This is a genomic window from Micromonospora sp. NPDC005707, assembly GCF_040631005.1.
Lineage (GTDB): Bacteria > Actinomycetota > Actinomycetes > Mycobacteriales > Micromonosporaceae > Micromonospora.
The window spans coordinates 55904-107477 of record NZ_JBEXYR010000020.1; the positions used below are offsets into that span (position 1 = coordinate 55904).

Annotated in this window: 58 protein-coding genes, 4 tRNA genes and 1 riboswitch (1 of these 63 only partly in view); of the genes, 44 read left to right on the top strand and 18 right to left on the bottom strand. The window is 73.3% G+C overall.

Going from position 1 to position 51574, the window contains the following annotated elements:
* Positions 1-411: the start of an STAS domain-containing protein gene (locus ABZ452_RS29335; RefSeq protein ID WP_357949692.1), read on the bottom strand. Its footprint begins 450 nt before the window's first position; only the first 411 of its 861 coding nucleotides appear in the window; the start codon lies at positions 409-411; its stop codon lies off the left edge, out of view.
* 161 nt (positions 412-572) lie between these two features.
* Here ABZ452_RS29335 and ABZ452_RS29340 point away from each other — a divergent pair, with 161 nt between their 5' ends.
* The gene (locus ABZ452_RS29340; RefSeq protein WP_091315546.1) at positions 573-929 is read left to right on the top strand and encodes an STAS domain-containing protein; all 357 of its coding nucleotides are present in this window, start codon (positions 573-575) and stop codon (positions 927-929) included.
* Between the two features lie 10 nt (positions 930-939).
* Here the strand turns inward: ABZ452_RS29340 and ABZ452_RS29345 are convergent, their stop codons facing one another.
* On the bottom strand, positions 940-2094 hold the full coding sequence (locus ABZ452_RS29345) for an MFS transporter (RefSeq protein ID WP_357949835.1): 1155 nt from the start codon (positions 2092-2094) through the stop codon (positions 940-942).
* A 187-nt stretch (positions 2095-2281) separates the two neighbouring features.
* Here ABZ452_RS29345 and ABZ452_RS29350 point away from each other — a divergent pair, with 187 nt between their 5' ends.
* The 5 genes from ABZ452_RS29350 to ABZ452_RS29370 all read left to right on the top strand — a co-directional run bounded on the left by ABZ452_RS29350 (position 2282) and on the right by ABZ452_RS29370 (position 4494).
* On the top strand, positions 2282-2965 hold the full coding sequence (locus ABZ452_RS29350; RefSeq protein ID WP_357949695.1) for an FCD domain-containing protein: 684 nt from the start codon (positions 2282-2284) through the stop codon (positions 2963-2965).
* 39 nt (positions 2966-3004) lie between these two features.
* Positions 3005-3475 carry a large conductance mechanosensitive channel protein MscL gene (mscL, locus tag ABZ452_RS29355; RefSeq protein ID WP_357949698.1) on the top strand — a complete coding sequence of 157 codons (471 nt, stop codon included), beginning with the start codon at positions 3005-3007 and terminating at the stop codon, positions 3473-3475.
* Positions 3476-3552: 77 nt separating this feature from the next.
* Positions 3553-3801, top strand: coding sequence for a hypothetical protein (locus ABZ452_RS29360; protein ID WP_091315558.1), 249 nt, complete (start codon positions 3553-3555; stop codon positions 3799-3801).
* 29 nt (positions 3802-3830) lie between these two features.
* Positions 3831-4196 carry a hypothetical protein gene (locus ABZ452_RS29365; RefSeq protein WP_357949701.1) on the top strand — a complete coding sequence of 122 codons (366 nt, stop codon included), beginning with the start codon at positions 3831-3833 and terminating at the stop codon, positions 4194-4196.
* 22 nt (positions 4197-4218) lie between these two features.
* The gene (locus ABZ452_RS29370; RefSeq protein ID WP_357949704.1) at positions 4219-4494 is read left to right on the top strand and encodes a hypothetical protein; all 276 of its coding nucleotides are present in this window, start codon (positions 4219-4221) and stop codon (positions 4492-4494) included.
* Here ABZ452_RS29370 and ABZ452_RS29375 read toward each other — a convergent pair whose 3' ends face one another.
* The gene (locus ABZ452_RS29375) at positions 4495-5703 is read right to left on the bottom strand and encodes a benzoate/H(+) symporter BenE family transporter (RefSeq protein WP_357949706.1); all 1209 of its coding nucleotides are present in this window, start codon (positions 5701-5703) and stop codon (positions 4495-4497) included.
* Between the two features lie 58 nt (positions 5704-5761).
* On the opposite strand from ABZ452_RS29375, the gene ABZ452_RS29380 reads away from it, so the two are divergent.
* From ABZ452_RS29380 to ABZ452_RS29400, 5 genes are all read left to right on the top strand, one after another.
* Positions 5762-6325: an XRE family transcriptional regulator gene (locus ABZ452_RS29380; protein ID WP_357949709.1), complete on the top strand. Its 564-nt coding sequence runs from the start codon at positions 5762-5764 to the stop codon at positions 6323-6325.
* 93 nt (positions 6326-6418) lie between these two features.
* Positions 6419-7138 (top strand): protein phosphatase 2C domain-containing protein, encoded by a 720-nt coding sequence (locus ABZ452_RS29385; RefSeq protein ID WP_357949711.1) that lies wholly within the window; start codon positions 6419-6421, stop codon positions 7136-7138.
* Positions 7139-7275: 137 nt separating this feature from the next.
* Positions 7276-8475 (top strand): GNAT family N-acetyltransferase, encoded by a 1200-nt coding sequence (locus ABZ452_RS29390; RefSeq protein WP_357949713.1) that lies wholly within the window; start codon positions 7276-7278, stop codon positions 8473-8475.
* A gap of 39 nt (positions 8476-8514) precedes the next feature.
* Positions 8515-9264: a ZIP family zinc transporter gene (locus ABZ452_RS29395; RefSeq protein WP_357949715.1), complete on the top strand. Its 750-nt coding sequence runs from the start codon at positions 8515-8517 to the stop codon at positions 9262-9264.
* 99 nt (positions 9265-9363) lie between these two features.
* A complete protein-coding gene (locus tag ABZ452_RS29400) occupies positions 9364-10542 on the top strand; it encodes a hypothetical protein (protein ID WP_357949838.1) in 1179 nt (392 codons plus the stop codon).
* 121 nt (positions 10543-10663) lie between these two features.
* Here the strand turns inward: ABZ452_RS29400 and ABZ452_RS29405 are convergent, their stop codons facing one another.
* Together ABZ452_RS29405 and ABZ452_RS29410 are read right to left on the bottom strand one after the other, a co-directional pair.
* A complete protein-coding gene (locus ABZ452_RS29405; protein ID WP_357949718.1) occupies positions 10664-11746 on the bottom strand; it encodes an NAD-dependent epimerase/dehydratase family protein in 1083 nt (360 codons plus the stop codon).
* A 36-nt stretch (positions 11747-11782) separates the two neighbouring features.
* Positions 11783-12079, bottom strand: coding sequence for a hypothetical protein (locus ABZ452_RS29410; protein ID WP_357949722.1), 297 nt, complete (start codon positions 12077-12079; stop codon positions 11783-11785).
* Between the two features lie 120 nt (positions 12080-12199).
* Between ABZ452_RS29410 and ABZ452_RS29415 the strand changes: the two genes are divergently transcribed.
* A tRNA-Lys gene (locus tag ABZ452_RS29415) sits at positions 12200-12271 on the top strand.
* Between the two features lie 330 nt (positions 12272-12601).
* Here the strand turns inward: ABZ452_RS29415 and ABZ452_RS29420 are convergent.
* Together ABZ452_RS29420 and ABZ452_RS29425 are read right to left on the bottom strand one after the other, a co-directional pair.
* Positions 12602-13057 (bottom strand): lamin tail domain-containing protein, encoded by a 456-nt coding sequence (locus tag ABZ452_RS29420; protein WP_357949725.1) that lies wholly within the window; start codon positions 13055-13057, stop codon positions 12602-12604.
* Between the two features lie 540 nt (positions 13058-13597).
* A complete protein-coding gene (locus tag ABZ452_RS29425) occupies positions 13598-13909 on the bottom strand; it encodes a hypothetical protein (protein ID WP_357949727.1) in 312 nt (103 codons plus the stop codon).
* Positions 13910-14288: 379 nt separating this feature from the next.
* On the opposite strand from ABZ452_RS29425, the gene ABZ452_RS29430 reads away from it, so the two are divergent.
* On the top strand, positions 14289-14942 hold the full coding sequence (locus ABZ452_RS29430) for a TMEM175 family protein (RefSeq protein ID WP_357949730.1): 654 nt from the start codon (positions 14289-14291) through the stop codon (positions 14940-14942).
* 125 nt (positions 14943-15067) lie between these two features.
* Here the strand turns inward: ABZ452_RS29430 and ABZ452_RS29435 are convergent, their stop codons facing one another.
* Positions 15068-15469 carry a winged helix-turn-helix domain-containing protein gene (locus ABZ452_RS29435; protein WP_357949733.1) on the bottom strand — a complete coding sequence of 134 codons (402 nt, stop codon included), beginning with the start codon at positions 15467-15469 and terminating at the stop codon, positions 15068-15070.
* Between the two features lie 374 nt (positions 15470-15843).
* On the opposite strand from ABZ452_RS29435, the gene ABZ452_RS29440 reads away from it, so the two are divergent.
* Both ABZ452_RS29440 and ABZ452_RS29445 read left to right on the top strand, forming a co-directional pair.
* Positions 15844-16062, top strand: coding sequence for a flavin reductase (locus ABZ452_RS29440; protein WP_357949736.1), 219 nt, complete (start codon positions 15844-15846; stop codon positions 16060-16062).
* Positions 16059-16226, top strand: a complete 168-nt coding sequence (locus ABZ452_RS29445; RefSeq protein WP_357949739.1) for a hypothetical protein — start codon at positions 16059-16061, stop codon at positions 16224-16226. The genes ABZ452_RS29440 and ABZ452_RS29445 overlap by 4 nt, the downstream gene beginning before the upstream one ends.
* A 194-nt stretch (positions 16227-16420) precedes the next feature.
* On the opposite strand, the gene ABZ452_RS29450 is transcribed toward ABZ452_RS29445, so the two are convergent.
* The 3 genes from ABZ452_RS29450 to ABZ452_RS29460 form a co-directional block, all read right to left on the bottom strand.
* Positions 16421-17530, bottom strand: coding sequence for an endonuclease/exonuclease/phosphatase family protein (locus tag ABZ452_RS29450; RefSeq protein WP_357949742.1), 1110 nt, complete (start codon positions 17528-17530; stop codon positions 16421-16423).
* 73 nt (positions 17531-17603) lie between these two features.
* Entirely contained in the window at positions 17604-18032 is a 429-nt protein-coding gene (locus ABZ452_RS29455) for an ester cyclase (RefSeq protein WP_357949745.1), read from the bottom strand.
* 96 nt (positions 18033-18128) lie between these two features.
* Positions 18129-18692, bottom strand: coding sequence for a hypothetical protein (locus ABZ452_RS29460; protein WP_357949748.1), 564 nt, complete (start codon positions 18690-18692; stop codon positions 18129-18131).
* Positions 18693-18792: 100 nt separating this feature from the next.
* Between ABZ452_RS29460 and ABZ452_RS29465 the strand changes: the two genes are divergently transcribed.
* A complete protein-coding gene (locus ABZ452_RS29465; RefSeq protein WP_357949751.1) occupies positions 18793-19566 on the top strand; it encodes a hypothetical protein in 774 nt (257 codons plus the stop codon).
* A 155-nt stretch (positions 19567-19721) separates the two neighbouring features.
* Positions 19722-20204 (top strand): hypothetical protein, encoded by a 483-nt coding sequence (locus ABZ452_RS29470; RefSeq protein ID WP_357949753.1) that lies wholly within the window; start codon positions 19722-19724, stop codon positions 20202-20204.
* On the opposite strand, the gene ABZ452_RS29475 is transcribed toward ABZ452_RS29470, so the two are convergent.
* Positions 20177-22561 carry a glycosyl hydrolase family 65 protein gene (locus ABZ452_RS29475; RefSeq protein ID WP_357949756.1) on the bottom strand — a complete coding sequence of 795 codons (2385 nt, stop codon included), beginning with the start codon at positions 22559-22561 and terminating at the stop codon, positions 20177-20179. The two genes, ABZ452_RS29470 and ABZ452_RS29475, sit on opposite strands and share 28 nt — an antisense overlap.
* Positions 22562-22697: 136 nt before the next feature.
* Between ABZ452_RS29475 and ABZ452_RS29480 the strand changes: the two genes are divergently transcribed.
* A complete protein-coding gene (locus tag ABZ452_RS29480; RefSeq protein WP_357949758.1) occupies positions 22698-23327 on the top strand; it encodes a phosphatase PAP2 family protein in 630 nt (209 codons plus the stop codon).
* Between the two features lie 21 nt (positions 23328-23348).
* Here ABZ452_RS29480 and ABZ452_RS29485 read toward each other — a convergent pair whose 3' ends face one another.
* Positions 23349-24122, bottom strand: a complete 774-nt coding sequence (locus tag ABZ452_RS29485; protein ID WP_357949761.1) for an A24 family peptidase — start codon at positions 24120-24122, stop codon at positions 23349-23351.
* A 590-nt stretch (positions 24123-24712) separates the two neighbouring features.
* Between ABZ452_RS29485 and ABZ452_RS29490 the strand changes: the two genes are divergently transcribed.
* Genes ABZ452_RS29490 through ABZ452_RS29545 form a run of 12 tightly spaced genes read left to right on the top strand, consistent with a single transcriptional unit; the run spans position 24713 to position 33840 of the window.
* A complete protein-coding gene (locus ABZ452_RS29490) occupies positions 24713-25279 on the top strand; it encodes a hypothetical protein (RefSeq protein WP_357949763.1) in 567 nt (188 codons plus the stop codon).
* Positions 25273-26250, top strand: coding sequence for a hypothetical protein (locus tag ABZ452_RS29495; protein ID WP_357949766.1), 978 nt, complete (start codon positions 25273-25275; stop codon positions 26248-26250). The genes ABZ452_RS29490 and ABZ452_RS29495 overlap by 7 nt, the downstream gene beginning before the upstream one ends.
* Before the next feature lie 55 nt (positions 26251-26305).
* Complete coding sequence (locus ABZ452_RS29500; protein WP_357949768.1) at positions 26306-26968, top strand: SAF domain-containing protein; 663 nt, start codon at positions 26306-26308, stop codon at positions 26966-26968.
* The gene (locus ABZ452_RS29505; RefSeq protein WP_357949771.1) at positions 26968-27801 is read left to right on the top strand and encodes a ParA family protein; all 834 of its coding nucleotides are present in this window, start codon (positions 26968-26970) and stop codon (positions 27799-27801) included. The genes ABZ452_RS29500 and ABZ452_RS29505 overlap by 1 nt, the downstream gene beginning before the upstream one ends.
* Entirely contained in the window at positions 27791-29320 is a 1530-nt protein-coding gene (locus ABZ452_RS29510; protein ID WP_357949773.1) for a CpaF/VirB11 family protein, read from the top strand. Before ABZ452_RS29505 ends, ABZ452_RS29510 begins: the two co-directional genes overlap by 11 nt.
* A 4-nt stretch (positions 29321-29324) precedes the next feature.
* Positions 29325-30224, top strand: coding sequence for a type II secretion system F family protein (locus tag ABZ452_RS29515; RefSeq protein WP_357949775.1), 900 nt, complete (start codon positions 29325-29327; stop codon positions 30222-30224).
* A gap of 55 nt (positions 30225-30279) precedes the next feature.
* Positions 30280-31140, top strand: a complete 861-nt coding sequence (locus ABZ452_RS29520; protein WP_357949840.1) for a type II secretion system F family protein — start codon at positions 30280-30282, stop codon at positions 31138-31140.
* Between the two features lie 24 nt (positions 31141-31164).
* Positions 31165-31374 carry a hypothetical protein gene (locus tag ABZ452_RS29525; RefSeq protein WP_357949778.1) on the top strand — a complete coding sequence of 70 codons (210 nt, stop codon included), beginning with the start codon at positions 31165-31167 and terminating at the stop codon, positions 31372-31374.
* Positions 31374-31877, top strand: coding sequence for a TadE family protein (locus tag ABZ452_RS29530; RefSeq protein ID WP_357949780.1), 504 nt, complete (start codon positions 31374-31376; stop codon positions 31875-31877). The genes ABZ452_RS29525 and ABZ452_RS29530 overlap by 1 nt, the downstream gene beginning before the upstream one ends.
* Positions 31878-31882: 5 nt before the next feature.
* Positions 31883-32344: a TadE/TadG family type IV pilus assembly protein gene (locus tag ABZ452_RS29535; RefSeq protein WP_357949782.1), complete on the top strand. Its 462-nt coding sequence runs from the start codon at positions 31883-31885 to the stop codon at positions 32342-32344.
* Positions 32341-32772, top strand: coding sequence for a hypothetical protein (locus ABZ452_RS29540; protein WP_357949785.1), 432 nt, complete (start codon positions 32341-32343; stop codon positions 32770-32772). The genes ABZ452_RS29535 and ABZ452_RS29540 overlap by 4 nt, the downstream gene beginning before the upstream one ends.
* A 15-nt stretch (positions 32773-32787) precedes the next feature.
* A complete protein-coding gene (locus ABZ452_RS29545) occupies positions 32788-33840 on the top strand; it encodes a LysM domain-containing protein (protein WP_357949787.1) in 1053 nt (350 codons plus the stop codon).
* Positions 33841-33901: 61 nt separating this feature from the next.
* Here the strand turns inward: ABZ452_RS29545 and ABZ452_RS29550 are convergent, their stop codons facing one another.
* The 3 genes from ABZ452_RS29550 to soxR form a co-directional block, all read right to left on the bottom strand.
* Positions 33902-34753, bottom strand: a complete 852-nt coding sequence (locus ABZ452_RS29550) for a Rieske 2Fe-2S domain-containing protein (protein WP_357949790.1) — start codon at positions 34751-34753, stop codon at positions 33902-33904.
* 51 nt (positions 34754-34804) lie between these two features.
* The gene (bluB, locus tag ABZ452_RS29555) at positions 34805-35446 is read right to left on the bottom strand and encodes a 5,6-dimethylbenzimidazole synthase (RefSeq protein WP_357949793.1); all 642 of its coding nucleotides are present in this window, start codon (positions 35444-35446) and stop codon (positions 34805-34807) included.
* A 34-nt stretch (positions 35447-35480) separates the two neighbouring features.
* A riboswitch (cobalamin riboswitch) is annotated at positions 35481-35680 on the bottom strand.
* A 49-nt stretch (positions 35681-35729) separates the two neighbouring features.
* Positions 35730-36098: a redox-sensitive transcriptional activator SoxR gene (soxR, locus tag ABZ452_RS29560; protein ID WP_357949796.1), complete on the bottom strand. Its 369-nt coding sequence runs from the start codon at positions 36096-36098 to the stop codon at positions 35730-35732.
* A gap of 94 nt (positions 36099-36192) precedes the next feature.
* On the opposite strand from soxR, the gene ABZ452_RS29565 reads away from it, so the two are divergent.
* Positions 36193-37032: an NAD(P)H-binding protein gene (locus ABZ452_RS29565; RefSeq protein WP_357949799.1), complete on the top strand. Its 840-nt coding sequence runs from the start codon at positions 36193-36195 to the stop codon at positions 37030-37032.
* Between the two features lie 71 nt (positions 37033-37103).
* Positions 37104-37868 carry a crotonase/enoyl-CoA hydratase family protein gene (locus ABZ452_RS29570; RefSeq protein ID WP_357949801.1) on the top strand — a complete coding sequence of 255 codons (765 nt, stop codon included), beginning with the start codon at positions 37104-37106 and terminating at the stop codon, positions 37866-37868.
* 3 nt (positions 37869-37871) lie between these two features.
* Here the strand turns inward: ABZ452_RS29570 and ABZ452_RS29575 are convergent, their stop codons facing one another.
* Positions 37872-39356, bottom strand: coding sequence for an FAD-dependent oxidoreductase (locus ABZ452_RS29575; protein ID WP_357949804.1), 1485 nt, complete (start codon positions 39354-39356; stop codon positions 37872-37874).
* A gap of 92 nt (positions 39357-39448) precedes the next feature.
* Here ABZ452_RS29575 and ABZ452_RS29580 point away from each other — a divergent pair, with 92 nt between their 5' ends.
* A complete protein-coding gene (locus tag ABZ452_RS29580) occupies positions 39449-40549 on the top strand; it encodes a serine hydrolase domain-containing protein (RefSeq protein ID WP_357949807.1) in 1101 nt (366 codons plus the stop codon).
* 72 nt (positions 40550-40621) lie between these two features.
* Positions 40622-41404, top strand: coding sequence for a hypothetical protein (locus ABZ452_RS29585; RefSeq protein ID WP_357949810.1), 783 nt, complete (start codon positions 40622-40624; stop codon positions 41402-41404).
* Between the two features lie 24 nt (positions 41405-41428).
* On the opposite strand, the gene ABZ452_RS29590 is transcribed toward ABZ452_RS29585, so the two are convergent.
* Positions 41429-42355, bottom strand: coding sequence for a phytoene/squalene synthase family protein (locus ABZ452_RS29590; RefSeq protein WP_357949813.1), 927 nt, complete (start codon positions 42353-42355; stop codon positions 41429-41431).
* 64 nt (positions 42356-42419) lie between these two features.
* Here ABZ452_RS29590 and ABZ452_RS29595 point away from each other — a divergent pair, with 64 nt between their 5' ends.
* The 10 genes from ABZ452_RS29595 to ABZ452_RS29640 all read left to right on the top strand — a co-directional run bounded on the left by ABZ452_RS29595 (position 42420) and on the right by ABZ452_RS29640 (position 50061).
* Positions 42420-43577, top strand: coding sequence for a polyprenyl synthetase family protein (locus ABZ452_RS29595; RefSeq protein ID WP_357949815.1), 1158 nt, complete (start codon positions 42420-42422; stop codon positions 43575-43577).
* Positions 43578-43606: 29 nt separating this feature from the next.
* Entirely contained in the window at positions 43607-45088 is a 1482-nt protein-coding gene (crtI, locus tag ABZ452_RS29600; protein ID WP_357949817.1) for a phytoene desaturase family protein, read from the top strand.
* Complete coding sequence (gene idi / locus ABZ452_RS29605) at positions 45085-45690, top strand: isopentenyl-diphosphate Delta-isomerase (RefSeq protein WP_357949819.1); 606 nt, start codon at positions 45085-45087, stop codon at positions 45688-45690. The genes crtI and idi overlap by 4 nt, the downstream gene beginning before the upstream one ends.
* Positions 45680-46627, top strand: coding sequence for a MerR family transcriptional regulator (locus ABZ452_RS29610; RefSeq protein WP_357949821.1), 948 nt, complete (start codon positions 45680-45682; stop codon positions 46625-46627). The genes idi and ABZ452_RS29610 overlap by 11 nt, the downstream gene beginning before the upstream one ends.
* Before the next feature lie 78 nt (positions 46628-46705).
* Positions 46706-47500 carry a polysaccharide deacetylase family protein gene (locus ABZ452_RS29615; protein WP_357949823.1) on the top strand — a complete coding sequence of 265 codons (795 nt, stop codon included), beginning with the start codon at positions 46706-46708 and terminating at the stop codon, positions 47498-47500.
* 155 nt (positions 47501-47655) lie between these two features.
* Positions 47656-47728 (top strand) — tRNA-Glu (locus tag ABZ452_RS29620).
* Positions 47729-47761: 33 nt separating this feature from the next.
* Positions 47762-47835: transfer RNA gene (locus ABZ452_RS29625), tRNA-Asp, on the top strand.
* A gap of 75 nt (positions 47836-47910) precedes the next feature.
* Positions 47911-47984, top strand: a tRNA-Phe gene (locus tag ABZ452_RS29630).
* Positions 47985-48599: 615 nt separating this feature from the next.
* Positions 48600-49067 (top strand): hypothetical protein, encoded by a 468-nt coding sequence (locus tag ABZ452_RS29635; protein WP_357949825.1) that lies wholly within the window; start codon positions 48600-48602, stop codon positions 49065-49067.
* 649 nt (positions 49068-49716) lie between these two features.
* Positions 49717-50061: a hypothetical protein gene (locus ABZ452_RS29640; RefSeq protein WP_357949828.1), complete on the top strand. Its 345-nt coding sequence runs from the start codon at positions 49717-49719 to the stop codon at positions 50059-50061.
* Positions 50062-51574: the final 1513 nt, after the last annotated feature.

The window sequence follows — 51574 nt, forward strand, 5'->3', positions numbered from 1 at the left end:
CTCGAAGGTGAACAGCCCCATCTGGTCGATCAGGGCGGAGAAGGCGACGAAGTCACGGAGGGTGCCCACCTCCTGGTCCTGCTCCATGAGCTCCAGCAGCGCGTCCTTGAGCGCGAACACGCTGATCGCGGTCTCGGTGGCGCTGAAGCCCTGCCGGGCCCGGCTGGCGGAGAGCTCGGCCAGCACGGCCCGCAGCTCGCCGCCGTGCTCGTCGGCCAGGTCGGTGAGACCGTGCTGCCCGGCGTCGATGATGCTGCGGTGCAACTCGCGCGCCTGCCGCGCCAGCTCCGCCTGGCTGAGCCGGCCGCGCAGCGAGGCGGCGACGATCTCCGTCCAGCGCGCGGTCAGCCGGTCGGCGTGCTCGGTCAGCAGGCGGGCGAGCCGACCACTCTGTTCGGCGCTCAACGCCATGATGACCTCCCTGAACTCTGGACGGGCGGACTCTATCACCGGGGTCTGCGGCACTAGTTGTCGCGGAGCAAAGGAATGATCGGCGGCACCCTTCTCGGCTCCCGTTCTGCACGCTGCCAGCTTCGTGGGATACCGTTCCACCGAACACAGGAGGTCGGCGAATGTCCTTGACGGTGCACACGGAACAGCGCGGCGACGTGGTCGTCGTGTCGGTCGCGGGCGAGCTGGACATGGCGACGGCACCGCAGCTCCAGGACCAGATCACGGACCTGCTCGACAAGGGGCGCAACCGCCTCGTGTTCGACCTGGCCGAGGTGTCGTTCTGCGACTCCACCGGGCTGTCGGTGTTCGTGCGCGCCAAGAACAGCTGCGACGAGGCCGGCGGCGTGGTCCGGCTGGCCGCCCCGCAGCGCGGCGTGCTCCGCATCCTCGAGGTGAGCGGCCTGGTCGAGGTGCTGCACACCTACCCCACGGTGGAGCAGGCCGTGGCGGGCGACCCCACGCCGGCCTCCTCCTGACCGTTTCCCCTCAGCGCTCGTCCTCGATGTGCCGGGGACGGGCGATCACCATGCCCGCCGCCGTCTGCACGGCGAGCGCCACCAGCAGGAAGCCGATCGGCGCGGTCCAGCCCCCGGTCGCCTCGTAGAGGATGCCGACCAGCAGCGGGCCGAGCGCGGCGATCAGGTAGCCGGTGCTCTGCGCGAAGGCGGAGAGCGCGACGGTGCCCTCGGCGGTCCGGGCGCGCAGCCCGATCGTGGTCAGGATCAGCGGGAACGCGCCCTGGCCGAAGGCCAGCAGCAGCACCCAGAGCGGCGCGAGGCCGTGCGGCGCGAGCGCCAGGCCGACGTACGCGGCCGTGGAGAAGGCGGTCAGCGACAGCACCAGCGGGCGCAGCGTGGGCAGCCGGCCGGCCAGGGTCGGCATCATGAGCGCCACCGGCACGCCGAGCGCGGTCACCCCGGCGAGCAGCAGGCCGGCCGCCTCCGGCGCGTAGCCGGCGTCCCGGAAGAGCTGGGCCAGCCAGCCCATGATCGCGTACCCGCTAAGGGACTGCGCCCCGAAGTACACCGCCATGGCCCAGCCGAGCCGGGTGCGCGCCGGCCGTACCCGCGCCGGCCCGGCGGCGGCCACCGCCGGAGTCGCCGTGCGTCGCGCGGCGCGGGTGCGCAGCGCCAGCGGCACCCACGGGAGTACGGCGACCGCGGCCAGCGCGGCCCACACGCCGAGGCCGGCCCGCCAGGAGCCGAAGGCGTGGGCGATCGGCACCGCCGAGGCGGCGGCCACCGTCGTGCCCACGGTCAGCGCCATCGTGTACGCCCCGGTGACCAGCCCGGTGCGGTGCGGGAAGTGCTGCTTGACCAGCATCGGCAGCAGGATGTTCGCGACCGCGATGCCGGCCAGCGCGAGCGCGCTGGTGAGCACGAAGACCGCCGTCGAGTCGGTGACCACGCGGAGCACCTGCCCGACGGTCAGCGCGACCATGGCCACCACCAGGACCCGGGCGGCGGGCCAGCGGCGGACCAGCCACGGGGTGAGCGCGCCGAGCCCGGCGAAGGCGATGGTGGGCAGTGTGGTGACCAGGCCGGCCGTCGCGCCGGAGAGGCCCAGGCCGTCGCGGATCTCGTCGAGCAGGGCGCCCAGGCTGGTCACCGCGGCGCGCAGGTTGACCGCCACGAGCAGCATGCCGACCAGGACCAGCAGGCCGCCGCGGGCCGGGGTGGCCTGCGGCGCGGGGGCGGCGGCCGGGGCCGGCCCGGGGGTCACGTCGGTGGTGGGCGCGTCGGTGACGGGGGCCCCGGTGGGCGGGGGTGGCGGGGTCATGACCTCGAACCTACAATCATGGGATGAATTTCGGCAGAAGGTGTAACCGGTGACACCCGCCGTCGATTCCGTCGCCGTGCCGCCGCGCGGCCACCGGGTGCGCCAGACCATCGAGCAGCTCCGGGGCCGGATCCTCGGCGGCGAGTGGCCGGTGGGCGCGAAGATCCCCACCGAGCCGCAGCTCGTCGCCGCGCTGGGCGTCGGGCGGAACACGGTCCGCGAGGCGGTCCGGGCGCTGGTGCACGCCGGGGTGCTGGAGTGCCGGCAGGGCTCCGGGACCTACGTGGTGTCGACCGACGAGCTGGCCCCGGTGGTGGCCCGCCGGCTCACCGACGACCGGATGGCCGAGGTCATCGAGGTCCGGCGCGCCTTCGAGGTGGAGGCGGCGCGGCTCGCCGCCCTGCGGCGTACCCCCGAGGACCTGGCGGCGCTCGACCGCGCCCTCGCCGCCCGGGAGGCCGCCTGGCGCTCCGGCCGGGTCGGTGGGTTCGTCGAGGCCGACGCCGCGCTGCACACGGCGGTGGTGGCCGCCGCGCACAACGCCATGCTGGCCGAGCTCTACGCCTCGGTCGGCGCCGCGCTGCGCAGCACCGTCGCGCAGGCGATGGGCGAGACCCTGGAACCCGAGCGGTACGTGGACCACAGCCGGCTGGTCGAGGCCATCCGGGACGGGGACCCCGCCCGGGCGGCGATCGAGGCCGGCGCTTTTCTCGAAGCTCCCTCCCGGGCATAGGTTGTCCCGGACGGAAATTCGGACAGCACGGGAGTGCGGATGCTCAAGGGCTTCAAAGACTTCATCATGCGCGGCAACGTCGTCGACCTGGCGGTCGGTGTCGTCATCGGTGCCGCCTTCACCGGGGTGGTCACCCAGCTCACCAAGTCGTTCCTGGAACCGCTGGTACGGGTGTTCATCGCGCTGATCACCGGCAGTGAGGACGGTCTCAGCGGCTCCACCCCGAAGTTCCGCGGCATCCCGTTCGACTGGGTGGCCTTCGTCAACGCCGCGATCACCTTCCTGCTCACCGCGGCGGCGCTGTATTTCCTGGTCGTCTACCCGATGAACCGGCTCGCCGAGCGGCGCCGGCGCGGCGAGGAGCCGCCGCCGAAGGCCCCCAGCGAGGAGATCAAGCTGCTCACCGAGATCCGGGACGCGCTGCTCGCCGGCAACCACGGCACGCCGGCCCAGCGCGGCGCGCTGGACGACGTGCTCGGCCGCCGGCAGGAGCCCCCGGCCGCACGCTGACCCCATAGCCGATCGGCCCCCGTGGGAATCCCGCGGGGGCCGACGTGTGTCGAACACATGTTCGATAGAGTCCGGGCATGGAGCAGCGCAGGCACTGGTGGAACGGGAAATGGGGGCGGCTGGCCCGGCGAGACGTCTTCCTCCGGGTCGACGGCGACCGCTGGCATGTCGAGCAGCGCGCCGGCGGCGCCGAGGGGGTCTCCCAGTTCTACGAGTACGCCAGCGTCGAGGAGGCCGAGGAGACGGTCCGGGCGCTGCTGGAGGGGCCGGACACCTGGCGCGAGCTGTCCCCGCGCCCGCCGAGCGGCTGGGCCCCGCCCGTTTAGCGCCCGCGCGCCTCGGGAACCGCGCCTGTATGAGCCAGCAGCAGGACAGCGTCTCCCGGGTCACGACCGGCATGCGGGTGGTCGACTCCACCGGCGTCGAGGTGGGCACCGTGGATCTCGTCCAGCGCGGCGACCCGGCCGCCGTGACCGTGCAGGCGCCCGCCCCCGTCGACCCGGGCAGCAGCCTGGACGAGCTGATCGGGTCGGCGGCCGCCGAGGAGCCGGACGTCCCGGCCGACCTGGCCGCCCGGCTGCTGCGCGAGGGCTACCTCAAGGTCTCCACCGAACTGGCCCGCACGGGCGCGGTCTACGTGCTGGCCGACCGGATCGCGGCGGTCACCGACGACGGCGTACGCCTCACCGTCCCCGCCGGTGAGCTCCCCCCGGAGGAGTGACTCCCCGCCTAGGGTGGGCGGCATGTGGATGGTGATCGGGGAGCAGGGCGGCACGCCGACCGACGCGGCGGCACGGGCCGCCCAGTTCGCGCACATGGCCGAGGTGACCCGGCAGAGCCCGGGCTTCGTCCGGGGCTGGTGGGGCGCGGACGAGGACGAGTCCGGCCTCGGCCACGCGCTGGTCGTGCTCGACACGCTGGAGCACGCGCGGGCGCTGAAGCGGATGGTCGAGGAGAACGTCACCGGCGTGCGCCTGCGGATCATGGAGATCGGCGCCGAGGCGGAAGGCGCCGCCTGATCAGCCCACCCGGACCGGGACGGCCGGCTCGGGTTCCGGCTCGGTCACCGACGCGGTGGTGGCGCGACGGCGGCGGAACAGCAGGAGCATCAGCCAGCCGGCGACGAGCCCCCAGAACGCGCCGCCCACGCCGAGCAGGCTCACCCCGGAGGCGGTGACCACGAGGGTGACCACGGCGGCCTCCCGGGCGTCCGGCTCGGCGACCGCCGCCGCGACCGCGCCGGCCAGCGCGCCGAGCAGCGCGAGCCCGGCCACCGCCTCGACCAGGACCGGCGGGGAGAGCAGCACGAGGGCGGTTGCCACGCCGGCGCCCAGGCCGAGCAGCGCCAGCCCGATTCCCGCGGTGACCGAGGCGATCCAGCGCCGCTCCGGGTCGGGGTGGGCGTCCGGGCCGGCCGCCAGCGCGGCGGTGATCGCGGCCAGGTTCACCGCGTGCCCGCCGGCCGCCGCGCCGAGCGCGGTGGCGAGCCCGGTTACGCGGAGCGCGGAGCCCAGCGGGGCCCGGTAGCCGTAGCCGGCCAGCACGGCCGTGCCCGGCACGTTCTGCGCGGCCATGGTGACCAGGAACAGCGGCAGCGCCAGCCCGACGATCGCGGGCAGCGTCCAGGCGGGCGCGGTCAGCGCGACGGCGGGGGCGGCGTCGATCCGGGCCGGCCCGGACGCGGTCAGCGCGATCGCCACGACGGCCACGGCGAGCGCGCCGGGCACCGCCCAGCGGCGGGCGAACCGGTGCAGCAGGAGCCAGGCGAGCACCACCGGCCCGGCCAGCCGGGGCACCTCGACCAGGGCCCGGACGGGCGCGGTGCAGAGCGGCAGCAGCACCCCGGCGAGCATGGCGCTGGCGATCGGGCCGGGGATCGCGGCGACGGCCCGGCCGAGCGCGGGAACGAGCCCGGCCGCGACGATCAGCAGGCCGGTGAGCAGGAAGGCGCCGACCGCCGCCGGCCACCCGCCGGGCACCGGCCCGGTGGCGACGAGCAGGGCGGCGCCCGGGGTGGACCAGGCGATGGCCAGCGGCAGCCGGTGCCGCAGGCCGAGCCAGACGGCGCAGCAGCCGCTGGCGACACAGAGGGCGAGCAGCCCGGAGGCGGCCTGCGCCTGGTCCGCGCCCACCGCGCGCAGCCCGGCGAGCACGACCGTGAACGAGCTGGCGAAGCCGACCAGGGCGGTCACCACGCCGGCCAGGACGGGTTGTAGTCGACCGGCCATGCTCTCCCCCTCACCGCCGTTCCGTTTACGGAACGGACCGATGTAGCACGATAGCCCCATGGCAGCTGCCCCACCAGCCGGTGACCGGACCGCCGAAGCCGTCGGCCGGCGGATCCGCGCCCTCCGCGAGGAGCGGGAGATGTCCCTATCCACGCTCGCCCGGCTGGCCGGCGTCGGGAAGGCCACCCTCTCCGGGCTGGAGAACGGCACCCGCAACCCCACCCTGGAGACCCTGTACGCGATCACCGCGCAGCTCGGCGTGCCGCTCACCGCCGTGCTCTCCGGTGCGGCGGAGACGCCGACCGTCCGCGGCGCCGCCGTGGGGGCCACCCTGCTGGAGGTCTTCAGCGACACCGACGCGACCTACGAGCTCTACCGGATGCGGGTCAGCCCGGGCCCGGCGCAGCTCTCCCCCGCGCACCAGGCCGGCGTCACCGAACACGTCACCGTCTTCTCCGGCGTGCTCCGCGCCGGCCCGGTCGGCGCCCCGCAGACCGCCGGCCCCGGGGAATACCTCCGCTGGGTCTCCGACGTGCCGCACAGCTACGCCGCGGTCGGCGACGAGGAGGTCCGGGCGAGCCTGCTGCTGCGCTACCCGCGAAAGGCCACAATGGATGGTTGATGCATACCGGGTGTGCAAGCCGGCGACATTTCTTTCAGCAGACCCAGCAATGCGTAGAGACGCGGAGCCGATGTTCTTGGCAAGCTTGTCCCCATGACGCTGATCCTCCGCTCGGCCATCCTGAACGACGTCGGCCTCGTCCGGACCAACAACGAGGACTCCGCCCTCGCCGGTGACCGCCTCGTGGCGGTGGCCGACGGCATGGGCGGCCTCCCCGCCGGCGAGGTGGCCAGCGAGATCGTCATCCGCATCCTGGACGAGCTGACCCCGCCGACCGCCCCGGACGAGGCCGCCGACGCCCTGCGCGCCGTGGTGAGCACCGCCAACCAGCGCATCCGCGCGGCCATCACGGTCGACCCGGCGCGCGACGGCATGGGTACGACGCTGACCGCCGCCCTGCTCGCCGGAGACACCCTGGTCCTCGCCCAGGTCGGCGACTCCCGCTGCTACCTGCTGCGGGACACCGAGCTGAGCCAGCTCACCCGGGACGACACCTTCGTGCAGGCGCTCGTCGACCAGGGCGCGCTCTCCCCCGACCAGGCCCGCCACCACCCGCAACGCTCGCTCGTCACCCGGGCGGTGCAGGGCTCGGACGCGCCGCCGGCCGTCGGGGTGCTCACCGTGTTCGCCGGCGACCGGCTGCTGCTGTGCAGCGACGGCCTCTCCGACTACGTAGAGGACGCCGCCATCGCCTCGGCGCTGGTCACCTACGGGGACCGGCAGCAGTGCGGCGAGCAGCTCGTGAAGCTCGCCCACCAGGCCGGCGCGCCGGACAACGTCACCGTGGTGGTCTCCGACGTCACCGAGGCCTGAGCCGGCCGCCCGTCGCAGCACGGGCGGCCCGCCACCGCGTCGGCGCGGTTGCGGCGGCGCCGCCACGTCCGGCACCTGCCGGTGACCTGACCGGCTTTCCGGTTGCGGCGGCGGGAGGGACCGGTTGGGATGGGCGGATGCGCATTCGCCGCTTGGCCACCGAGGAACGCCTCACCACCAGCTTCCCGCTCCAGGCGTACGCCTTCGAGACATCCCCGATGGCCGTGTCGCGGACCGAGGAGTTCCGCGCGTACCTGCCGTACAACGCGGGCAACCGGACACTGGTAGTCGAGGAGGACCGCGTCACCACGGCCGCCGTCTCGGCGGTCCCGATGCGGCAGAACCTGCGCGGGGCCGTGCTGCCGATGGCCGGCGTCGCCGGGGTGGCCACCCACCCGCTGGCCCGCCGGCGCGGGCACGTGCGCACGCTGCTGCATCAGCTCCTCGACGAGATGCGGGACGAGGGAAACCAGCTGACCGCGCTCTACCCGTTCCGCGCCTCGTTCTACGAGCGCTTCGGCTACGTCGGGCTGCCCCGGCGGCGTACCGCGGTCTTCTCGCCCGCGGACCTGGCCCCGCTGCTCCGCGGCGAGCTGCCCGGCGAGGTGGTGTGGGAGCGGGTCGGCGCCGGCTACGAGCGGTGGCGGGCGTACACCGAACGCTGCCTGCGCGAGCGGCACGGGTTCGCGGTCTTCCCGGACTTCCGGGCGGTCGGGCTGCGCGACCGGGACGACCGATGGCTGCTCACCGCCGTCCGGGACGGCGAGACGGTCGGCGCGGTCACCTACCGGATCGACGACCACGGCGGCACGCTGATCGCCGACGACCTGCTGGCCAGCGACCCGTACGCCCGGGCGTCGCTGCTCCAGTTCTTCGCCCGCCACGTCGACCAGGTGGAGCGGATCAGCGTCGAGCTGCCCGCCGACGAGCTGCCCGAGCTGTGGCTCACCGACCTCGCCGTGCACGTCGAGGCGCGGGTGTCCCGGCCCGGCTCGCCCGCCCCGATGGCCCGGCTGCTCAGCCTGGACGCGCTCGCCGACCAGCCGGTCGGGACCGGCCGGGTCACCGTCGAACTGGTCGGCGACCGCTGGCTGGCCGGCACCCACCTGCTCGACGGCGCCACCGGCACGCTGGAGGTGCTGCCCGGGGACGCCGCCGCCGCGGGCACCGTGCCGGCCGCGCGGCTCACCGCCGCCGGGCTCTCCGCCCTGGCGTACGGGGTGCTCGACCCGGCCGAGGTGGCCGTGCGCGGGCTCGGCGAGGTGCCGGTCGACGCGGCCGCCGAGCTGCGCCGGATCTTCCCGCGGGCGCTGCCCTACCTGTTCGCCGACTTCTGAGGCCGTTTCCGATTCCGGGCCGGGGGTAGGGTCCTGCGGGTGCCGGAGTGGTTGGAAGCGGGATTCTGGGGACTGCTGGCCGGGTCGGCCCTGCTGATCGGGGCGGCCGTCGGGTTCTTCGCACGGGTGCCGCGCCGGGTCATCGCCTCGGTCATGGCGTTCGGCGCGGGCGTGCTGCTCTCCGCCGTCTCGTTCGAGCTGATCGCCGAGGCGCACCAGCAGGGCGGGCTGCGGCCGGTCGCGATCGGCTCGACGTGCGGGGCGCTCGCCTACACGGGCGCGAACATCCTGCTGGCCCGGCGCGGGGCGCGGCACCGCAAGCGCTCCGGCGACGAGCAGCCCACCGAGCAGGAGCAGCCCGGCTCGGGCTCGGCCATCGCGGTCGGGGCGCTGCTGGACGGCGTACCCGAATCGGTGGTGATCGGGGCGAGCCTGCTGGCCGGCGGCCCGGTCAGCCTGGTCACGGTGCTCGCCGTCTTCCTCAGCAACGTGCCCGAGGGCCTGTCCAGCGCGGCCGGCATGCGCCAGGCGGGCCGGACCCGCCGCTACGTGTTCCTGCTCTGGACGGCGATCGCCCTGGTCTCCGGCGTGGCAGCCCTGGCCGGGTACACGCTGCTCGGCGGCGCCCCGCCCGCGGTGCTGGCCGGCATCACGGCGCTCGCGGCCGGCGCGATCCTCGCGATGATCACCGACACCATGGTTCCGGAGGCGTACGAGGACGCCCACCTGCTCGTCGGCCTGATCACGGTCCTCGGCTTCCTGGTCGCGTTCGCCCTGTCCCACGCCTGACGGGAAGCGCCACGGCGGGCGGGTGGCTTAGCGGCGGGTTAAGGATCCCGCGCGGAGTCGTGCGGCGGCGGGCCGCCCTCCTAGCATCGGGCGGTGCGTGTGAAGCCCGCTGTCACCCTCCTCGCCCTCGGTCTCGCCACCGCGACGCTGCCCGCCTGCGGAGGTGACCAGCCGGCGGGCTCGCCCGCGCCGGTCGCCGCCACGGGCACCGCCGCCGGCCCGACGCCGCCCCCGACCGGCGACCCGAGCGCCCGGGCCGGTCTCGGCACCGCCAAGCCCAGCGCCGCTCCCTCGGCGGCCGCGTCCCGGGCCGGCAACCCGGACGGGCACGCCGCCGTCCCCGCCGAGGCGCGGGCCGTGGACACGTCCCGCCCGACCCGCACGGTCGGCACCGGCACCCCGGCGAGCTGCACCTCGGCGGCGGTGGTGAAGGCCGTGGCGGCCGGGGGGATCATCACGTTCGACTGCGGCCCGGCCCCGGTGACCATCCGGATGAAGGCGACCGCCAAGGTGGTCAACTCGCACGGCCCGCGGGTCGTGCTGGACGGCGGCGGCAAGGTCACCCTGAGCGGCGGCGGCGAGCGCCGGATCCTCTACCAGAACACCTGCGACCAGGCCCAGGGCTGGACCACCTCGCACTGCCAGAACCAGGACCACCCGCAGCTCACCGTGCAGAACCTGACCTTCGCCGACGGCAACTCCACCGGCGACCGGACCGAGGGCGGCGGGGGCGGCGCGATCTTCGTACGCGGTGGCCGGCTCAAGGTGGTCAACACGCGCTTCGTGGACAACCGCTGCGACCGGACCGGCCCGGACCTGGGCGGCGCCGCGCTGCGCGTGCTCAGCCAGCACGACAACAAACCGGTGTACGTGGTGAACAGCACCTTCACCGGCGGGGTCTGCGCGAACGGGGCGGCGACCAGCAGCATCGGCGTCTCCTGGACCGTGCTGAACAGCGTCTTCCGCGACAACCGGGCGGTGGGCAGCGGCGCGAACCCGTCCCGGGCCGGCACCCCCGGCGGCGGCAGCGGCGGGGCCATCTACTGCGACGGCAACGAGTTCACCGTCCGCATCGCCGGCACGATCATCGAGAACAACACGGCGAACGAGGGCGGCGGCGCCGTCTTCTTCGTCAGCAACAACCGCACCGGCACCATGAAGATCGAAAGCTCGACCCTCCGCCGCAACCAAAGCAAGGGCTTCGAAACAAGGGGCTACCCCGGCATCTTCTTCCTGGGCGCCCACCCACCCACGGTGTCCGGCTCCCGCCTCTCCTGACCCGCCTCGCTGGACCCGCCCTGTTGATCATGAAGTTATTGCCACCGTCGTCGGCGTGTCGGGGCAACAACTTCATGGTCACGAGCGGCACCCGTCGGGGCCGTGACCGGCGCGGGCCTGGTCAGTAGGGGTTGGGGTGGCCGGGGAGGCGGGCCTTCAGGAGAGCCTTCGGGCGGCCGGGAAGGGTCGGGTCCGCCGACATCGGCGGTGAGGTGGTGCCGGTGCGGCTCGACATGCCGTCGAACAGCTCCTTCAGCGCCGTGACGCTGTCGACCTTCGGGGTCCAGCCGAGTTCCCGCTCGGCGCGCTCGCTGGACATGAGCGGGGCGTTCAACGCCAGGTCGACCCAGCCGGTGTCGACCGGTTGCAACCGCGCCCGCCAGGTCAGCGCCGCCGCCGCGCGCAGCACCGGGGTGGCCACCGGCACCGTCCAGCCGTGGAAGTGCCGGGCCAGCAGCTCCGGGGTCAGCACCGGGTCCGCGGCCACGTTGAAGGCGCCGCGAGCATCACCCAGCACCGCCCGGGCGTACGCGTCGGCCACGTCGTCGGCGTGCACCGCCTGCATGCGCAGCCGCCGGTTCGCCGGGACCAGCGGAATCCGGCCGTACCGGAGCAGCCGGACCGGCGCCAGCGGCCCCATGAAGTAGCGGCGGATCTCCGTGCCGGCGTCCCGTTGGAAGGTCAGCCCCGGCCGCAGCCGGACCACCCGCAGCTCCGGCCGCTCCCGCTGGATGCCGTCCAGCAGCGCCTCCACCTCGGCCTTGTCCCGGCTGTACGACGACGTCTCCACCCCGGTCGCCGGCCAGTTCTCACTCACCGGGTGATCCTTCGGCCCGGGCGCGTAGGCGCCGACCGACGAGGCGTGCACGATGGCGGGAACGCCGGCCCGAACGGTCGCCTCGAACACGGCACGGCTGCCGCCGACGTTGGTCCGGTGCAGGGTGCGCTGGTCGTGGCTGGGCTGGATCTGCCAGGCCAGGTGCACCACGGCCCGCGCCCCGGCGAAGGCCACGGCCAGCGTCTCCACCGCGTCCGGCGCCGCGACGTCGCAGGAATACCACTCCACCCCGTCGTACGGCTCACCGGCGTCCGGCCCCGGCAGCCGGCGCGCCACCCCGACCAGTTCCGCCCCGGACTCCCGCCGCAGCCGGCGTAGCAGCGCCGTCCCCACGTTGCCGGTGGCCCCCACGATCACGATGCGCATACCGGTGCCCTACCCGCTGAAGCGGACAGCAACCGCTCACGGACGGGGGTTCGTCCGCGCCCAGCTCTTCTCGCCCTCACGCCGGCCCTGCGTGGCGGCCAGGCAGCGGGGGCAGACGTAGCCCTCGGGATCGGCCTCGGTGAGCACGTCCGTGTTCGAGTAGTCGAAGGGCACGTGGGGAAAGCGGCGCAGGCGGGTACGGCTGAGCTGGAGCCCGCAGACCGTCTGGTTCTGGCCCGGCAACCAGGCGTGGACCTCGCCACCGGGCCGGCGTACCCCGTCGTCCCCGGCCACCTCGCTGGACGCCGCCACCGCGGCCGCGCTCACCCTCATGCCTGTCCCGGTTCCCCAGGTGGGCGTCGCCATGCCCCGCCGGCCAACGCGGAGTCTGAAGATCGACAGGTGGGGAAGGCGGAAGGCCCGCGCGGACGGGTTCCGGTAGCCTGGTCGGACGGGCCGCTAGCTCAATGGCAGAGCTGTGGACTTTTAATCCATAGGTTCAGGGTTCGAGTCCCTGGCGGCCCACTCCTCCGCAGGTCAGCGGTCCCGTCCGGGGCCGCTGTTGCCATGATCGGGGCCGGTACAGCAGTGAAGCAACCGCCAGCCTGACTCCCGTGTCGGGGATGCGCTCCGAAGCGGCGGCGGACCGAACAGCTGGAGGGCGGACGATGACGGACGGACCGCTCGTGCGCAATTCGCGGCTGCTCGTCCCTGCGATTCGGTCGTCGGGTTGCTGGTTGCCCAACGGCTGCGCCTTGCCGGCCCAAGTACGGGGACGGGGTGGCGGGAAGCCGGAGACAGCAGGCGACCGGCCCACCTAGACGGTGGGCCGGCGCTGAGGTGCTGACCGGGCGTTCAGCAGTTGGTGTAGCTGCCGCTGCTGCCCCAGGAGCAGGAGTCGATCGAGCTGCCGGCGGAGTTGCGCAGGTAGGCGGTGTCGCCGGTGTTGTTCCAGATGTACGCGCCGGAGCCCCAGTAGAGGTTGCTGCTGGTGTTGGTGCCCTTGCCGGTGTGGATCACGACGCTGGCGCCGGCCTTGAGGTACCAGTTGATGGTGAACTTGTAGACGTGGTTCGACTTGTCGCGCAGAGTCCAGTACTTGAGGTTGATGGTGGAGCTGCGCTTGTTGGTCAGCCGGACATACTCGGCGTTCAGGCTGGTGTTCGACCCGGTGTCGCTGCCCGGCGAGTTGTAGTAGGCCTTCGTGATCATGACGGCCGGGGTGGCGGCCTGCGCCGGGGCGGCGGCGGCCAGCGACCCGCCGACGGCGATGGCGAGCGCCGAGACGAACCCGATAAGCCTGTTCTTCAAGTGGTCCCCCTGGACTTGAACGTGGCCGGTGACATGAGCACCGGTGAGCTGCCTTGATCGCAGCACATGCGCGCGAGATCGTAACGACACTGGGCGACCGGTTCGGGGGCGGCAACGCCGACCTGCCTAAGTCCTGGCCGAACGGTAGGCAGTTGCTGTTCCTTCGGTCCTGGCCGCGATGGGCGCACCGGCGACCAGAGCGCCTACTCGTCGGCGCTACCTAGACGACTGGTTGAGCATGTGGAGCCGTCCCTGGCGCAGAAGATCAACGCCGCCCTGGTCGGGATGTGACCCGGGAACGGCTGCCAGTCAGTCGTTGCGCTCCGACGGGGTGGGCCTGGGGCGCCGGCGGAACGGCTGTCGACAGCAGCGCTGACAGCAACGCCGCCGGACGGCAGCACACTGGCGAGTGCTGGCACGCACGAAACTCCGAGCGTGCAGTCGTTGCCGGACGTGTGCGGACGCGGTGCACAGAGCTTGTAAGCGAGTCGTCCGGGTTCGGCGCTGCGTTAGCGAGAGTCCCCGTGCCTGCCGCGAGCCTTACTGCTTGGCCCAGTGGCGAAAGATCTCCTGCACCGCGGTGTGCCAGGCGACCCCGCCGTCGTCGTAGCCCTTGCCCGGGGCCCCGGTTGTCGAGTTGACAACGAGGGCTGCGAGCGATGGTTCACCGGCGTCGATACACAGGTCCGAAAGCTTGTCCAGCACTCGGCCCATGTGGGTGCTGAGGGCCACTCCCGTCATGCCGATCGCTAGACCCAGCTCCTTGTACGTCACCAGCGAGCGACGGCGAGCTGCCAGAATTAGCGCCGCTCGCGCTTGAAGGGCCTGCTGTTCTGTCTCTGTCGATGCCACATGGACATACTGCCGCCGTGACCTTCGCATCGGAAGGGGTGGTCAGGGGATCCATGGCCAAGATCCGGACTGCGCGGAATGATCTAGGGTGTCAGGGAATGGCTGGTTGGCCTTTTGCTGCTCAAGGCACCTTTGCTCAACGCAGCGCAACTGACTTCCTAATCCGGGTGCTGCCGAAGGGGTGATCCGAGGGTGGACACGTGGGAGAGCCGCGCAGTGCCGGTGCGGCCTTCTACAACAAGATGGTTGAGGAGATCAGTGAGAGTCGACATGTCCGGCCGGCCGGCCCGCTGACCGAGGCGGCGGCGACCGCGCCCGGCGGTAGCTGGCCGGATTTAATCCCCCACGGCAGGCCCGGGTGCTGCGGTAGAACCGTGGAGTGAGCCGAACCCGGCTGGAGGTATTCAGTGATGCAGTCTTCGCGGTCGCGATCACGCTACTCGCGCTGAACCTGGCGGTCGCCGGGCCGGGTCATGGCCCCCTCATGCATCAAATCGGGGACCACTGGCCCTCATTTGTCGCCTACCTGATCAGCTTCGCCACGATCGGGCTCATCTGGGTCAACCATCACGCCCTCATCGGGAACCTCGCCGTCGTCGACCGGACCTTGGCCCTCCTCAACCTGATCCTGATGCTGTTCGTCGTCCTCATCCCGGTAGACACGGCGACAGTGTCCGAGTACCTCGTGTCGGGCGGGGAGGACGCCCGGGTGGCGGTGATTCTGTATGCGGCTGCGTTCCTGGGGATGGGGTTCAGCTTCGCAGGGATCTTCGAATGGACCTTGCGTCCGGGGCGGCTCCAGCAGGCAGTGCCCGAGCGGGACCGTTGGAAGGCGCGGCTGCGATTCGGGGTGGCGTCGTTTTTGTATCTGACCGCGGTCGTCGTCGCCTTCTTCAGCCCGCCGGTGGCACTGGCCATCATCGGCGTCGTCCCCGTCTACTACATCTTCGAACGCAACCTGGCGGTCGGCTCTCCTGCCGACGTGCGGCAGCAATCAGGCAGCGAGGCAGCGAGAAGGCAGCGCGGGCCCTGATGCGGGCCGGAGCCGAACGTCAACCGATGAAGCCCAACGCCTGCTCGTCGACATGGATCGTCATCAAATGGCAGCAGCCGACAGCCTGAGACCGTATCCCCCCACCGGGGGTCGCCGAGGTTGCGTCAGCGGCCGACGCGGATGCGATCGCCGGCGTACAGCTCACGGGAGCCATCGGCGCGGAAGATCACGATGACCGGAATACCCTCGCCCATCTCCAGCTCGCGCCGTTCGACAGGGGTAGGCATCCGAGCGGTGGCGGTATCGCCCTTGAGGAGAGTCACCGTTTCGGTCGGTTCGACGGCGCGGACGAACGTGCCGCGCGGCGGTTCCACGATCACGAGCCCTTCCGACCGAAGCAGTGCTACCGCTTGTCGGACGCTCGTGCGACTCAGCCCGTACTCCTGGGCCAACCGCAGCTCGCTGGGAAGTGAAGCCCCAGGCGCGAGGTCGCCAGACGTGATCCGGTCTCGCAGGAGGTCTGCGAGCTGCCGGAACACGGCGCGATCCGCACTGGGGTCGATCACGGCAGTGACGCTACGTGTCCAACAGTTCTACATCTTATTGTATCTACAGTCCTACGTCGTTACGGTGACGTGAGCTGCGACCTCGCGTCGTGAGCCGCTCCGGGGCATGCCCGAGACCTTGACCCACATCCGAAGGGAGACCCGGTGCCTCGCGTCTCGTACGAGGAGTACCTGATAGCCGTCGCGCTCACTCTGGCCAGGCGACACCGGCCGGTCTGGTCATGGGAGCGGTGGCGGAAGGTCTGCCGATGCGGAAGCGAGCTGCCCTGCCGCACAACGCATCGGATCCCGATCAATCGAGGCCATTGGCCTTCAGAGGACGACCGGCGAGGTGCCCGACCAGCGGACCAGCCGACCCCGAGGGAGATGCCGAGATGACCACCCATCTCCCGATCACACCGGCTTGGGCCTGCGGCGGTTGTGGTGCCGACTGGCCATGCCAGACCCGAAGGCGGGAGCTGCGAGCCGAGTACGATGGCGCCCCCGTGTCGCTGGCCCTCTACCTGGCGGCGCAACTCGTCGACGCCGCCCAGGACCTGGCCCACGTCCCCGCCGGCCACCTGCACCACCGATTCCTCGGCTGGACCCGATGAGCATCCTTCGACCCGGCGACGAGAAGTTCCACTACAGCGATGGCTCGCATAGGTGGGTTCCGCCTGACTACGACCAGGAGGTCTGGGACGAGCAGGTCCGCCAGCACAAGCTAGGCCACCTCCGGAACGAGCAGCCCAAGGTGCGTATCCAGCGTCTCGTCTGATGCCAGCAGTACAGCAGCGAAGTACAGCAACCGTGCAACCGAACCGGGCCGAGAAGCGCGCCAGCAGGCCGCATGACCTCGTACCGCACCCGCTCCGACCCGCTCGCCGGCAATCCATAGGTTCAGGGTTCGAGCCCCTGGCGGCCCACTCCTCCGCAGCTCAGCGACCCCCACCGGGCCTCGGAGCGCGGTGATCACGGCGCGATTCGGGCCGCCACCGGCAGGTGGTCGCTGCCGGTGGCCGGCAGCACCCACGAGCTCTCCGGCTTCACGCCTCTCACCAGGATCTGGTCGATCCGCACCACCGGGAACTGCGCCGGCCAGGTGAAGCCGAAGCCGTTCCCGGCCTCGTCCTGGGCCGAGCGCAGCTCCGAGGTGATGCCGGCGAACGCGCGGTCGTCCATGGCGCCGTTCAGGTCACCGAGCAGCACCACCCGCTCGTTCTGCTCGGCGGCGATGGCCTCGCCGAGCGCCTGCGCGTTCCTGTCCCGGTGGGTCGTCCAGAAGCCCGCACGGGGGTTCACCCGCGCGGATCCCAGGTGGGCTACATACACCGCCACCGGGCCCTGGCTCGTGGTCACCGTGGTGCGCAGCGCCCGGTTGTAGGCCATCTTGACGTCGAGCGGCTTGGTGTCCGCGAGCGGCCCGTAGTCCATCTTGGTGTCGACCGGCTGGGTCTCCGACAGCGGCAGCTTGCTCCACAGCCCGACTGTGCCCTCCACCGCGTGGTACGGGTACGCCTTCGCCAGCTCGTTCTCGTAGGTGCCCCGGGCCTGCTCGGTCACCTCCACCAGGGCCAGCACGTCGGCCCCGGAGGCGGCCAGGTCGCGAGCGGTGCGGGCCGGGTCGGGATTGCCGGCGCCGACATTGTGCTCGGCCACGGTGAGGCCGCTGCCCGGCTGGGACTTGTCGCCGAGCAGCCCGCCGAAGAGGTTCAGCCACACCAGGACCGGCAACAGCAGCGCGGCCACCGCGGAGGCGGAGCGGCGCCACAGCGCCCCGACCAGCAGTACGGGGATGAACAGCCCGAACCACGGCAGGAAGGTCTCCACCAGGCTGCCGAGGTTCCCGATCCGGTTCGGGACCTCGGCGTGCAGCAGCATGAGCAGCCCGAGCAGCAGCGCCAGCGCCGCGAGCACCCGGCCGCGCTTCCACGGGTCCGGCCGGGAGGCGGCGGTCAGCGCCCGGCGGATGCGCGCGTGCCAGGTCCGGGCGTCGGTGTCCCGGCGGCCGGCGCCGCCCTGCCCGGTCTCCGCCGTGCCCACCGGCGTCATCGTCGTCTGTCCTCGCTCACTGCCGCTCACTGCGGCATCCTCGGGTCCTGGACGGGTCGGCATACATTCTCGGGCAGATTGCACTCGCACCTGGGCGATGTCGTCAGGAACCGTCCCTGAGTTGGGCCAGCAGACCGGCTCTATCGATCTGGATCCAGTACTCGGTGATCAGTCCGTCCTCGACGTGATAGACGACCGAGTTGATCTGGCGGACGGTTCGGCCGGTCGGTGCAAGGCCATCCAGCGGCGCGAGATGATGGCCCACCTGGGCCAGCCGGACATGCGCTCGCGCACCGTCAACCAGGAATTCTTCGATCGTGAGGTCGAACGCGCCCCAGGTGGCCGTCATCTCCCGGACGTGCTCGGCGTAGTCGTCCGGGGTCCGTTCAACCGTGGACAGGTCCTCGGACTGCACCTGGTGGGCACGCACCGTCGATGCCATGAACTCCGCCGCTCGCTGCGGCTCTTGGCCGGAGCGTACGAAGCGGAGGAAGTCGCCCACGACGCGGCGCGTCACCGCACTGTCAATCATGACGTCACCCTGGCAGCCGGGAACCGGGACGGAAAGCCTGCTGGCGGGTGGGCTCACTCACCTCCGGGGAGAGAAAGCCGCTACCGGGAAGCCGGTTCAGGCGCAGCTGTCGCGGGCTGCGCCGACGAAGGCGTCCCGCGACATGATCTTCATCGTGTCGTGGTCGGTCGGCGCCAGCACCTTGTCCGGGGTGATCCGCGCGAAGTCCGAAACGGTGAAGGGTACGGAGATCGCGCTGCGGTGGCTCGATCCGGAGAGGCTGTACCTGACTCCAGGCTTCAGCTCGGTGAGCGGTTCGGTCTTCACGGCGACGCCTGCCTCCGAGGCAGGGAGGTCGCGGCTCTCGCGCACCTTCCAACCCTCGGGCGGCTGGCCGAGAAGGTGGACCTCGACGGTTTCGCTCGTCGGCGTGCCATCGACCGCCCAGCTGATCAGCGTGTGGTCGCCCTGGTCGTTCCCGGCATCGTTCTCGAACACACTGAGCTGGGAGAACGAGTCACCGTCGCAGGTGACGAGGACACCGACCGGCTGACCATCCTGGACAGCCAGGGCGACGATCGGCTCGTCAGGTGGGGTGCAGGCCGCCAGGAGCCCCAGCAGCGGAATCAGAATCCACGGAGCTGACTGTCTGCGCATGGCCGCATCGTGCCAGGGCGACATCACGCGACGGTCCCTCAACGGTCACGATCGGCCGACCCGCGGGCCAAGGGCGTCACGCTGGTAGGTTGACGCGTCTTCCGCGAGAGGTGGAGTCTGCCCGGTGCTCAGGATGGTGCGGCGTGGGTCAGCCGCTGTGGTGGCCGTCTGCATGGTGACCGCGTGCGGTCCTTCAACGGCTCACAACGCCGACCGATCGGCGGGCGAAACGATCCCCTCCACGGCGCGGGCGACGGGCTCGGCCACCGCCACGAAGCCAGCCTCCCCGGAGGTTCCGGCGACCGGCGGAGCCGGCTACTCGGCGGCGCTGTCCGCACGCCTGCTGGCCGCGGACTCGGTGCCGCCCGGATTCGCTGTGGATATCGCGGCCGTGATGGCGGCGGATGCTGGGGATCGGCGCTCAGATGTCGGCGTGTCCTGTTCGGACAGCATGATTCCGCTCCTGTCGGCCGCGCGGCTGACCGGGACGCCGTCAGCGATGGCCGCAGCCACCATCAGCTATGACGCGGATCCCGATGGCTGGGGGTGGGTGGGTACCGAGGTCCTCAGGACCTATGCCGATGACGGTGCACGGCGAGCAATGACCGACCTGCGAACCTTCATCGGCCGTTGCCCCACCGTCGTCGTGTCGTCCGGGGCCGGCGTCGGCGACAGGTACCGCTTCGCGGTGGCGCCAGGGCCGCGGCTGGGCGATGACAGTGTCCACGTCAGTTGCAGGACGTTCGGGTCTGAGCCGTTGGAGTGGGACAGCATCGTCATCCGGACCGGAACCACGTTGGTGGCCGTCAAGGAGCAGGGCAACCAACCCGGCGGCGACAGATACCTCACCCAGCTCGCTGAAGCCGCGCTCCGCAGGTTCCAGGCCACCGGCTCCTGAGCGTCCTACGGTTGACGATCAACGGTTGTCGCGGCGACCGTCGTGGTGACGACGTTCGGCCTTCCAGCGACACACCGCCCGTCGTGTCCGTGATCCGGTTGTCGGCGCCGTTCACCTGGTACGACGGTGGGACCAGCCGAGCCGAGGAGGTACCGATGACCAGTGGACGGGAGACCGTGGAGGTCGACCCGGTGGTGTTCCGCGCCGTCTACGACTCACCCGCCTCGCTGCCGGGCCGGCACCGCTGGACCACGCCGGAGTCGGACGTGCGCCGGCTGGAGAAGCTGCTGAACATGCCGGCGCGGAGCATCGGCGCCCCGCTGTGGGTGAGCGGCGACGAGCCGGACTGCCCGAAGTGCGGTCGCCGGGTGAACTGGTACGACATCGTCTCCTCCGCGCTGCACGGGGTGCACGACCGCGGGATGATCGCGCGGGTCGTCCTCGGCGAACGCAAGTACGTCAACACCGAGGTGCCGGAGGCCATCCCGGGCGTGCACTGCGCCGACTGCCGCACCCCGATCGAGGGGCTGCGCAGCTTCAAGTGCCACAACTGGGCGTACGCCTTCGAGGAGCTGGAGGAGATCGTCGGGCGGATGTCGGGCGTGCCGAGTCAGCCGGCGCCGCCCACCTCCGCCTGAGCGCGGCGGGCCGGCCGGCGGCCGGGTGGTGACGGCGGCTCGGGCCCGGGGTCCGGCACGGGCGGCATGGGCCGGGTCGCCGGTGCCACCCCGGTCACCCGGAGCCGTTCGCCGGCGTGCCACAGCTCGACCGCGTCGGCCGGGCCACCGTCGGGCAGCTCGTAGCGGGCCGAGTCCGGGGTCAGCGTGATCCGCAGCCGGTGCCCGTGCCAGCGCAGGTGGAAGGCGAGCCGGGTGATCCGGCGCGGCAGCCGCGGGTCGAACGCAAGCACGCCCCGGTCGTCACGCAGGCCGCTGAAGCCCTGCGCCACCACCAGCCAGGCGCCGGCCAGCGAGGCCAGGTGCAGCCCGTCGGCGGTCTTGTCGCCGAGGTCCTCGAGATCCTGCAACGCGGTCTCGGCGAACAGGTCGTACGCCAGGTCCAGGTGGCCGACCTCGGCGGCGAGGATCGCCTGCACGGACGCCGACAGCGACGAGTCCCGGACGGTCCGGGCCTCGTAGTACGCGAAGTTGCGGGCCTTCTCCTCGGCGGTGAACTCGCCGGGGCAGCACAGCATGGCCAGCACGAGGTCGGCCTGCTTGATCACCTGCCGGCGGTACAGCTCCAGGTAGGGGAAGTGCAGCAGCAGCGGGTAGTCGTCCGCGCGGGTGTTCGCGAAGTCCCACTCGGGCTGCTCGGTGAAGCCGGCCGACTGCTGGTGCACTCCCCGCTTGCCGTCGTAGGGGACGTGCATCGCGTCGGCGGCGGCCCGCCAGGCGGCCACCTCGGCCGGGTCCACGCCGAGCCGGGCGGCCGCCTCGGGGAAGCGCTCGGCGGCGTCGGCCGCACCGCGCAGGTTGCGCCGGACCATCAGGTTGGTGAAGAGGTTGTCGTCGACCAGCGCGGAGTACTCGTCGGGGCCGGTGAGCCCGGTCAGGTGGAAGGTGCCGGTGTCGGACCAGTGGCCGTACCGGTGCCAGAGCCGGGCGGTCTCCACCAGCAGCTCGACGCCGCACTCGGCGAGGAACTCCGCGTCTCCGGTGGCTGCGACGTAGCGCTGCACCGCGTCGGCGATGTCGGCGTTGACGTGCAGCCCGGCGGTGCCGGCCGGCCAGTAGCCGGAGCATTCCCGGCCGCCGAGGGTCCGCCACGGGAAGGTGGCCCCGGCCAGGCACAGCTCGGCCGCGCGGTCCCGGGCCTCGGGCAGGTGCGCGTGCCGCCAGCGCAGCGCCGAGCGGGCCAGCCCGGGCGCCAGGTACGTGAGCGCCGGCAGCACGTAGCCCTCGGTGTCCCAGAGCACGTGGCCGTCGTAGCCGTTGCCGGTCAGCCCCTTCGCCGGGATGGTCCGGTCGCCGTCAGCGCGGCCGGACTGGAGCAGGTGGAACACGGCGAACCGGACGGCCTGCTGGAGTTCCGGATCGCCGTCGAGCTCGACGTCGCCGGTGGCCCAGGCGGCGTCGAGGGCGGCCCGCTGCGCGTCGAGCAGGGCGGCGAACCCCTCGGCCCGGGCCGCTTCGGCCTCCGCGACGACGAGGTCGGCCAGCTCGTCGGCCGGGGTGCCGTCGACGTGCGCGCACTCGTACGCGGCGAACTTCGTGACCCGGATCCGCTCGCCGGGGCGCAGCGGGCCGGTGACCGCCAGCCGGAACCGGTCGGCGGTCAGTTCGCTGTCGGTCCCGACGGTTCCCGGCGCGTCGACCAGGTGGGCGACCGCGACGGCGACCCGCTGGGCGCTGCGCTCGGTGCGGTGCACCAGCACCCCGTCGGTGCCGCCGTGCCGGCCGGTCTCGGGGATGAGCGGATCGTGGATCACCGAGGCGGCGCGCGGGTCGTCGGCGCGTTCCGGCACCCGCTCGTTGGCGAGCAGGTCGGCGTCGACCCGCACGTCGACCGGCCCGTCCAGCGGCTCGACCTGGTAGTCGACCGCGGCGACCGGCCGGCGGGGCAGCGAGACCAGCCGGGTGCTGCGGACCCGTACGCCCCGGCCGCCCGGCGAGATCCACTCGGTCTCCCGGCGGACCACCCCGGCGCGCAGGTCGAGGACCCGCTCGTGCCGCCGGACCGTGCCGGTCCGCAGGTCCAGCGGCTCGTCGGCGACCCAGAGCCGGACCAGGCCGGCGTTCGGGGCGCTGATCACGGTGTCGCTGTGCTGGGGGAAGGCGTACCCGCTCTCGGGGTAGTTCACCTCGCGCTGCTCGTGGAACCCGTTGAGGTAGGTGCCCGGCATCTCGTACGGCTCACCCTCGTCGAGCGTGCCGCGCCAGCCCACCCAGCCGTTGCCCAGCGCGAAGATCGACTCGGTCTCGCCGAGCCGGTCCAGGTCCGCCGCGGTGCGGCGGATCCGCCAGCTCTCGTCGCCCTGGGGGCTGTGCGGCACGGGTCCTCCCGAGGTCGGTACGTCGTGGCCACCCGATCAGACCCGGCTGAGAGGCGGCTGAGACTTCGGTGCCCCGACTGTCATTCCCCCGCCACCCTCAAGGTGAACGGAGTATGAACGGTTGGAGAGGTGATTCATGACCGAGGCCCTGGTGACAGACGTTCCCGAGGTGAGTGCCGACTGGTACCACGACATCGTCGAGTTCGCCGACCGCACACCGGAACCGGTGCACTGGTTCGCGCTGCACTTCACCGAGGGGGCGATCGTCCTGCTCGGGGTCCTGCTGGTGCTGGCCGCGCTGGCCCGGCTGGTCGGCCGCGACCTCCGGGGCCGGGCGCTGGCCCTGGCCGCCCCGGTCGCGGTGGTCTGCGCGTACGCCTCCAGCGAGGGGTTGAAGACCCTGATCGCCGAGGACCGGCCCTGTCGTAGCCCGGCCGACCTGGTCATCGTGGCCGGGCACTGCCCGCCCGCCGGCGACTGGTCGTTCCCGAGCAACCACGCCACGATCGCGGGCGCGCTGGCCGCCGCCACGCTGCTGCTGCACCGCCGGATCGGCCTGGTGGCCGTCCCGCTCGCCGTGCTGGCCGCGTTCTCCCGCACCTTCGTGGGCGTGCACTACCCGCACGACGTGGCCGCCGGACTGCTGCTCGGCGTCCTGGTCGGCACGCTGCTCACGCCGGTGCTGGCCCGCCCGGTGGCCGAGGTCCTGCGCCGCCGGATCCGCCGCGCCGCCGCCCGCCCGGCGGTCCGGCCCGCGCGGCGCTGACCCGCTCGCCGCCGCCGGCGCTCACGTCGTCAGCACGAGGGTGACGGCGGTGCCGAGGATGAGGAACGGGCCGAACGGCAGGTGGCTGGACCAGCGGACCCGGCGGGCCGCCAGCAGCGCCAGGCCGGCCCCCGCCGACAGCATGACCGCGAGCACCAGCCCGGCCACCAGCGGCGGCCAGCCGTACCAGCCGAGCAACGCCCCGGCACCCAGCGCCAGCTTCGCGTCGCCGAGACCGAACCCGCGCCGGCCGAGCAGCAGGGTGGTCGCGGCGAAGCCCGCGCCGAGGGCGAGCCCGGCCGCGGTGGCTCGCAGCCAGGGCGCCGGGCCGGGCCCGGCCAGCGCGGCCACCCCGAGCAGCACCCACGCCCCGGCCGCCGCCGGCCAGGTCAGCCGGTCCGGCAGCCGGTGCACCGCCGCGTCGATCACGGCCAGCGGCACGGCCCAGGCGAGCCACCAGGCGACCGCCACCCGCGCGCCGGCCGGCCCGCCGGTGAGCGCCACCGCCGCCACCGCCGCGACCAGGACCACCTCCACCACCACCGGCGCCGCGCCCACCCGCGCCCGGCAGGACGCGCAGCGGGCCGCCGGCCCGAGCGCCGGCACCGGCCGGTCCAGGCTGATCGGCGCGCCGCAGCCGTCGCACCCCACCCGGTCGGGCGACCCCGGTGGTACGGCGTACCGCGCGACCGCCAGCCGCAGCAGCGGTACGACCGCCAGGGTGGCCAGCAGCCGGACGCCCGGCCGGCGGGCGGGGGCCGTCGGTGCGGTGACACGGACCTGTTCGGCGGTCACGCCGGCTCCCCCGAACGGTCGCGCATGGTTCCAATCTGGAGCACGCAGAGTGAATCCGGGCCCATCGCCGTGTCACGGATGGCGCGGAAAACGGCGTACCGCCGGCGGGTGACCGGGGCCGGGTGGGCGGCGGCCGGTGGCCGGTGGGCGGCCCGGGGGCCGGGGGGACGGATCGGACCAGAGGGACGCTTGCCCCCCATTCCACCGCCCGGTGACCCGTGCCCGGGACACCGGATGTCGCGTGCGGGTGAACGCACTCCTGCCACCGGCCGACCGGGCCGGAGGTCGTTCGTCGTCGTCCGGACACCCACCGGTCGCCACCACCTGTCATCACGCAGAGTGTTCGAGTGAATTGCCTCTGTTGCATCGGCGGACGTCAGCCTATGCTCGCCCCTTGGGTACGACGCAACCCCCGAACAATTGGCGTCGGAGGCCGACCGGAGACATCAGGTTTCGAATTCGTTAAAGATCCGTACAGGTAAATGCAGCGGTAGCAGTAGTGGCCCGGCCGCACACATCCGGGCGCGCTTCCGCATGCCCGGAGTGCGTTGACGCGACCGCTCCGGGTCGCCACCGAGGAGGGCCCGGCGTTGCGCACACGGCAATCCCGCCGATGGGAAATCTGCCTGCTCAGCCTTGCTCTGCTGGCCGCGACCGCCGGTTGCGGCGGCGAGCCCGAGGCGACGGCCGGCCCGTTGACTCCGGGCGCGGCGGCGCCCGCGGCGCATTCCACCGCCGAGGAGGAGGCGGCCGGAAAAGCCGCTCTCGCCGCCTATTCCGGCTATCTCGACGCGTCCCGAGCGGCGAGCGCACGCAGCGATCCCGGGCATCCCGCACTGGCCCGATTCGTGGCGGATCCGCTGCTGACCCGGGTGCGGGTGGCAATTCGTGACGCGAAGGAGCATGGCGCGATGCGTACCGGAAAACTGGTTTCCGACCCGACCGTGGTCGCGGTCGACCTGGCCGCCGATCCGCCCAGCGTGGAGATCCAGGACTGCCTGGACGCCACCGGCTACCGGCTCGTCTACGCCAAGGACCGCCGGGTCGTGCCCGGCACCCGCGGCGGGCGCTACCTGGCGACCGCCACGGCCACCCGCTACCCGGACGGCCGGTGGCTGATCAGCGCCGGCGCCGGACACCAGGACCAGCCGTGTTGACCTGGGGAGGAAGGGGTGTCCCGGCCCGCCCGACCCGGGCCGGGACACCCCGGCGACTGCTGCTCACCGCCGGCCTGGCGCTGCTGCTCGCGCTGACCGGCGCGCCCGCGCTGCTGCTGACCGGCGCGCCGGCCCGGGCCGGCGACCCCGGCGGCGAATGCCCGCCCGGGCAGAACGACTGCAACGTCTGGGACGACGAGCCCGGCACACCGGGCGGGCCGGGCGGCGGCGGCAACCCCGGCGGTGGCGGCGGGGACGGCGGCGGGGCCGCCGCGAAGTGCCAGTGGAACGGCCGGGTCATCCCCTGCTACGACGACCTGCTCGGCTGGTTCAACAACGGCGACGGCTGCTACTACAAGCTGGCCGAACCCCAGCCCACGGCACCCGAGGGCAAGCAGTGGTACGTGCAGACCTGCAACGGCGGTGACCTGGGCGCGCAGAGCGTCGTGCTGCGCGACGGGCCGCCACCCGGTTACGGCGCGCCGCCCGACCCGGAGGAACTGGCCCGCCGCGCGCTGGCCTCGATCTCGCTGCTGCCGCCCCGGGTCGCGGTGGCGCCCCGGCGCAGCAAGGGCCCCGGCCTCGTGGGGCTGCCGGTCTGGATGTGGGCGAGCGGCGGAGCCTCCTACTTCGGGCCGCTGCACGCCTCCGCGTCGGACCGCGGGCTGACCGTCCGCATCACCGCGAGGGTGACCCGGATCGTCTGGGACATGGGCGACGGCACGAAGGTCACCTGCACGGGGCCGGGCACGCCCTACACGGCCGACGGCCCGCGGGCCGGCGGGACCTCGCCCGACTGCGGCCTCGACACCGGCTACGCCCGGGCCGCCACCTACCGGGTCAGCGCCACGACCTTCTGGAACGTCCACTGGGTCGCCGGCGACGACGGTCCGAGCGGCGACATCGCCCAGAGCCGGGTCAGCGGCACCGTTCCGGTCCAGATCAACGAACTTCAGGTGGTGACACGGTGAGCGCGAGGAGTGAGCCGGGTTTGCGAGCCCCGCAGTCGCGAACGGAGGTGGCGCAGTGAGTGTGGCTACGCGGAACGGGACTCCCCTGGACGCGCCGGTGGCACCGCCCAAGGTGGTCCGGCAGCGGCGGATCCGCCCCGGCCTGCTCGGCCTGGCGGTGCTGCTGATCGCCCTGGGCGGCCTCGGCGCGGCCTTCGCGGTCACCTCGGTCCGGTCCACCGGCAGCTACCTCGCGGTGGCCCGGCCGGTCGAGGTCGGCCGGCAGCTCAGCGCCGACGACCTGGTCCCGGTGCGGGTGTCCGGCGGGCGGGAACTCCAGCCGGTACGGGCCGACCGGATCAAGGAGGTGCTGGGCCTGCGGGCGGCCGTCCGGCTCACCCCGGGCACGCTGCTGACCCCCGCCCAGCTCACCGACGCCCCGCTGCTCGGCCCCGGGCAGCAGCAGCTCGCGCTGGGGCTGGAGCCGAGCCAGGTGCCCGCCCGCAGGCTGCACCCCGGCGACCGGGTGCTCCTGGTCAGCACCCCGGACAGCAGCGCCGGCAGCAGCAGCGCGACGCGCGGCGGCGGCACCCGGTTCGAGGCCACGGTGATCGACACCGCCGCGCCGGAGAACGACGACGTGGTCGTCTACCTGGCGCTGTCCGTCCGGGACGTGCCGGCCGTGGTGGCGCTGGCCGCGGACGACCGGATCGCGCTCGTGCTCACCGGGGCGGCCTGATGGCGGTCATCGCCCTGGTCTCGGCGAAGGGCTCGCCCGGCGTCACCACGGCCGCGCTGGCCGCCGCGCTGAGCTGGCACCGGCGGCTCGTGCTGGCCGAGTGCGACCCGGCGGGCGGCTCGGTCCTGGCCGGCTACCTGGGCGGGGCGCTCGACGGCCCGCGCGGCCTCGGCGAGCTGGCCGTCGGGGAGCTGCGGGACGGCAACCTGGAGAGCGCGTTCTGGTCCCAGCTCGTCGACCTGGACGCGCCGAAGCGGGAACGGCTGCTGCTGCCCGGCGTGGTCGACCCGGCCCAGGCGGGCAGCGTCACCCCGCTCTGGCAGCGCTTCGCGGATTTCTTCACGACCCTGGAGCGGGGCGTCCCGCCGTACGACGTGCTGGTCGACTGTGGCCGGTTGCAGGTCGGCGGTCCACCGTGGCCGGTGCTGCGGGCCGCGGCCGTGGTGCTGCTGGTGACCCGGGCGCACCTGCCCGACCTGTCCGCCACCCGCGCCACGGTCAAGGCCATCGAGCGGGACTTCGCCGAGCACCGGGTCCCCCCGGGCACCCTGCGCCTGCTGGTGATCGGGGACGGGCACGGCAGCAGCGAGATCAGCAAGGCGCTGCGGCTGCCGGTGATCGCCCGGCTGCCGCTCGACCCGCGTACCGCAGCGGTGCTCGGGCACGGCGGCACCGTACGCGCCAACCGGCCCCTCATGCGCGCGGCCGGCCAGCTGGAGGTGCCGGTCCGGGCGCTGCTGGACCGGCGGCGGGCCCGCCTGGCCTGGCCGGGCGCACCGGCCCCGCACGCGGTGACCGCGCCGAGCACGCCGGGGGTGTCCGGTGCGGTTTGAGCCGGTCTCCCACGACCCGCGCGGGCAGCAGCCCGGCGCCACGTCGACGGTGCCGCCGCTGGTCCCGCCGAACGGGCGGCACCACGTGCCCCCGCCGCCCGCCGCACCGGCCGCGCCGGCGCCTCCGCCGCCCCGACCCCGGGTCGACTTCGCGGTGGTCCGCGAGCTGCGCCGGGAACTCAGCGAACGGCTCACCCTCTGGCAGCGCGGCCGGGAGTTCGACGCCGACGCCGAGGAGGTCGAGCGGGCCCGGCTGGCCGTCGCGGTGGTCTCCGCGTACGCGGACTCGGTGCGCCGGGCCGGCACGCCGATGGCCGCCGACGAGGAGCGGCTGCTGCTCGACCAGGTGACCGCCGAGCTGGTCGGTCTGGGCCGGCTCCAGACGCTGCTGGTCGACGACACCATCGAGGAGGTGCACATCCTCGGCTGCGACCAGGTGCGCATCACCCGGCACGGCGGCGGCGTCGACTGGGCCGAGCCGATCGCCGACAGCGACGACGAACTGGTCGAGATCCTCCAGGCGGCGGCCCGCCGGGCCGGGGCGACCGAGCGCTCGCTCTCCACCTCGAAGCCGACGCTCGACCTGCAACTGCCCGACGGCAGCCGGCTCGCCGCGGTCTTCCTGGTCAGCCACCGCCCGTACGCGGTGATCCGCAAGCACAACACGCTCGCGGTGAGCCTGGAGGACATCGCCGGTGGCCGGCCCGACCTGGACGAGATGATCGACCCGCTGCTGCGCGACTTCCTCCGCGCCGCCATGCGGGCCGGGCTGAACATCATGGTCGCCGGGCTCGCCGGGGCCGGGAAGACCACGGTCATCCGGGCCCTGATGGACGAGATCCCGGCCGACGAGCCGTACGTGCTGCTGGAGGAGAGCCGGGAGCTGTTGCCGACCCGCCGCGCGCACAAGCACCGGGCGGTGATGAGCTTCGAGTCCCGGGAGGGGCACGGCGAGCGCGGGCTGGACGGTCGCCCGGCCGGTGAGGTCAGCATCGCCGACCTGATCCCGGTATCGCTGCGGATGGGCGTGCTGCGGATCATCGTCGGCGAGGTGCGGTCCCGGGAGATCGTGCCGATGCTCCAGGCGATGACCACCAGCCGCGGGTCGATGTGCACGATCCACGCGCGTACCCCGGCCGGTGTGGGCGAACGGATCATCGAGCTGGCGCTGGCCCACGGCCGGGAGATGACGGTCGACCAGGCCCGCCGGATGGCCGGCAACGCGCTGGACCTGATCGTCTACGTCACGGTCGAGGACGAGACCGCGATCGGCGGCCGCAAGCACCGCTTCGTGTCGCACGTCGAGGAGGTCATCGGCGTGGGCGAGGGCAACCGCATCACCACCACGAGCGTCTTCGGCCCGGGACCGGACGGCCGGGCGGTGCCCCGCCACCTCCCCGAGCGGATCCGCGACCAGCTGCTGCGGGTCGGCTACGACGCCCGGCTGCTCACCCGGTTCATCGAGGCCGGCACGGGCGCCTGGCGGCGTCCCCGGCACACCCGGCTCGGACGGCGGTGAACCCGTGGCGACGATCGAGCTGATCGCGCTGGTCTCCGGGGCGGCGTGCGTGGCCGGGTTGGTGCTCGCGGTGGTCGCGCTGGTCGGCACCCGCCGGCCGGCCGGGTCGGGCCCGGGCGCCGGGCCGGGGCTGAGCCGCCTCTGGACCGGCTCCGGGGCCAGCCGTCGGGAGCAGCACCGCTACCAGCTGCTGCTCGGCGCGGCCGTGGTGGTCGGCGCGCTGGCCTTCCTGCTCACCGGGCTGCCGGTGGTCGGCCTGCTGGTGGCGCTGGCGGTGCCCGGGGTGCCGTGGCTGTTCGCGGTGGGCCGGGCCGAGCAGCGGGCCATCGCCCGGATCGAGGCGGTCGGCGAGTGGACCCGGCGGCTCAAGGACATCTCCGGCACCGGGCAGGGCCTCCAGCAGGCCATCATCGGCACGATCGCCACCGCGCCGGAGGAGATCCAGGAGGAGGTACGCACCCTGGCGGCCCGCCTCCAGGCCGGCTGGCTGGCGAGGTCCGCCCTGCTCGCCTTCGCCGACGAGATCGCCGACCCGGTCTGCGACCAGGTGGTCGCGGCGCTCATCCTGCACCTCACCGACCGGGGCGAACGCCTCGGCGACGTGCTCGGCTCGATCGCCACCGCCGCCTCGGCCGAGGTGGCCACCCGGCGGGAGGTCGAGGCGAAGCGGACGCAGCCCCGGTTCGCGGTCCGCTTCCTCACCGGGATGACCCTGGCCACGCTCGCGTACGGGCTGGTCAACAGCGACTACGTGCGGCCGTACGGGACGGTCTTCGGGCAACTGATCATGGCGGTGCTCGGTGCGACCTTCGTCGGGCTGCTGGTCTGGGTGCGGTCGATGAGCCAGCCGCCCCGCCCGGCGCGCTTCCTGCCGGCGCCCGACCCGGAGGAGGCGATCGCGTGAGCGCGAGGAGTGCGCTTGCGAGCCCCGCAGTCGCGAACGAAAGGCGGGCGCGATGATGGTGAACTGGCAGCTGGCCGTCGCCGTGCTGGGCGGGGCGGCGGTCGGGCTGGGCCTGTTCCTGGTGGTCCGCGAGGCGCTGCCGGCCACCCCGGCGCTCGGTCCGGCGCTGCGCCGGCTGCACCAGCCGCCCGGCCAGGCTCCGGTGGCCGGGAGCGGGCCGGACTGGCTCGGCGGTGTCTCCCGCTGGCTGCGGCCGCCGCACCGGCAGCTCGCCCTGCTCGACCGGACCCCCGAGCAGTACGCCCTGTCCGTGCTGCTCTCCGCGCTGGTCGGGTTCGCCACCCCAGCGGTCGCCTCGGCCGTCCTCTTCCTGGGCGGGGTGGCGCTGCCGCTGGTCGTACCGGTGCTCGGAAGCCTGGGTCTGGCGCTGGTCACCGGCCTGCTCGCGCACCGGGCGGTGCTGGCCCGGGCGGACGCCGCGCGGGACGAGTTCCGCCAGGCGGTCTGCACCTACCTGGACCTGGTGGCGTTGCAGCTCTCCGCCGCGCACGGCCCGGTGCAGTCGTTGGAACGCGCGGCGGCGGTCTGCGACGGCTGGGTCTTCGACCGCATCCGGGAGGCGCTGCGGATCGCCCAGCTCCAGATGCACTCCCCCTGGGACGAGCTCCAGGAGCTGGCCGACCGGATCGGCATCCCGGAGCTTGGCGACGTGGGGGCCATCATGCGCTCCTCCGGAAGCGAGGGCGCCCAGGTCCACGAGACCCTGCGCAGCCGCGCCGACTCGCTGCGCGACCAGATCCGCACCGACAACCTGGCCCGGGCCGAGGGGGTGACCAGCCGGCTGGACATCCCCGGCTCGCTGCTGGTCTTCGTCCTGCTCGGCTTCGCCGTCTACCCGTTCCTCGCCCGCCTGTGAACCCACCCCGAGAAGGAGAAGCCCATGCACCTCTACACCTATCTCTACGCCGCGGTGAGCAGCCGCCTGGCCGAGCTGCGGCGCGACGGCGAGCGGGGCGACAGCCCGGTGCCGACCGCGGTGATCATCTTCGGCCTGGTCGCGGTGGCCATGGCGGTCACCGGGCTCGCCCTGGCCAAGGCCAACAACTGGATGAACGCCATCCCCAACAACACGGCGCCGAAGGCCCCGTGATGCCCCGCCCCGCCCGTACGGACCGGAGCCGGCCGGCGCCCGCCGGCCGGCCCACCGGCCGGTGCGGCCCGGGGCGCATCACCACGGTCCTGCGAGGACGCCTCGCCGCGGGCGGGTCCGAGCGGGGCGCCAACCCGGTCGAGCTGGCGGTGGTGATGCCGGCGATCCTGGTGCTGCTCTTCGCCTCGATCCAGCTCGCCGTCTGGTTCGTCGCCCGGTCCACCGCCCTCAACGCGGCGCAGAGCGGGGTGAACGCCCAGCGGGCGCTCCAGGCCCCGCCGGACGCGGGCCGGGACCGGGCCACGAACTTCCTGCACGCCGCCGGGGACTGGCTGGTCGGCTGGCAGAACCCGGGCCCCGCCTGCGAGGTGATCGCCACCGGGGGCACCCCCACCGAGGTCACCTGCACCGTCAGCGGGCGCTCCCTGTCGGTGATCCCGGGGGTCCACTTCCCGGTGCGGCAGACCGCGCACGGCACCGCCGAACGCTGGACGACGGGGTGAGGGGGATGGCGCGGGACCGCGGTTCCGTCTCGATCGAGGTGGCGGTGCTCGCCCCCGCCTTCATCGGGTTGATGGTGCTGGCCGGGGTGGCCGGCCGGACGGCCGTCGCCGACGAGGCGGTGGAATCGGCCGCGCACGACGCGGCCCGCGCCGCCTCGATCGCCCGGGACGCCCGGACCGGCCGGACCGCCGCCACGGACGCCGCGCGGCGCCAGCTCGACTGGTCGGGGCTGCACTGCACGGCCCCGCCGGCGTTGACCTTCCGGGGCTCGGTGGGAGGCGAGGAGACCAGCTTCCGGAACGCGTACCGCGGCGCGCCCGGGGTGCCGGCGACCGTCACGGTCACGGTGACCTGCACGGTCTCCTTCGACGACCTGCGGGCCCGCGGGCTGCCCCTGACGCTGGACGGCAAGACCGTATCGGCGAGCTTCACCTCCCCGCTGGACACCTACCGGAGCCGCGGATGACCGGGCGGCGGGCGGCGGAGAGCGGCCGGGTGAGCCTCTTCCTGGCCGTGGCGATGACCGGCGTACTCGTGATCATCAGCCTGGCGTACGACGGCGCCGGGCAGCTCCGCTCCTTGCAGCGCGCGGACAACCTGGCCGCCGAGGCGGCCCGCAGCGGCGGCCAGATGATCGACCGGGCGCGCGCCATCGAGGGCGGCCCGAAGCAGATCGACGAGGTGGCCGCCCGGAAGGCCGTCGCGGACTACCTGAGCGCCGCGGGCGGGGTCCGCGACCACGCCGTCAGCTTCCCGGTGGTCGCCGGCGAGCGGCAGATCCAGGTACGCGTCCGCATCACCTACCGCCGGGACCTGCTCGGTCTCTTCGGCTTCCAGAACACCGTCACCGTCACCGGTGAGGCCACCGCGCGGGCGCTCACCGGACCCCCGTAGGAAGGGAAGGCAGCCATGGGTGCATCGCAACGCTCGGCCGTCCGGCGGACCGGCCAGGTCCTCACCGGGTTCGGCGCCCTCGTCGTGCTCTGCGCGGTGCTGGCCGGTGGGCCCGTCGCGCTCCTGGCCTTCGCCGGCAACCCCCTCCCCGACCACCTGCCCACCCTGGCCGAGGTGGGCACGGCGTTGACCAGCCGCGACGACGGGCAGCTCTTTCTGCGGGCGCTGGCCGTGGTGGGCTGGTTCGGCTGGGCGACGTTCGCCTTCTCCGTACTCGTGGAACTCCTCGCGGCGACGCTGCGCCGGCCGGCGCCCCGGCTGCCGGGGATGCGCCGCCAGCAGCGGGCCGCGGCCGCGCTGGTCGGCTCGGTGGCGCTGATCCTGGCGGCCAGCCCGGCCGCGGCGAGCGCCGCGGCCGTGGCCGCGCCGCAGCCGGTCGCCGCCGCGCCGGCGTTGGTCGCCCCGCAGGCCGGCCCCACGCTCGCCGCGCCGCCCGTCCGGTCCGCCTCGGTGACCACCGACCCGGCGGTGTACCGGGTGGCGAAGGGCGACTACCTGGGCGAGGTGGCCGACCGCTACCTGGACGACTTCGACCGGTACCGCGAGGTGGCCCGGCTCAACCGGCTCGCCGACCCGGACCGGATCCGCCCGGGGCAGCTGCTCAAGCTGCCCGAGGGATCGGTGGACGCGGGCGCCCGCCGGCACGCGACCGGCCGGCTCGTGGTCACCTCGACCAGCCCGTCCAGGACGGCTCCCGGCACGGCGGCGACGCCGGGCGGCGGCGGCTCGTCCGCCACGACGCCGAAGGGCAGGCCCTCCCCGCACCCGACCGGGCGGGACACCACGCCCACGGTCGAGGCGCCGACCGGGCAACCGCCGGCGATGTCGGCGGGCGCCTCCCGGGCCACCCCGGAGGACGGGATCAACCGGCCGCTGGCCATCTCGGCGGTGCTCGCGGTGGCCGCCATCGTGGGCGCACAGATCGGCGCGGTCCTCGGCCTGCGGCGACGGCCGCCGGGCCGGGCCGGCGTCCGGGCCCTCGTGACAGGCCGCCACCGCCGGGACTGACCGGGGCGATCGTGGACGGCAGCGGCCCCGGGGCCGCTGCCGTCGAAGATCCCACCGCCGGTCAGGGGAGGCGGGCCTCCAGGCGGCCGTTGACCACCCGGGTGGGGAGGACGACCTGGTCGTTGCCGGACGGGCCGTGCACGACCTCCCCGCCGTTGAGGCGGAAGGTGCTGCCGTGCCACGGGCAGACCACGCAGGCGTGGCCGTCGATCTCCTGCACCTCACCGTCACCGAGCGGGCCGCTCTGGTGCGGGCAGCGCTCCAGCATCACGGTGACGTCGTCGCCGTGCCGGTAGAGGATCACCGAGACGTCGTCGATCTCCCGGGTGAGGAGCTGCCGCTGCGGCAGGCTCGACATGTCGCCGAGCGGGTGCCAGCCCTCGCTGACCAGGTGCAGCTCGGAGATGCTCTGGCTGACCTGCGCGCCCTGCTTGTACGCGAGGTGCCCACCCAGGTAAGCCCCGGCGCTCGCCGCCGACAGCCCCAGGTAGGCCAGCGCCCGGCCCATGTTGTGCCGCCCGTTGAGCCGGGCCGCCAGCGAGCTGGCGTAGAGGGCCACGCCGATGGTGTTCGCGGCGGCGTGCACGAGGCCGATCCGCCGCTGGTCCCGGGACAGGGCCGCCCAGTCGTTGAGCCCGGCCACGGCCGCCGGCAGCGCGCTGACCGTACCGACGCCGACGAGCGCGGTCGCCGCCCGGCGCTGACCGGGCATCAGGTCCACGACGGCGGCCGAGATCCAGGCGCCGACCGGCACCTGCACCATCGCCGGATGCAGCGGATGCCCCAGCCAGACGCCGTGCAGGAAGTCCCGGATCCGCTGCGGGCGCAGGGTGCCCTGGACGGCGCGCTGCAACCGGTCGCCCACCCGGTCGAGCGCCGAGTTCTGTTCGATCTTCGTCAGTAGTTCGCGCACGTGGTTCGACTTCCCGGCAGGAGAGGTCCCAAACCGGGCGGCGACGGCGGATCACCCCATCGGGTGGTTCTCGTCCGCCCGCCAGCGGTCGGCGTGCAGGGCGGCGGCGAGTGGTCGGGGCGTACGCCAGCCGTGCCGCACCAGGTCGGGGACGGTCTGCAGGCGGCTCACCGGGCCCACGCAGAGCCACGCCACCGGCCGGATGCCGGGCGGGATGCCGAGCAGGTCGGCCAGGAACGGCTCCCGGTAGAAGGAGACCCAGCCGACGCCGAGCCCCTCGGCGGTGGCGGCCAGCCAGAGGTTCTGGATGGCCAGGCAGACCGAGTAGAGGCCGGCGTCGGCGATGGCGTGCCGGCCGAGCACCGTCGGCCCACCCCGCTGCGGGTCGTACGTGACCACGACTGACAGCGTCGACTCCAACACCCCGTCGATCTTGATGCGGGCGAACCGCTCGGCCGCCGCACCGTCCAGCGTGGCGGCGAAGGTGTCCCGCTCGACCTGGACGTGCGCGTGGAACCGGCGCCGGGTCTCGCGGTCACGCACCAGGACGAAGTCCCAGGGCTGCGAGTTCCCGACGCTCGGGGCGGCGTGCGCGGCGGTGAGGATCCGCTCCAGGACGTCGTCCGGCACCGGTTCCCCGGTGAACTCGGCGCGCACGTCGCGGCGGCGGTGGATGGCGTCGTACAGGTCCACAGGCAGGCTCCCGCTGCACTCGGCCCACGGTCAGGTGGGCGACTGAACGCGAGGCCGGTCTTCGGACTCCCGGATCGACGCCTGACCGTCCGCCTTCCCGGCCGTACGGCCAGTGGCTGCGCGTGACGCGCGTGGACGGGGACTCCCCGGTCACCGCGGCGGGCCCGTGCCGGATTTCCACCGGCTTCCCGATTCTCCCCGCACAGGCGGGGCACCTCGCCCGATCGTTGCCGCCGCCGATGCTATCGACGGTGGGAGCCGTCAGCGTGAGGGGTGGCCCGGGTCAGGCGGGCGGGGCGAGGGCGCGCAGCACCTCGCTGAGCCGGTCGATGCGGGACTGGGCCTCGGTGCGTAGTCGCCCGGCGAGCGCATCCCAGTCCTCCGAGGTCGGCGCCTGCCCCGGTGGCAGCGCCGCGAGCGCCCGGCCCACCTCGGCCAGGGTGAGGCCGACCCGCTGGCACGCTTCGATCATCGCCAGGCGGCACATCACGTCGGCGTGGTAGCGGCGCTGGTTGCCGGCCGTGCGGTCGCTGCTGATCAGGCCCTGCGCCTCGTAGAACCGGATCGCCGACGCGGCGACGCCGCTGCGTTGCGCCACCTGACCGATCGTCAGGCCGGGCTCGTGCCAGTCGAAGGACGTGTCCTGCTTCACGCCCCGAGTATGCCCATCGGACGTTGACCTCAACAATTGTTGAGGTTCTACGGTCGGCTCCATCGAGTTCCCGAGAAATTCCCTGGAGGCGACGATGATCCTGGTGACCGGTGCGACGGGCAACGTCGGGCGGCGCGTGGTCGAGCGGCTGGCCGTCGCGGGTCACGGCGTACGGGCCGTCACCCGCGACCCGAGCCGCGCGAACCTGCCGGCGGGTGTGGAGGTGGTGGCCGCCGACCTGGCCGATCCGGAGACGGTGCGCCCGCACCTGGACGGTGTCCGGGCCGTGTTCCTGATCTGGCCGTTCGTCGACCCGGCCGCGACGGCGCAGCTCGCCCCGCGCGTCGCCGCCGCGCTCGCCGGTGCCGGGTCGCCCCGGGTGGTGTACGTGTCGGCCGCCTCCGCCGAGGCCGACCCCGGCTCGTTCTGGGCCCTGGTGGAACGGGCCATCGTCGCGTCCGGCCTGCCCTGGACGATGCTGCGTCCCACCGGCATCGCCACGAACACGCTGGGATGGGCGGAGCCGATCCGCGCCGAGGGCGTGGTGCGCTGGCCGTACGGCGCGGCGGCTCGTTCGATGGTCCACGAGGACGACATCGCGGCGGTGGCGGTCGAGGCGCTGACCACCGACCGGCACGACCGGCGGACCTACGTGCTCACCGGCCCGCGGACGGTCACGCAGGCCGAGCAGGTGCGCATCATCGGTAAGGCGATCGGCCGCGAGGTGCTGTGGGAGGACGTGCCCGCCGAGGCGGTGCGCCCCATGCTGGCCGCGGCGATGGGCAGCGCCGCGTTCGCGGATGCGGCGCTGGCCGGCTGGGCGGCCATGGCGGAGACGCCGGAGCAGGTGACCGGCGACGTGGCGGCGGTACTGGGCCGCCCCGCCCGGACATTCGCCGACTGGGCCGCCGACCACGCGGCCGACTTCGCCTGACCCGCGCGGGAGCGAGCCGGTGCGGCACCGATAGCTGGCGCGGCGGGCGTCGTCGAGGGCATGCTGACCCGATGGGGGTACGCGTCGAGCACGCCGGACCGGTGACCACGGTGATCCTGGACCGGCCGGAGGCCCGCAACGCCGTCGACGGGCCGACCGCCCGGGCCCTGGCCGACGCGTTCCGCGCCTTCGAGGCGGACCCGGACGCGGCGGTCGCCGTGCTGTGGGGCGCGGGCGGCACGTTCTGCGCCGGCGCCGACCTGAAGGCCATCGGCACGCCGCGCGGCAACCGGGTCGAACCCGAGGGCGACGGCCCGATGGGCCCGACCCGGATGCGCCTGTCCAAGCCGGTGCTCGCCGCGATCTCCGGGTACGCGGTGGCGGGCGGCCTGGAGCTGGCGCTCTGGTGCGACCTGCGGATCGCCGAGTCCGACGCGACGCTCGGGGTGTTCTGTCGGCGGTGGGGCGTGCCGCTGATCGACGGCGGGACGGTGCGGCTGCCCCGGCTGATCGGCGAGAGCCGCGCCATGGACCTGATCCTCACCGGCCGCCCGGTCCCGGCCGACGAGGCGTACGCGATGGGTCTGGTGAACCGGGTGGTCGCGCCGGGTGCGGCCCGGGCGGAGGCCGAGCGGCTGGCCGCGGAGATCGCCCGGCACCCGCAGACCTGCCTGCGCAACGACCGGGCCGCGGTGCTGGCGGGCGCCGGCCTGCCCGAGCCCGAGGCGCTGGCCACCGAGCTGGCCTTCGGCATGGAGTCCCTGGTCACCGACGGGATGCACGGCGCGAACCGGTTCACCGCCGGTGCCGGCCGGCACGGCGCGCCGGCCGACTGACGGTCACTTCAGGTTGCGCAGGGCGTCCTCGATGGCGCGGTGGAAGGTCGGGTACGCGTAGATCATGTGCCGGAGCTGGCTGACCGGGACGGCCGCGTGCACCGCCACGACCAGCGCGGAGAGCACCTCGCCGCCGGCCGGGCCGACCGAGGTCGCGCCGATCAGCACGCCCTGGTCGGCGTCGGCGACAAGCTTGATGAACCCCGCGTTGCCGGCCTTGTGGATCCACCCGCGGGTGGACGAGGTGAGATCGGTGTAGCCGACCTGGACGTTGACGCCGCGGTCGCGGGCCTGCTGCTCGGTGAGGCCGACCGCGCCCACCTCGGGGTCGGTGAAGGTGACCCGGGGCAGCGCGCGGTAGTCGGCGACCGGCACGCTGCCCGGCGCGGCGGCCGAGCCGCCCGTGCTCATGGCACCGCCGACCGCGCTGACCACGCCGGCCGCGCCGCCGACCACGCTGGCGGTGCCGCTGGCGTCCGGCCCGCCCCGGGTGCGCCGCATGTGGTCGAGCACGTCGGCGACGACGATGCCCGCCTGGTACATGGCGATGTGGGTGAACGCGCCCTCGCCGGTGAGGTCGCCGACCGCCCAGATCCCGTCGGTGACGTGCATCCGCTCGTTCACCGGCAGGTAGCGCTGCGCGGCGTCCACCTGCACGGTCTCCAGGCCCAGCTCGTCGAGGTGCGCCCGGCGGCCGGTCACCACCAGCAGCTTCTCACCGCCGAACGCGCGGTCTCCGGCGTGGACGGTGAAGCTCGTGCCGTCGTGCGTGACCCGCTCGGCCCGGACGCCAGTGTGGATCTCCACCCCGTCGGCGCGCAGCGCACCGGCGACGATGTCGGAGGCCTCCGGCTCCTCGAGGGCGAGCACCCGGTCGGCCGCCTCGACCACGGTCACCCGGACCCCGAACCGGGCGAAGACCTGGGCCAGCTCCAGGCCGATCGCGCCACCGCCCAGCACCAGCAGCGACCCCGGCAGCTCCTCGACCTCGATGGCCTGGTGGTTGGTCCAGTACGGCGTGTCGGCCAAGCCGTCGATCGGCGGGACCGAGGGGCGGGTGCCGGTGCCGAGGACCACTCCGTACCGGGCCTCGAACACCTGGTCGCCGACGCGGACCCGGTTCGGGCCGTCGAGCCGGCCACTGCCCCGGACGAACCGGCCGCCCTTGCCGGTGAACCGGTCCACCGCGACCTTGTCGTCCCAGGTGTCGGTGGCCTCCTCGCGGATGCGCTTCGCGACCGGCGCCCAGTCAGGTCGCACCTCGGCGCTGCCGGCCAGCTCGTTGACCCGGCGCGCCTCGGCGAGGGCGTTGGCCGCCCGGATCATCATCTTGCTCGGGATGCAGCCCCAGTAGGGGCACTCGCCGCCGACCAGGTCGCGCTCGATCCCGACCACGGTGAGGCCGGCCTCGGCGAGTCGCCCGGCCACCTCCTCGCCGCCGACGCCCAGCCCGACCACGACCACGTCCACCAGTTCCGGCTCCGCCACCCCGCCAGCATTCCGCACCGCCGGGCCACCGGCCACCACGTCGGGCCGGAATTCCCGCGCAGGTGATCATCCCCACCGCCTACCGTGGCCGGATGCAGGCACGCTTCGCCCCCGTCCGGGACTGCTTCCACGACCTGTTCGCGACCGGCCGGGAGACCGGCGCGGCGCTGGCCGTCTGGTACGACGGCGCGCCGGTGCTCGACCTGGTCGGCGGCACCCGCGCGGCAGTCCAGCCCGGCGTGACCGTCCCGGCCGTCGGGGCCGAGGCGGCGTGGCGGCCGGACACCCTGGTGAACGTCTACTCGGTGGGCAAGCCGGTGGTCGCGCTCTGCCTCCTGCTCCTCGTCGACCGGGGCCGGGTCGACCTCGACGCGCCGGTGTCCGCCTACTGGCCGGAGTTCCGCGCCCCGGCAACGGTGCGGCAGGTGCTCGCCCACACCGCCGGGCTGCCCGGGTTCCCGGTGCCCCGGCCCGCCGCGGCGATCCCCGACTGGGGGCTGCTCTGCGCCGACCTGGCCTCCGCCGACCCCGAGTGGCCGCCGGGCAGCGTCGCGGGCGAGCACGCCTGGACGTACGGCCACCTGGTCGGCGAGCTGGTCCGCCGGGTGGACGGGCGGCCGGTGGGGCGGTTCCTGGCCGAGGAGATCGCCGGGCCGTGGCGCCTCGACCTGGCCTTCGGGCTCGACGCGGCGGACCAGCGGCGCTGCGCCGACCTGTCGTACGCCGACTCCGGCTGGCCGGTGCGGATGCTGGGCGAGCCGGGGTCGCTCCGCGCCCGGGCGTTGGGAAACCCGGCCGGCGGCCTGGACGTGGCGGTGGTGAACAGCCCGTTCTGGCGCGGCACGGAGTTTCCCGCGGTCAACCTGCACGCCACCGCGTCCGCCCTGGCCCGCCTCTACGCCGGCCTGCTCGCCGGCGGCACCCTCGACGGGGTACGCCGGTTCAGCCCCGAGCTGGTGGCCGAGGCGACCCGGGTGCAGTACGACGGGCCGGACCTGGTGCTGGACCGGCGGGCGTCCTGGACGTTGGGCATGCAGTGGGAGCCGGACGGGAGCTGGGGCATGGGCGGGATCGGCGGCAGCAGCGCCTGGGCCGATCCGGAACGCGGCTACACCTTCGCGTACGCGACCGCGCGGCTGGCCGACCACGACCGGGTGGAGGACCTGGTCGAGGCGTTGCACTCCTGCCTCTGACGGGAAGCGGACTGCTCGACACGCGTGGCAACTCTGTCACGCTGTGTCACGCGCCGCTACGCTCCGGTCCTCGTGGAGAACGAAGCACCCGCGCCGGCCGCCCGGCTGAAGGAGCACTCCGGGGTGGCGGCCAACGTGGTCTCCGCCGTGGCGGGGCTCGTCGCCCTGGTGCAGGCCATCCGCTCCGACCCGCTGTGGATCGTGCTGGGCCTGGTCGCGCTGGCCGCGCTGGTGGCGTACCAGGGGTGGCGCCGGCGCTGGCGGGCGGCCGGGCTGGCCGCCGTGGCGCTGCTGGTGCTCGGCGTCGCCGGTTGGGGGCTGCACCAGGACGGGCGGGAGGCCACGCCGGCCGCCGGCCCCACCACACCGGCCGGCACGACGACCACGCTGCCCGCCCCGGCCACGACCGCCGCCGCCACGCCGGCCGGCGCGCCGAACGGCTCGACCCCGGGCGGCGGCACCGGCGCGCCCGCGGGCACGCCCGCGGCCGTGGTCTTCAGCGACGTCGTGCAGCTCGACCAGAAGACCGGGGTGGACGTGGACGAGGGCCGGGCCGTGAAGCGGTACGCGCAGGACGCGACGGTCGACCTCTACCTGGACTGGGGCTACATCCTCTATTCGAGCGCCCGGCACAGCGCCTTGTACGACGACACCTACGCCGGCCCGGAGGAGGGCGCCGATGCCCGCTGCGCGACCTACCGGGAGGCGCGCCGGACGAGCGCGCCGCACCACTACGTCGGCAGCGGCCAGCAGTTCTGCTTCACCACCTCCGATGGGCACCCCGGCTGGTTGCAGGTGGTCAACCAGGCGGGCGACGGCGGCGCCGTGATCAAGCTGACCGTCTGGCGGGACTGAGCCCGCACCGGGCCCGGACCGGGGTCACGCGGCCAGGGCCGCCCGGAGCGCCGGGCCGGGGACCCGCACCGGCACGCCGGGCGGGGTGACCAGCGCCTGCGCGGCCACCGCCATCCGCCGCCGCCGGGGTACGCGGGCCCGCCGGGTGAACACGTCGAAGTCCTGGGCGGCCACCTCGTCGAGGATGCCGCCGTAGAGCGCGTACGCGGTGCGCATGCAGGCCTGCGACGCCGGGGCGAGCAGCGGGATGCCCGGCGCGGCGGCGGCGTAGTGGTCCTGTGCGCGGGTCACCTCATACTCGATCAGCTCGCGGAGCCGCGGGGTGGTGCGGCCGGCGGCCCGGGCGGCGAGGAGGTCCTCCCGGGTGACGTCGAACGCGGCCAGGTCCTCGTCGGGCAGGTAGGTGCGCCCGCGGTCCAGGTCCTCGGCGACGTCCCGGATGAAATTGGTGAGCTGGAAGGCGAAGCCGAGTTGGCGGGCCGGCTCCCGGGCGGCGGCCGGGTCGGAGCTGCCCAGGATCGGCAGCATCATGGTGCCGATGACCGCCGCGGACCCCTCCATGTAGTCGAGGAGGTCGTGGTAGGTCGGGTACGACAGCACGGTCAGGTCCATCGTCATGCTGCGCAGGAACGACGCGAAGTCGTCGCGGTCCAGGTCGAAGACGGCGATGGTGTGCAGCACGGCGGGGAGCAGCGGGTCGTCGACGGGCGAGCCGTGCAGGCCGGCGACGAAGCGGTCGGACCACTCCGCGAGCCGGGCCGCGCGCTCGGCCGGCGGCAGTTCCTCGGTGCGGTCGACGATCTCGTCGGCGTAGCGCGTGAAGCCGTACAGGGCGTGCACATGCCGCCGTTTCCAGGCGGGCAGCAGCCGGGTGGCGAGATAGTAGGTATGGCCGTGACGCCGGTGCAGCTCGCGGCAGCGCTCGTAGGCAGCGGTGAGATCCGTGTCCACCGGCCCTCCTCAGATTCGACGCAGCAATCGACGCAACTCGTAACCCTAGGGTACGCTCCCGCGCATGGCCAACGACGCAGTTGCCGGCAGTCCGCCCCGCTTCGTCGCGCCGGCACAGCCCGGGGCGACAGACGATCCGGTCCGCGACGTGCTGGCCGCGTTCACACAGGACCTGGTGACGGGCGTCGACGAGACGCTGACGGCGTTCCTGGCGGCCGAGGTCGACGCGCTCGCCGGGATCGACACGGCGATGGGCGGGTTCGCCGCGACGGCCCGCGACTGCGTGCTGGCCGCCGGCAAGCGGGTCCGGCCGACCTTCGCGTACTGGGGCTGGCGCGGGGTGGTCGGCGGCGACGCGCCGCTGCCCTCGGTGCTGCCGGCCCTCGCCGCGCTCGAACTGCTGCACACCTTCGCGCTGGTGCACGACGACGTGATGGACGCCTCCGACACCCGGCGCGGCCGGCCCACCGCGCACCGGGCCGCCGCCCTGCGGCACCGGGCGGCCGGGCACACCGGCGACCCGGAGCGCTACGGCGAGGCCGTCGCCGTCCTCATTGGCGACCTCTGCCTGGTCTGGGCCGACCGGCTCATGGCGCACGCCGCCGTGCCGCCGGCCCGCCTGCTCGACGTGCGCCGCTGCTACGACCAGATGCGGGTGGAGACCGTCGCCGGGCAGTTCCTCGACGTGCTCGGCGAGCACGACGCGGCGAACTGGTCGGTCGACCGGGCGCTGCGGGTGGCCCGCTACAAGACGGCCGGCTACACCGTCCAGCGACCGTTGCTCTTCGGCGCCGCCCTGGCCGGTGCCGAGGCGGACACCCCGCTGATCACCGCCTACACCCGCTACGGGCTGGCCGTCGGCGAGGCGTTCCAGCTCCGCGACGACCTGCTAGGCGTCTACGGTGACCCGACCGCCACCGGCAAGCCGGCCGGGGACGACCTGCGGACCGGCAAGCCGACCGTGCTGCTGATGCTGGCCCGGCAGCTCGGCACGCCGGCCCAGCGCCGCGCCCTGGAGCGGGCCGGCACGGTCACCGGGGCGGGCGAGGTGGCCCGGCTGGCCGACCTGGTCCGCGACACCGGGGCGGTGGCCCGGGTGGAACGGATGATCGCCGACCGGGTGACCGAGGCGCAGGTGGCGCTCGACGGCGCGCCGATCGACGGCACCGCGCGGACCGCGCTGACCGGCCTGGCCACCGCCGCCACCACGCGGCGGGCATGATGGGCAACTTCGCGAGGAGGGGGGCCGGGATGCGCACCGTGAGCGGGCGTACCGACCGGGTGGTGGTCGTCGGCGCGGGGCTGGGCGGGTTGGCCTGCGCGCTGCACCTGGCCGGCAGCGGCCGGCAGGTGACCGTGCTGGAACGGGAGCCGGTGCCGGGCGGGCGCGCCGGCCGGCTCGGCGTCGACGGGTACGAGTTCGACACCGGGCCGACCGTGCTCACCATGCCCGACCTGATCGCCGAGGCGCTCGGCGCGGTCGGCGAGGAGCTGACCGACTGGCTCGACCTGACCCCGCTCGACCCGGCCTACCGGGCCTGGTACCCGGACGGGTCGACCCTGGACGTCATCACCGACACCACCCGGATGGCAGCCGAGATCGCCCGGGTCTGCGGGCCTCGCGAGGCGGACGGCTACCTGCGCTTCGTCGACTACGCGCGCGACCTGTGGCGCTGGGAGCGGGCGGACTTCATCGAGCGCAACCTGGACGCGCCGACCGACCTGCTCACCGGCAACCTGCTCCGGCTGCTGGCCAACGGCGCGTTCCGGCGACTCCAGACGAAGATCAACCAGTTCTTCCGGGACCCGCGTACCCAGCGGATCTTCTCCTTCCAGGCCATGTACGCCGGCCTCGCACCGCACGACGCGTTGGCCATCTACGCGGTCATCGCGTACCTCGACTCGGTGGCCGGGGTGTGCTTCCCGCGCGGCGGCATCCACGCGGTCTCCCGGGGGATGGCCGGCGCGGTGGAGAAGCACGGCGTGCAGATCCGGTACGGCACCACGGTGACCCGGGTCGAGACCGCGCACGGCCGCGCCACCGGCGTGGTCACCGCCGACGGCGAGTTCGTCCCCGCGGACGTCGTGGTCCTCAACCCGGACCTGCCGGTCGCCTACCGGGACCTGCTGCCGGCCAGCCGGCAGCGCAAGCTCACCTACTCGCCCTCGTGCGTGGTGCTGCACGTCGGATCGACGCAGGGCTACGGCCGGATCGCCCACCACAACATTCACTTCGGGCGGTCCTGGAAGGGCACGTTCGACGAGGTGATCCGGCGCGGCGAGCTGATGAGCGACCCGTCGCTGCTGGTGACCAACCCGAGCCGGACCGACCCGTCGGTGGCCCCGGCCGGTAAGCACACCTACTACGTGCTCGCCCCGGTGCCCAACCTCGACCGGGCGCCGCTGCACTGGCCGGGCGACCTGACCCGCCGCTACGCCGACCAGCTCGTGGCGACGCTGGAGGAGCGGGGCTACATCGGCTTCGGCGACGGCATCGAGGTGCTGCGCACGGTGACCCCGGCCGACTGGGCGGCGCAGGGCATGGCCGCCGGCACGCCGTTCGCCGCCGCGCACAGCCTCTTCCAGACCGGCCCGTTCCGCCCGCCGAACCTGCACCGCACGCTGGGCAACGTGGTCTTCGTCGGCTCCGGCACCCAGCCCGGGGTGGGCGTGCCGATGGTCCTCATCAGCGGCAAGCTCGCCGCCTCGCGGATCACCGGGAGGGTGTCTTGACGGCCCGGGAGAAGCACCTCGTCGAGCTGGTCGACGACGACGGGCGCGTGCTCGGCGAGACCACCGTGGCCGCCGCCCACCAGCCACCCGGCCGGCTGCACCGGGCCTTCTCGGTGCTGCTGGTCGACCCGCGGGGGCGGGTCCTGCTCCAGCAGCGGGCCGCCGTCAAGACCCGGTTCCCGCTGCGCTGGGCCAACGCCTGCTGCGGACACCCCCTGCCCGGCCAGTCACTGGTCGAGGCCGCCAACCGCCGGCTCGCCGAGGAACTCGGCGTCGACCCGGTCGACCTCACCGAGGTCGGGGTCTACCTCTACTACGCCGAGGACCCGGCCACCGGTCGGGTCGAGTTCGAGTACGACCACGTGCTGCGCGCCGACGTACCGGCCGACCTGCCGATCCGGCCCGACCCGGACGAGGTGGCCACCCTGCGCTGGGTCGACCCGCGCGAGCTGGAGGCCGACCTGGACGCCGACCCCCGCGCGTACGCGCCCTGGCTGGGCGGGGTGGTGAACCGGCTGCTGCGGCCGGCCCGTCCCGCCGCCGACGTGGCCCGGGCGGGTGCGCCGGCCGACGAGGCAGCGGAGCGGTCGGGTGGCGGATGAGGCGCTGAGCGCGGGAGCCGTCGCGCGGCGGCTGGGGGTCGCCGTCACCACGCTGCGCACCTGGCACCAGCGCTACGGCCTCGGTCCCAGCGAGCACGTGCCGGGGCACCACCGGCGCTACACGCCGGCCGACCTCGCGCGCCTGGAGATCATGCGGCGGCTCACCGCGGAGGGTGTCGCCCCCGCCGAGGCCGCCCGCTGGGCCCGGCAGGCACCGGCCGTCCTCCCGCCCGAGCAGCTCGGGCTGAACGGGCGGACCACGGCGGTCCGGGACGGCGGCGGGACGACCATCCCGGTCGGCCGCGCCGGACCGGTGGCCCGCGGCGTGGCCCGCGCCGCCATGCGGCTGGACTCGGTGGCGATCGGCGAGACCATCGCGCACGCCCTCGCCACCGACGGCGTGGTGCACACCTGGGACGGGCTGCTGCGGCCGGTGCTCGCCGGCATCGGCGAACGGCACGCCGCCACCGCCGGGCTGATCGAGGTGGAGCACCTGATGTCCCGGTGCGTCTCCGAGGCATTCGCCACCGTGGCCCGGGCGCACCCGGTCGCCGGGCCGGCCCGGATCCTGCTCGCCTGCGCCGATGAGGAACAACACACGCTGCCGCTGGAGGCGCTGGGTGCCGCCCTGACCGAGGTCGGGGTGGGCTACCGGATGCTGGGTGCCCGGGTGCCGGTGGCCGCCCTCGTCGAGGCGGTCGACCGCACCGGGCCGGCGGCCGTGGTGCTCTGGTCGCACACCCGGCTCACGGCCGGTCCGGAGCAGCTCACCGCGCTGCTCGCCGCCCCGCGCCGCCCGCTGCTGGTGCTGGCCGCCGGGCCGGGCTGGCGGGCCGACACGCTCCCGGCCGGGGTGGTGCGGCCGGTGAGCCTCGCCGAGGCGGTCTCGCTGGCGGTGGCCGTACGGGATTCGCTGGACCAGTCGACGACGGGCTGAGGGGGCCCCTCCCGATCCGGCGCGACGTCCACTACGGTCGGAAGTCCGCCCGACCCCGACCCCCTCTCGGGAGCGACGATGCGTCCACGCGCCGTGCTGGCGCTCGCCCTCGGCCTGGCCTTCCTCCTGGCCGGCTGCGGCGAGCCCGGCAAGACCCCGACCCGGGCCGGCGCCTCACCGTCCGCCACGGCCGCCCCGACGCCGGCGCCCCCGCCCACCCCACGGCCCAGCCCGAGCCGCACCACCCCGCCGAAGCCGAAGCTGCGCCCACTGCCGAAGAGCCTGCCCGCCGGGCTGCACCGCTCCAGCGGGGACCGGGGCGTCGCCCTCACCTTCGACGACGGTCCGGACCCCCGGTTCACGCCGCAGATCCTCGACCAGCTCCGGGCGGCCCACGTCACGGCGACCTTCTGCCTGGTCGGCAAGCAGGCCAAGCGCTACCCGCAGCTGGTGGCCCGGATCGTCCGCGAGGGGCACCAGATCTGCAACCACAGCTGGCGCCACGACCTCAACCTCGGCCGCCGGCCGCTCGCCGAGATCCGGGCCGACCTGGTCCGCACCAACCAGGCCATCCGGGCGGCCGCGCCGCGCGCCCCGATCACCTGGTTCCGCCAGCCGGGCGGCCGCTGGACCGCGGAGGAGCTCACGGTGGCCCGCCAGCTCGGGCTGCGCCCGCTGCACTGGAGCGTCGACCCGCAGGACTGGGACCACCCGCCGGCGAAGACGATCATCAAGCGGGTGACGGGCGCGACCCACCACGGCTCGATCGTGCTCATGCACGACGCGGGCGGCGACCGGACCCAGACGATCGCCGCCTGCCGGCACCTGATTCCGGACCTCAAGCGGCGGTACGGGATCTCCCGGCTCCGGTGACACCGCCTCTGACCTGCGGTTTCGCCGGTCGCTGCGCCCTTGGGTATACCGGTTTGGCCGGCCGAGGAGGCATGGCATATGCTTCTCATGCCTCCGGCGGGGCCGGATGGGAGCAAGTCCGCTTGAAGTTGCGAGTGTGCAATGATGGCGGGGCCGCCCTCATCGTCTAGCGGCCCAGGACGCCGCCCTTTCAAGGCGGTAGCACGGGTTCGAATCCCGTTGGGGGCACGGTCCGGCTCAGGCCGGATGCAACACCAGCTAGGTCCTGTGGAGCAGTTGGAGTGCTCGCCGCCCTGTCAAGGCGGAGGTCGCGGGTTCAAGTCCCGTCAGGACCGCAAGCGCTGACGCCGCGCCCTTCATGCGCGGCGTTCTGCGTATCGGCCTGTGCGGTAGCATGAGCCGAGCAGCACGGCCAGGTAGCTCAGTTGGTACGAGCGTCCGACTGAAAATCGGAAGGTCGGCGGTTCGACCCCGCCCCTGGCCACATAGCCTTTCGCCGGGCTACAGGAGCGCCGACCAGCGGAAACGCCGGTCGGCGTTCTACTTTTCGCCCCGGGAGTCTGTCTGTCCGGTCTGGCCCTCGTTGACCCCGGAATCCCGCTGCTGGCCGCTCCTTATCGCACGTAGATCGCACGGCCGGACTTCCTGCTGGTAGGGCGTCCGGCGTGGCGACCGGGGGATTATGAGATCAAGTTGCCCGCTCCGACGACCTGGGCACTCCGGGGGGCCTAGCAGCGGAAGCGCCTCTCGACACCTCACACCACTCCCCCGCTGTCCCCCGGCCTCCTGCGGACTGGATGCGGTCCGCTGACCCCCTGATCCATAGCCTCGGCCGAACTGTCCGGCTCGGTGCAAGAGGGTCATCAACTACTGATGGCTGCGCTCTACTCGTCCGTTGCTGCGTCGGTCCGTCCAGCGCCGTTGTCATCCGGCCTGAGGAGGTGCCGGCGTCGTCGCCCGGTTCGGCCGGACGACCCCGCCGAACATCGGCGGATCATGGGTTGACCGGTATCGGCAAGCCTCGCTAGAGTCGGCCGGCTATTGATCATGGAAACGCGCCCACTTCAGGGGTGGGGTACGGGCGAAGACGGAGGCGACCGTGGGTGCCGAGAAGGCAAGACAGCGGCTGATCGCGACGGCGTCGCCGTTCCTGCAGGAGGGCGAGCGTGTCGAGGTGGCCAGTGTGGCGATCGTTGGCTCTGTCTCGACAAAGGACCAGGTCGCCATGGGGGTAGCGACAGCCGTCTTGTCCGGCGGCCTGTTCACGGCGTTCTCTGTCGCGGTGAAGCAGTATGTGCTGTTGACTGATAGGCGTCTGCTGTTCTTTGCAATGAACCAAGTGACTGGCCGACCGACCCAGAACGTGCTCGGTGAGGTGCCGCGTCCTATCCTGCGTGCGTCCGATGTTCGCGGTCGGCTGACCCGTGTTGTCGTCTTGACGGCAGATGGTGAAGCGGCGGATCTCAAGCTGCGCTTTCCGTTGCCTGCACGTCGCGATGCGGAGGCCCTAGCCGCCGCGCTGACGGCGCCCGCGAGCACTGGCGGTGGTCCGGCCACCGGAGACTAGTCTCCGGCTGGTTGCGGGTTCCGAGTGTGCTCAACAATCGCCGCGCCGGTAGTGAAAATGCGTTCGGTGTGGAACCGGATCTCCTCGTCGGGCAGTCTCCAACCATCCAGCCTCCCCGGACGGGGACCAAGGTGGAGCGTCCAACCGGATGAGCCTCAATGACGCTTGTCAAGCGTCGGCGTGGACGCCGGCGGCGGGAGGGCCTGAGGTTTAGAAGAAGATCGGAGTGGGCTGTTAGGGGAGCCGTTCTCCTGCTCAGCCCGTCCGTCAGTGTCGGATGTCGTCGGCGTTGGCTGACTGTCTGGGCTGTACGGATGGCTGTACGACACGCGGCTGCTGACCATCTGATCCGTAGATTCCCAAGCGCGCTCCGCAGCCGTTCGGCAACGTCCGCCTCGCCCTGGTCGCCGCGCCCTCGGCAACTGGATCGGTCCGGGCTCGTCCGGCTCCGTTTCGCCCCGGTGGCTCCCGGCCATGACTCCCACCGTCAGTAGCCCACCAGCGGCAGGGTGTCCTTCGCAGTTGCTTTACAGGCCGTCGCTTACCAGTCACTATCATCTCGCACCTACTGACCCAGGCCCCCGCCGACCATAACCCTTCACCAACGCCTTCGGTTCTGTCATGGACTGACGGCTTCTGGAGGTAGAGCTTGTTCTTCAAAGCCGTCGTTACGGTGCTGATGATTATTGCGGGGTTGACTGCCATAATCTGGGTTGCCAACTGGCCCTTCAACACCCCCTGGGAGAAGGACCTCACTGCCGAGCAACGTCGTATTCAAGTCGCACACAATCGGCGTCATCATCGGGGTGTGGCGCGCATTTTGCTGCCCGGCCTTGCCGTCATCTTCGGAATTGCATCGGTGGAAATTTTGTCAGGCCCGAAAAGTGATCCGTTCGCAGCGGTAGTCATGGGCGTCTGTTCGGTTGTGTGCGTCGGCGTGTTCGGTGCTCTGATCAAGAGGGGGCGCAGGCGGCGCACCTCGACACGGCGATGAACTCTCTGGACGGGATAAGGCGGAGCGCCCTCGCAGAGGACACGGCGACCGAGGGATTACAAGATCAAACTGCCCGCCCCCTCGACCTGGGCACATGGCGGTCTAGCAGCGGGAACGCCTCCCAACATCTCCCAGCGGTCCCCCGCCGTTTGCCGGCCTCTTGCGGACTGGATGCGGACCGCCGCGCAGGCGCGGTCAGTTCGGGGCGCGCCAAGCACCTTCCGCCCTTGCGCTCCACCGGGCGGGGCCGAACAATCTTGCCGTGCCCGATGGCTTAGGTCCGTTCCTATGCGTCCTGACTCTGCTGGGCGTGTGGTCCAGCGTGATCAGCGCACTGCTCGGCCGCCTGAACTCGTGGGAGGCGGTACCAGGGGCGTCGCCGTGGCGGTTCTGGGGACCGGGCATTCTCGCGTGGTCATGGCCCATTGTCGTGGTCGCATGCTTCCTCCTTGGGTTCATCACCCCTTGGGCCGTTGACCTCCTGGCCCTGGCCCCACTGGCGCTCTTGACCGCAACCGCACTGACTGTGGTGGAGTTCCGACGTCGACATGCTGAGGACCTTGTGGCGGAGACGCCTCGGCGCATCAAGGACTGACATGAGAACCCGCCTCCGCCGAGGCGATGAACGGCGCACCGTCAGCTTGGAAGCGCGTGGTCAGCGGGACCCAGTGCCCCGAAATGCCTGTTCGCGGTGGCTGCCGTCGGCCCGGTCGTGCCCGCTCGTGACCCAGGGATGACGCTGTTACTGGCCCGTCGATGGCCCACGCAGCTGCGACCGGTGCGGTGCCGTCGTACGTCAGTCGTGAGGGTGGAGTTCGACAAGCTGGTACAGCATCCGGGCTGGCAGGTGCCTGCCACACAGCGGGCAAGCCACGCGACCCCTCGACTCGATCATCACCGAGCCGTCTGCCGGACAGTGCCAACTCCCTCCCCAGCGGAAGAAAGCCGATGGACCAGATGGACCGGCTTCCGACGCGACAAGCTGGACCAGGGCGTCGCGCATGACAGGTGACAGCTCCATGCCTCCAACCGGACACGTTAGGTAGCCGTCGACCGTCTCCATCGCGTGGCCGCATCGGGGGCAATGCACAGGGGCGACCATAACCCCGAGCCGCCAGTCTGGTCCCGGCTGTTGCCGTGTTCGGTGAATGGGCGTGGCGCTGGAACGGTGGCGGATCTCCTCGTCGGGCAGTAGTAGACCTTCCAGCCTCCCCGGACGGGGACAAGGTGGAGCGCCCTACCGGACGAACGACCTTGGCCCCGCCCGGGGAGGCTGGTAGCCCTTGTGGTGCCCGGCGAGGGGATCCGCCCGGCCGATCTCTGAGGAGGGTCGGGGTTCGGGGCAGCGCCCCGAGGTCTTCATGGTCCTGGTCGTCCCCAAGTGTGGCCGGCCGGCCCGGCCGATGCCGGCCGGAGGTCGCCAGCAGGCCGGGGCCGGCCGGCGCGGCCCGCTTGCGGGCCGCCAAGTATAGTAAAAGTGTTATTTAAGAGATAAAGGGTGTGGGGGAGAGTG

Excerpts from the sequence above, each read along its gene's own strand:
- ABZ452_RS29405 (WP_357949718.1), bottom strand. The coding sequence starts at position 11,746 with ATGCGCATCGTGATCGTGGGGGCCACCGGCAACGTGGGGACGGCGCTG.
- ABZ452_RS29470 (WP_357949753.1), top strand. The coding sequence starts at position 19,722 with ATGACCAGTGGACGGGAGACCGTGGAGGTCGACCCGGTGGTGTTCCGC.
- ABZ452_RS29570 (WP_357949801.1), top strand. The coding sequence starts at position 37,104 with ATGGGGGTACGCGTCGAGCACGCCGGACCGGTGACCACGGTGATCCTG.
- ABZ452_RS29345 (WP_357949835.1), bottom strand. The coding sequence starts at position 2,094 with ATGCTGCTCGTGGCGGTCAACCTGCGCGCCGCGGTGACCAGCCTGGGC.
- ABZ452_RS29365 (WP_357949701.1), top strand. The coding sequence starts at position 3,831 with ATGAGCCAGCAGCAGGACAGCGTCTCCCGGGTCACGACCGGCATGCGG.
- ABZ452_RS29340 (WP_091315546.1), top strand. The coding sequence starts at position 573 with ATGTCCTTGACGGTGCACACGGAACAGCGCGGCGACGTGGTCGTCGTG.
- ABZ452_RS29390 (WP_357949713.1), top strand. The coding sequence starts at position 7,276 with ATGCGCATTCGCCGCTTGGCCACCGAGGAACGCCTCACCACCAGCTTC.
- ABZ452_RS29445 (WP_357949739.1), top strand. The coding sequence starts at position 16,059 with ATGAGCATCCTTCGACCCGGCGACGAGAAGTTCCACTACAGCGATGGC.
- ABZ452_RS29455 (WP_357949745.1), bottom strand. The coding sequence starts at position 18,032 with ATGATTGACAGTGCGGTGACGCGCCGCGTCGTGGGCGACTTCCTCCGC.
- ABZ452_RS29505 (WP_357949771.1), top strand. The coding sequence starts at position 26,968 with ATGGCGGTCATCGCCCTGGTCTCGGCGAAGGGCTCGCCCGGCGTCACC.
- ABZ452_RS29380 (WP_357949709.1), top strand. The coding sequence starts at position 5,762 with ATGGCAGCTGCCCCACCAGCCGGTGACCGGACCGCCGAAGCCGTCGGC.
- ABZ452_RS29565 (WP_357949799.1), top strand. The coding sequence starts at position 36,193 with ATGATCCTGGTGACCGGTGCGACGGGCAACGTCGGGCGGCGCGTGGTC.
- ABZ452_RS29615 (WP_357949823.1), top strand. The coding sequence starts at position 46,706 with ATGCGTCCACGCGCCGTGCTGGCGCTCGCCCTCGGCCTGGCCTTCCTC.
- ABZ452_RS29410 (WP_357949722.1), bottom strand. The coding sequence starts at position 12,079 with ATGAGGGTGAGCGCGGCCGCGGTGGCGGCGTCCAGCGAGGTGGCCGGG.
- ABZ452_RS29530 (WP_357949780.1), top strand. The coding sequence starts at position 31,374 with ATGCCCCGCCCCGCCCGTACGGACCGGAGCCGGCCGGCGCCCGCCGGC.
- ABZ452_RS29520 (WP_357949840.1), top strand. The coding sequence starts at position 30,280 with ATGGTGAACTGGCAGCTGGCCGTCGCCGTGCTGGGCGGGGCGGCGGTC.
- ABZ452_RS29360 (WP_091315558.1), top strand. The coding sequence starts at position 3,553 with ATGGAGCAGCGCAGGCACTGGTGGAACGGGAAATGGGGGCGGCTGGCC.
- ABZ452_RS29385 (WP_357949711.1), top strand. The coding sequence starts at position 6,419 with ATGACGCTGATCCTCCGCTCGGCCATCCTGAACGACGTCGGCCTCGTC.
- crtI (WP_357949817.1), top strand. The coding sequence starts at position 43,607 with ATGCGCACCGTGAGCGGGCGTACCGACCGGGTGGTGGTCGTCGGCGCG.
- ABZ452_RS29580 (WP_357949807.1), top strand. The coding sequence starts at position 39,449 with ATGCAGGCACGCTTCGCCCCCGTCCGGGACTGCTTCCACGACCTGTTC.
- ABZ452_RS29460 (WP_357949748.1), bottom strand. The coding sequence starts at position 18,692 with ATGTCGCCCTGGCACGATGCGGCCATGCGCAGACAGTCAGCTCCGTGG.
- ABZ452_RS29375 (WP_357949706.1), bottom strand. The coding sequence starts at position 5,703 with ATGGCCGGTCGACTACAACCCGTCCTGGCCGGCGTGGTGACCGCCCTG.
- ABZ452_RS29545 (WP_357949787.1), top strand. The coding sequence starts at position 32,788 with ATGGGTGCATCGCAACGCTCGGCCGTCCGGCGGACCGGCCAGGTCCTC.
- ABZ452_RS29440 (WP_357949736.1), top strand. The coding sequence starts at position 15,844 with ATGACCACCCATCTCCCGATCACACCGGCTTGGGCCTGCGGCGGTTGT.
- mscL (WP_357949698.1), top strand. The coding sequence starts at position 3,005 with ATGCTCAAGGGCTTCAAAGACTTCATCATGCGCGGCAACGTCGTCGAC.
- ABZ452_RS29480 (WP_357949758.1), top strand. The coding sequence starts at position 22,698 with ATGACCGAGGCCCTGGTGACAGACGTTCCCGAGGTGAGTGCCGACTGG.
- ABZ452_RS29535 (WP_357949782.1), top strand. The coding sequence starts at position 31,883 with ATGGCGCGGGACCGCGGTTCCGTCTCGATCGAGGTGGCGGTGCTCGCC.
- ABZ452_RS29540 (WP_357949785.1), top strand. The coding sequence starts at position 32,341 with ATGACCGGGCGGCGGGCGGCGGAGAGCGGCCGGGTGAGCCTCTTCCTG.
- ABZ452_RS29595 (WP_357949815.1), top strand. The coding sequence starts at position 42,420 with ATGGCCAACGACGCAGTTGCCGGCAGTCCGCCCCGCTTCGTCGCGCCG.
- ABZ452_RS29370 (WP_357949704.1), top strand. The coding sequence starts at position 4,219 with ATGTGGATGGTGATCGGGGAGCAGGGCGGCACGCCGACCGACGCGGCG.
- ABZ452_RS29525 (WP_357949778.1), top strand. The coding sequence starts at position 31,165 with ATGCACCTCTACACCTATCTCTACGCCGCGGTGAGCAGCCGCCTGGCC.